This window comes from Sphingobacterium sp. Ag1 (genome assembly GCF_000988325.1).
Classification (GTDB): domain Bacteria; phylum Bacteroidota; class Bacteroidia; order Sphingobacteriales; family Sphingobacteriaceae; genus Sphingobacterium.
In genome coordinates this window covers 115,344-173,014 of the sequence record NZ_LBGU01000044.1, presented here as the reverse complement: position 1 = coordinate 173,014, position 57,671 = coordinate 115,344, and the positions used below count along the sequence as shown (strand labels likewise).

Annotated in this window: 41 protein-coding genes (2 of these 41 cut by a window edge); 13 read left to right on the top strand and 28 right to left on the bottom strand. The window is 41.3% G+C overall.

The genetic code is table 11. The annotated features are described in order from the left end of the window. Together AAW12_RS21570 and bglX are read left to right on the top strand one after the other, a co-directional pair. A protein-coding gene (locus AAW12_RS21570) for a glucoamylase family protein (protein ID WP_046675749.1) crosses the window boundary here: on the top strand, positions 1-842 show its 3' portion. It extends 544 nt beyond the left edge of the window; the window shows 842 of its 1,386 coding nt (coding positions 545-1,386); its start codon lies beyond the left edge, outside the window; its stop codon occupies positions 840-842. A gap of 165 nt (positions 843-1,007) precedes the next feature. Then, positions 1,008-3,284 carry a beta-glucosidase BglX gene (gene bglX / locus AAW12_RS21565; protein WP_046675748.1) on the top strand — a complete coding sequence of 759 codons (2,277 nt, stop codon included), beginning with the start codon at positions 1,008-1,010 and terminating at the stop codon, positions 3,282-3,284. Positions 3,285-3,368: 84 nt separating this feature from the next. On the opposite strand, the gene AAW12_RS21560 is transcribed toward bglX, so the two are convergent. From AAW12_RS21560 to AAW12_RS21545, 4 genes are all read right to left on the bottom strand, one after another. Further along, a complete protein-coding gene (locus AAW12_RS21560) occupies positions 3,369-4,733 on the bottom strand; it encodes a sulfatase-like hydrolase/transferase (protein WP_084823278.1) in 1,365 nt (454 codons plus the stop codon). Positions 4,734-4,776: 43 nt separating this feature from the next. Continuing rightward, positions 4,777-6,387 carry a RagB/SusD family nutrient uptake outer membrane protein gene (locus tag AAW12_RS21555; RefSeq protein ID WP_046675746.1) on the bottom strand — a complete coding sequence of 537 codons (1,611 nt, stop codon included), beginning with the start codon at positions 6,385-6,387 and terminating at the stop codon, positions 4,777-4,779. Between the two features lie 32 nt (positions 6,388-6,419). Next, entirely contained in the window at positions 6,420-9,515 is a 3,096-nt protein-coding gene (locus tag AAW12_RS21550; protein ID WP_053003920.1) for a SusC/RagA family TonB-linked outer membrane protein, read from the bottom strand. A 438-nt stretch (positions 9,516-9,953) separates the two neighbouring features. Further along, positions 9,954-10,940 (bottom strand): hypothetical protein, encoded by a 987-nt coding sequence (locus AAW12_RS21545; RefSeq protein WP_053003919.1) that lies wholly within the window; start codon positions 10,938-10,940, stop codon positions 9,954-9,956. Positions 10,941-11,166: 226 nt separating this feature from the next. On the opposite strand from AAW12_RS21545, the gene AAW12_RS21540 reads away from it, so the two are divergent. Together AAW12_RS21540 and cydB are read left to right on the top strand one after the other, a co-directional pair. Further along, complete coding sequence (locus AAW12_RS21540; RefSeq protein ID WP_046675745.1) at positions 11,167-12,504, top strand: cytochrome ubiquinol oxidase subunit I; 1,338 nt, start codon at positions 11,167-11,169, stop codon at positions 12,502-12,504. A gap of 6 nt (positions 12,505-12,510) precedes the next feature. Continuing rightward, the gene (cydB, locus tag AAW12_RS21535; protein ID WP_046675744.1) at positions 12,511-13,587 is read left to right on the top strand and encodes a cytochrome d ubiquinol oxidase subunit II; all 1,077 of its coding nucleotides are present in this window, start codon (positions 12,511-12,513) and stop codon (positions 13,585-13,587) included. Positions 13,588-13,596: 9 nt separating this feature from the next. Here cydB and AAW12_RS21530 read toward each other — a convergent pair whose 3' ends face one another. From AAW12_RS21530 to AAW12_RS21510, 5 genes are all read right to left on the bottom strand, one after another. Further along, complete coding sequence (locus tag AAW12_RS21530; RefSeq protein WP_046675743.1) at positions 13,597-14,223, bottom strand: LuxR C-terminal-related transcriptional regulator; 627 nt, start codon at positions 14,221-14,223, stop codon at positions 13,597-13,599. A 12-nt stretch (positions 14,224-14,235) separates the two neighbouring features. Continuing rightward, the gene (locus AAW12_RS21525) at positions 14,236-16,200 is read right to left on the bottom strand and encodes a sensor histidine kinase (RefSeq protein ID WP_046675742.1); all 1,965 of its coding nucleotides are present in this window, start codon (positions 16,198-16,200) and stop codon (positions 14,236-14,238) included. A 358-nt stretch (positions 16,201-16,558) separates the two neighbouring features. Beyond that, complete coding sequence (locus tag AAW12_RS21520) at positions 16,559-17,113, bottom strand: NADPH-dependent FMN reductase (protein WP_046675741.1); 555 nt, start codon at positions 17,111-17,113, stop codon at positions 16,559-16,561. Next, positions 17,113-17,610, bottom strand: a complete 498-nt coding sequence (locus tag AAW12_RS21515) for a DUF2480 family protein (RefSeq protein WP_046675740.1) — start codon at positions 17,608-17,610, stop codon at positions 17,113-17,115. The genes AAW12_RS21520 and AAW12_RS21515 overlap by 1 nt, the downstream gene beginning before the upstream one ends. 1 nt (position 17,611) lies before the next feature. Beyond that, entirely contained in the window at positions 17,612-18,238 is a 627-nt protein-coding gene (locus tag AAW12_RS21510; RefSeq protein WP_046675739.1) for a superoxide dismutase, read from the bottom strand. Between the two features lie 189 nt (positions 18,239-18,427). Between AAW12_RS21510 and AAW12_RS21505 the strand changes: the two genes are divergently transcribed. The 3 genes from AAW12_RS21505 (at position 18,428) to fabF (ending at position 21,030) form a co-directional block, all read left to right on the top strand. After that, entirely contained in the window at positions 18,428-19,054 is a 627-nt protein-coding gene (locus AAW12_RS21505) for a helix-turn-helix transcriptional regulator (protein WP_046675738.1), read from the top strand. A gap of 84 nt (positions 19,055-19,138) precedes the next feature. Further along, positions 19,139-19,732, top strand: coding sequence for a TetR/AcrR family transcriptional regulator (locus tag AAW12_RS21500; protein ID WP_046675737.1), 594 nt, complete (start codon positions 19,139-19,141; stop codon positions 19,730-19,732). A 59-nt stretch (positions 19,733-19,791) separates the two neighbouring features. After that, on the top strand, positions 19,792-21,030 hold the full coding sequence (gene fabF / locus AAW12_RS21495) for a beta-ketoacyl-ACP synthase II (protein ID WP_046675736.1): 1,239 nt from the start codon (positions 19,792-19,794) through the stop codon (positions 21,028-21,030). Positions 21,031-21,724: 694 nt separating this feature from the next. On the opposite strand, the gene AAW12_RS21490 is transcribed toward fabF, so the two are convergent. The 3 genes from AAW12_RS21490 to AAW12_RS21480 all read right to left on the bottom strand — a co-directional run bounded on the left by AAW12_RS21490 (position 21,725) and on the right by AAW12_RS21480 (position 27,892). Then, complete coding sequence (locus AAW12_RS21490; RefSeq protein ID WP_046675735.1) at positions 21,725-23,206, bottom strand: SusD/RagB family nutrient-binding outer membrane lipoprotein; 1,482 nt, start codon at positions 23,204-23,206, stop codon at positions 21,725-21,727. 50 nt (positions 23,207-23,256) lie between these two features. After that, entirely contained in the window at positions 23,257-26,484 is a 3,228-nt protein-coding gene (locus AAW12_RS21485; protein WP_046675734.1) for a SusC/RagA family TonB-linked outer membrane protein, read from the bottom strand. Between the two features lie 523 nt (positions 26,485-27,007). Next, positions 27,008-27,892, bottom strand: a complete 885-nt coding sequence (locus AAW12_RS21480; RefSeq protein WP_046675733.1) for an AraC family transcriptional regulator — start codon at positions 27,890-27,892, stop codon at positions 27,008-27,010. A gap of 497 nt (positions 27,893-28,389) precedes the next feature. On the opposite strand from AAW12_RS21480, the gene AAW12_RS21475 reads away from it, so the two are divergent. The 3 genes from AAW12_RS21475 (at position 28,390) to AAW12_RS21465 (ending at position 33,722) form a co-directional block, all read left to right on the top strand. Further along, the gene (locus AAW12_RS21475) at positions 28,390-29,778 is read left to right on the top strand and encodes an aminopeptidase P family protein (protein WP_046675732.1); all 1,389 of its coding nucleotides are present in this window, start codon (positions 28,390-28,392) and stop codon (positions 29,776-29,778) included. A gap of 73 nt (positions 29,779-29,851) precedes the next feature. Next, the gene (locus AAW12_RS21470) at positions 29,852-32,026 is read left to right on the top strand and encodes a S9 family peptidase (protein WP_053003918.1); all 2,175 of its coding nucleotides are present in this window, start codon (positions 29,852-29,854) and stop codon (positions 32,024-32,026) included. 22 nt (positions 32,027-32,048) lie between these two features. Further along, entirely contained in the window at positions 32,049-33,722 is a 1,674-nt protein-coding gene (locus AAW12_RS21465; protein WP_046675731.1) for a M1 family metallopeptidase, read from the top strand. A gap of 261 nt (positions 33,723-33,983) precedes the next feature. On the opposite strand, the gene AAW12_RS21460 is transcribed toward AAW12_RS21465, so the two are convergent. The 12 genes from AAW12_RS21460 to AAW12_RS21405 form a co-directional block, all read right to left on the bottom strand. Beyond that, positions 33,984-36,215 (bottom strand): S9 family peptidase, encoded by a 2,232-nt coding sequence (locus tag AAW12_RS21460; protein ID WP_046675730.1) that lies wholly within the window; start codon positions 36,213-36,215, stop codon positions 33,984-33,986. Continuing rightward, positions 36,202-37,626, bottom strand: coding sequence for an APC family permease (locus AAW12_RS21455; protein WP_046675729.1), 1,425 nt, complete (start codon positions 37,624-37,626; stop codon positions 36,202-36,204). Before AAW12_RS21455 ends, AAW12_RS21460 begins: the two co-directional genes overlap by 14 nt. Before the next feature lie 6 nt (positions 37,627-37,632). Then, entirely contained in the window at positions 37,633-39,405 is a 1,773-nt protein-coding gene (locus tag AAW12_RS21450; RefSeq protein ID WP_197084133.1) for a DUF885 family protein, read from the bottom strand. Between the two features lie 31 nt (positions 39,406-39,436). Further along, positions 39,437-40,699, bottom strand: a complete 1,263-nt coding sequence (locus AAW12_RS21445) for an NAD(P)/FAD-dependent oxidoreductase (protein ID WP_046675728.1) — start codon at positions 40,697-40,699, stop codon at positions 39,437-39,439. A 23-nt stretch (positions 40,700-40,722) separates the two neighbouring features. Further along, a complete protein-coding gene (locus AAW12_RS21440) occupies positions 40,723-41,721 on the bottom strand; it encodes a 4-hydroxyproline epimerase (RefSeq protein ID WP_046675727.1) in 999 nt (332 codons plus the stop codon). Between the two features lie 38 nt (positions 41,722-41,759). Then, positions 41,760-43,217 carry an aldehyde dehydrogenase (NADP(+)) gene (locus tag AAW12_RS21435; protein ID WP_046675726.1) on the bottom strand — a complete coding sequence of 486 codons (1,458 nt, stop codon included), beginning with the start codon at positions 43,215-43,217 and terminating at the stop codon, positions 41,760-41,762. Between the two features lie 169 nt (positions 43,218-43,386). Further along, positions 43,387-44,286, bottom strand: a complete 900-nt coding sequence (locus tag AAW12_RS21430) for a dihydrodipicolinate synthase family protein (protein WP_046675725.1) — start codon at positions 44,284-44,286, stop codon at positions 43,387-43,389. Between the two features lie 400 nt (positions 44,287-44,686). Beyond that, entirely contained in the window at positions 44,687-47,782 is a 3,096-nt protein-coding gene (locus AAW12_RS21425) for an efflux RND transporter permease subunit (protein ID WP_046675724.1), read from the bottom strand. Position 47,783: 1 nt separating this feature from the next. Beyond that, positions 47,784-48,890, bottom strand: coding sequence for an efflux RND transporter periplasmic adaptor subunit (locus AAW12_RS21420; RefSeq protein WP_053003916.1), 1,107 nt, complete (start codon positions 48,888-48,890; stop codon positions 47,784-47,786). After that, entirely contained in the window at positions 48,890-50,161 is a 1,272-nt protein-coding gene (locus tag AAW12_RS21415; protein WP_053003914.1) for a TolC family protein, read from the bottom strand. Before AAW12_RS21415 ends, AAW12_RS21420 begins: the two co-directional genes overlap by 1 nt. Positions 50,162-50,251: 90 nt before the next feature. Beyond that, positions 50,252-51,598 (bottom strand): sensor histidine kinase, encoded by a 1,347-nt coding sequence (locus AAW12_RS21410; RefSeq protein ID WP_046675723.1) that lies wholly within the window; start codon positions 51,596-51,598, stop codon positions 50,252-50,254. Between the two features lie 2 nt (positions 51,599-51,600). Next, positions 51,601-52,281, bottom strand: coding sequence for a response regulator transcription factor (locus tag AAW12_RS21405; RefSeq protein ID WP_046675722.1), 681 nt, complete (start codon positions 52,279-52,281; stop codon positions 51,601-51,603). 236 nt (positions 52,282-52,517) lie between these two features. Here AAW12_RS21405 and AAW12_RS21400 point away from each other — a divergent pair, with 236 nt between their 5' ends. Together AAW12_RS21400 and AAW12_RS21395 are read left to right on the top strand one after the other, a co-directional pair. Continuing rightward, entirely contained in the window at positions 52,518-52,907 is a 390-nt protein-coding gene (locus AAW12_RS21400) for a helix-turn-helix domain-containing protein (protein ID WP_046675721.1), read from the top strand. Between the two features lie 50 nt (positions 52,908-52,957). Next, complete coding sequence (locus AAW12_RS21395) at positions 52,958-53,713, top strand: SDR family oxidoreductase (RefSeq protein ID WP_046675720.1); 756 nt, start codon at positions 52,958-52,960, stop codon at positions 53,711-53,713. A gap of 115 nt (positions 53,714-53,828) precedes the next feature. Here the strand turns inward: AAW12_RS21395 and AAW12_RS21390 are convergent, their stop codons facing one another. Beyond that, entirely contained in the window at positions 53,829-54,359 is a 531-nt protein-coding gene (locus AAW12_RS21390; protein WP_046675719.1) for an NAD(P)H-dependent oxidoreductase, read from the bottom strand. A gap of 159 nt (positions 54,360-54,518) precedes the next feature. Here AAW12_RS21390 and AAW12_RS21385 point away from each other — a divergent pair, with 159 nt between their 5' ends. Further along, on the top strand, positions 54,519-54,881 hold the full coding sequence (locus tag AAW12_RS21385) for a winged helix-turn-helix transcriptional regulator (protein WP_046676349.1): 363 nt from the start codon (positions 54,519-54,521) through the stop codon (positions 54,879-54,881). A 28-nt stretch (positions 54,882-54,909) separates the two neighbouring features. Here the strand turns inward: AAW12_RS21385 and AAW12_RS21380 are convergent, their stop codons facing one another. The 3 genes from AAW12_RS21380 to AAW12_RS21370 form a co-directional block, all read right to left on the bottom strand. Next, complete coding sequence (locus AAW12_RS21380) at positions 54,910-55,386, bottom strand: DinB family protein (protein WP_231585329.1); 477 nt, start codon at positions 55,384-55,386, stop codon at positions 54,910-54,912. Positions 55,387-55,859: 473 nt separating this feature from the next. Beyond that, positions 55,860-57,275, bottom strand: coding sequence for a Gfo/Idh/MocA family protein (locus AAW12_RS21375; RefSeq protein WP_046675717.1), 1,416 nt, complete (start codon positions 57,273-57,275; stop codon positions 55,860-55,862). 11 nt (positions 57,276-57,286) lie between these two features. Beyond that, positions 57,287-57,671, bottom strand: partial view of a DUF1080 domain-containing protein gene (locus tag AAW12_RS21370; RefSeq protein ID WP_084823277.1) — the final stretch only. The gene runs 1,007 nt beyond the window's last position; only the last 385 of its 1,392 coding nucleotides appear in the window; its start codon lies beyond the right edge, outside the window; the stop codon is at positions 57,287-57,289.

The window sequence follows — 57,671 nt, the reverse complement described above, 5'->3', positions numbered from 1 at the left end:
GTGAATCCGCTCAATTGGTCGCTCAAAAAGCAGACAAACTATGGAAAGAAATCAATTGGAATCACTATACAAATGGACAAAATGTTATTTATTGGCATTGGAGTCCAAAATTTAACTTCCAGCAAAATCATCCCGTCAGAGGATACGACGAGTGTCTTATTACCTATATTTTAGCAGCCTCCTCGCCTACTTATCCGATTGCACCCCAGGTATATCACGAGGGTTGGGCAAGATCTGGTGCAATTAAAACCACCGCTACAAAATATGACATTCCTCTCGTGCTGAAGCACAATGCCAAAGAAGGTGAAGTGGGCCCGTTATTCTGGGAACATTACTCCTATTTAGGATTGAGCCCCAAAGGATTAAAAGACCAATATGCAGATTATTGGGAAGCAACAAGCAACCACGCCAAGATAAATTTGGCATACGCCGATCTGAACCCGAAAGGCTATACAGGTTACGGTTCAACGAAAGGCTGGGGCTGGACGGCCAGCTATTCCATCAACGGCTACGATGCACACCACCCCGATAACGATCCAGGTGTTATCTCACCTACAGCGGCTTTATCGTCTATGCCCTACACCCCAAATGAAAGCATACAATTTGCACAATATTTAAACAATCAACTAGGCAATAAAATCTGGGGTAAATATGGCTACTATGATGCCTACAGTGAAACGGCAAATTGGTATCCACAACGTTACTTAGCCATCGATCAGGGGCCTATTATTGTCATGATCGAAAACTACAGAACCGGAAAAATCTGGGACCTATTTATGCAGGCCCCAGAAATTCAACAAGGACTAAAAAAACTCGGTTTCACCAGTCCTTATTTAAAATAGTGGTCTATGGAATCATTTTCAATCCGTCACACGTTGAAAATGGTTCCTTCCACGAAAATAACAGGACATCCGATCAAGAAAACTCAGGGATCATCTTGAACACTTAACATAAACTTACCCTATTGCGCGGAAAGCAAAATCCATGCGCACAAAAAAAATAATACGATGAAAAAAGTAGTAGGTACTTTCCTTCTTGCATTGCTAGCCTGGCATACAAGTCCAGCGCAATCCAATCCCAAAATGGACAGGTTCATTGATCAACTTATGGCTAAGATGACTGTCGAAGAAAAGATTGGGCAACTTAATTTGGTAACCGGTGGCGAAGCGACAACTGGAACCACTGTATCCACCGATGTGGATACCAAAATTAGAAACGGTCAAATCGGTGGTATTTTCAGCATGAGCACACCAGCGAAAATTCGCAAAACGCAAGAAATAGCCGTCAAGCAGTCCCGCTTAAAAATACCCATCATTTTTGGGATGGATGTCATTCACGGTTATCGTACGGTATTCCCAATTCCCTTAGGTCTTGCTGCTACCTGGGATATGAACTTGATTCAACAATCGGCACGTATTGCCGCCGAAGAAGCTACCGCCGATGGAATTAATTGGGCATTTTCGCCCATGGTCGATATCTCGCGCGATCCACGCTGGGGCCGTATTTCCGAAGGTGCGGGTGAAGATACCTATCTAAGCTCGCGGGTTGCCGAAGCCATCGTCCATGGCTTCCAAGGGGATAACCTGGCAGCACATAACACCATGATGGCCTGTGTCAAACATTTCGCCTTATATGGTGCAGCCGAAGGTGGTCGTGATTACAATAGCACGGATATGAGCCTTCATCGCATGTACAACGAATATCTACCTCCTTATAAAGCAGCGATAGATGCGGGAGCAGGAAGTATCATGACTTCTTTTAACGATATCAATGGTGTCCCTGCCTCGGCAAATAAATGGTTAATGACGGATGTCTTACGTAAGCAATGGGGCTTTAAAGGATTGGTCGTAACTGATTACACTGCTGTAAACGAATTAACAGCACATGGCCTCGGTGACCTACAACAGGTCTCGGCCTTAAGCCTGAATGCTGGCGTTGATATGGATATGGTTGGTGAAGGGTTTCTGACGACACTAAAAAAATCTTTAGATGCGGGCAAGGTCAAAATAGCAGACATCGATAGGGCCTGCCGGTTTGTTTTGGAAGCCAAGTATAAATTAGGCTTATTTGACGATCCCTACCGCTATTGTGACGAAAAACGGGCAAAAACTGTAATCGGATCGGCTGCCAATCATGCCAAAGCCCGGGAAATTGCAGCAAAATCTTTTGTCTTGCTGAAAAATGAAAACCAAGTACTTCCATTGAAAAAAACAGGTACAGTTGCTGTCATTGGTCCATTGGCCAATTCAGGTCCAAATATGCCCGGAACGTGGAGTGTCAGTGCTGAATTGGACAAAACAGCCTCTTTAGTTGAGGGAATGAAAGCCGTGTTGGGTAATCAAGTCAATATCCTTACACACCTAGGTAGCAATCTGTTGGAAGATCCAATTTACCAAAAGCATGCAACCATGTTTGGCCGTACAATAGCACGCGATTCGCGAAAAGAAGAGGAGATCATCGCAGACGCCGTAAAAGTTGCTCAACAATCCGATGTGGTCGTGGCTGCTCTTGGTGAATCATCAGAAATGTCGGGTGAAAGCTCCAGTCGCTCCGAATTGGACATCCCGAAAAATCAACAGAACCTGTTAAAAGCATTACTGGCAACAGGAAAACCAGTTGTATTGGTGTTATTTACGGGTAGACCACTTACGCTTACCTGGGAAGATGCTCACGTACCAGCCATATTAAACGTTTGGTTTGGCGGAACGGAAACAGGAAAAGCAGTAGCCGATGTCTTATTCGGGGACGTCGTTCCCTCAGGTAAGATTACGGCCACCTTCCCACGAAATGTCGGTCAGATTCCGATCTATTATGCGCACAAAAACACCGGTAGACCCTACGGAAACTCGGGCGATTTTGAAAAATTCAAATCCAATTATCTCGATGTAAGCAATGCCCCACTCTACCCTTTTGGTTATGGATTAAGTTATACGACGTTTACCTATGGTGAAATTCGTCTTGACCGCAACACAATTGACGATAAAGGTACGCTGCAAGCAAGTATCGACATCCACAATACAGGAAATTATGATGCGGAAGAAACCGTGCAGCTCTATATCCAGGATGTTGTTGGTTCTGTCACGCGTCCTGTAAAAGAATTAAAAGGCTTTCAAAAAATATTTCTCAAAAAAGGAGAGCAAAAAATGGTAAACTTTAACATCAAAGTAGATGATCTCAAATTTTTTGACAACAATCTGAATTATGTTGCCGAACCAGGAACTTTCAAAGTCTACATTGGTCCCAACAGCCGTGATGTCAAAGAAAAAGAGTTTGAATTGCTTTAAATCTATTGCATCTCTATAAAAAAACAAGGCGGCACTTCGAAAATAAGTGCCGCCTTGTCTATGTTTAGTCATTGCTATTGCTAGCTACTTCATATTCCCATCAAAGCTTTCAAATAATAAACGTAATTCCGCCGCTTTTTCTGGATATTCCGTTAAAATATTGGTTCTTTCACTTGGATCCCAGGCAATGTTATGTAATTCTTCAATAGCATCATAAGGTTTACCCGAAATCTGATTGACTCCACCCGCTATCCGACGATACTTCCAGTCACCTGACCGAACCGCCTCAACATGTCCATAATTCACCAAAAATATCGGTCTATGTGCTGTTTTTAAATCTTCCGATTTGCCGTTTAACAAAGCATCGATCGCTTGACCATCAATGGATTTCTTCGGCAAGGATGCACCGGTCCATTTAGCGATGGTCGGCAACACATCCAAGTTGCTAATTGCCTGTCGAAGAACTTTCCCTTCTTGAGCATAACCTTTTCCATAAACAATGAACGGTACACGGACACCACCTTCTGTTGTTTCGGCTTTTGACCCTTTGAAGACACCTGCAGTACCCACGTGCCAGTTCTTTGTAGCGTGATCGTCAGACATTCGCGATGGATAAGCTATCCAGGGACCATTATCACTTGAAAAAATTAAAATGGTGTTATCGGCGAGGCCTTTTCGCTCAACCGTTTTCCAGAGCTCCGAAAAATTATGATCCAGCTGTTGCATCACCGCACCCAGAGGGCCTGCGTTTTGCTGATCTGCAAATCGGTTCTTTTTATTGGCAAATGCCAAAGGAAGATGCGGAAAATTATGCGCATAATATAAAAAGAATGGATGATCTTTATCTTGATTTTCAATAAACTTCACTGTTTCTTTGTGATAAAGTGCGCTCAGGTCCGAATCGTCGGGTGCCAGGACTTCAGGTTTCCGATTCCGGAAGATCTTAATGACAGAGTCGGTCTTTACATAAGGATCGCGGTAGTCGTGGCTATACAGCATGCCATAAAAAGAATCGAAGCCTTGCTGATTAGGATGATGGTAAGTTTGTTTATCTCCTAAATGCCATTTTCCGACCAATGCTGTCCGATAGCCTACCTTTTTTAATAATTCGGCAATCGTTTCCTCCTCATCAGGCAAGCCTAAATCTGATCCCGGACCGATTGGTGCTGGAAGATTATAACGTGAAGCATATCTTCCGGTTAATAAAGAAGCTCTTGAAGGTGTACACGAGGGCGTAGAAACCATAAAGTTTGTTGCTCTCACGCCCTTACTGGCGATCGAATCCAAAAAGGGGGTTGAGATATTCGGACTTCCATAACAGCCAATGTCGCTATAACCGAGATCATCGGTCAGAATTAAGATAATGTTAGGCTTCTTTTGCTGGGCATTGGCAAAAGCCACCAGTAAAAATAAGGCTACAGCGGTCATAAGTTTAGTATATCGCATCATAGTTGTATGAGTTAATTGGGTTCGTGCCACAAGATAACAATTTTTACCAATTTTGATTCTGTTTTAAATTCGGATTGAGGTTAATTTCCCGTTGTGGAATCGGCCAGAGATAATGCTTTTTCGCATCAAAAACACGGCTTTCGGAGGCTGCTTCAACGACAACAGTCTCTCCGTTATTGTTTTGATACGTGATGCCATATACTTTACCGGGAACAACCTTTTCGGCAGTTTTCCATCGTCTTATGTCCGCTAGATGCAATCCTTCAAATGCCAGTTCCACTGTACGCTCCCGACGAACCAGCTGACGAAGTTGTTCCTGATTTACTTGATTACTTACTATTGGAAGTTTTACATCCGTTCGCGAATTTCTAATTTGGTTGATCACATCGTAAACACTGGCATCGACCTCCCCGAGCTCAATCTTTGCTTCCGCATAGGTCAATAATATTTCAGCATAACGTAATAGTATAATATTCAGACCACTTTTAGAAGGGTTTGCCAAATCCTTTTTATCAATATACTTCTTTATATTGAAACCTGTTGTGGAAGCAATATAGGTGCTCCCCACAGCATCAGCAGTCCCACTATTGGGTGCGGGATGAAAAATAGCCCCATTCGGAAGCGGATCGCCGTCCAAAAAAATTGAGAAAGCAAGCCTCGGATCGCGATTTTTATAGGGATTTTTGGGATCATAACCACTATTGGCATCCGTAATTAAATCCCCTTTAGATGTGGTATAGCTATCGACCAAGGCTTTGGTAGGCACATAGGTACTCTGCCCATTTTGTTGGCTATAGGAGGCTAAGAGGTTAAAGACACTTTGCGTGTATATATTCTCCAGAAATTGCTTATCCAACAATACCTCTTTGTTATTTTCAGCTGCATACGTAAACAGATTTGCGTACGAAGGGTAAAGCTCGAATCGTTTGCCATCGATAATCGTTTTTGCTGCCTTTGCTGCTGCTGCAAAACGTCCTGCATATAAATCCGACCGGGCTTTCAGGCCCAATGCGGCCCAACGGGTTATGCGTCCGATATCGTTACTGGAGTAGCTTTCAGGCAAACTTGCCGCAGCCAGTTCCAATTCGCTGTCGATAAAATCATAGATTTCAGATAGCGTCGCTTGTTGTACTTCTCTTCCTTCCTGTAGTGTCAATGGTGCCTTTACCAGAGGAACTGCACCGAATAAATAGGCCAATTTGATATATTGATAGGCTCTTAACACGCGCGCTTCGCCGATATATCGAGCAATCAATGTTTCATCTTTGCTGCCCTCGATTTTACCAACATTCGCCAAAAAGTAATTGGCTGCACCGATTCCTTTATAGGCACTGCTCCAGGTGTTGTACAACCGGGAACTTGAAGCATCATAGGTACCCAATTCAATATAGGCATCCACAGCGAAAGGCTGATTGACATGGGCTATATCCGTCAATGCATCGGAATAGAAGATTTCTGCTCCATCCAGGTCGTTGTAGAGCGCATTTACAGCTAGCTCCGCATCGGCTTGGCTCTTCCAAAATATATTTTCCGACAGGCGGTCGGTAGGTACAGCATCTAACAGATTCTTATCACAGCTAATCAGCATAAGCGAAAACAGTCCGAAACTGAAAATCAGGTTTCTTTTTTGATATAGATAGTTGTAAAATTTCATTCGTTTTCAATTATATATTATTAACAATCACACTACAGCGTCAAATTGACGCCCAGTGTATAAAGGCCGGTTTGCGGATAATATACCGCTCGTCCAGATTCAGCTTCAGGATCCAGGTTCCATTCATTCAATTTTGAAATTGTCCATAAATTCGTCGCGGATAGGTATACCCGAAGTTTGTTGATTGCTGTCTTTCCGATAGCATGTATTGGCACTGTATATCCAACCTGTATGTTTTTCAACCGCAGGTAAGAACCGTTAACCACTAAACGGTCCGAGGTTGCGACATTACGCAAATCATATTTGACCACGCGCGGAAAGCGTGCATCCGTATGTGTTGGTGTCCAATAATCGTTTGTAAATATTTCGTGTGTAAAGCCTTCCTGATTTCCCATCTCAGCCAATGCTCCTGACAATCGGGTATCGACTTTTGCTGCACCTTGAAAGAGCAGATCAAGATCAAAATTCTTAAAGGTGAAACTCCCGTTAATTCCGAAGGTATATTTGGGGAAAGAGTTGCCAATAGCGGCCATGTCATTTGCATTGATCACCCCGTCGCCGTTCAAATCCACATATTTCACATCCCCGGGCTTCGTATTTGTAGCATACGTAGCACCATAAGCTTTAATTTCCTCCGCAGACTGAAAGAGACCATCGGTCTTATATCCCCAAAGTGTGTTGATCGGAAGTCCTTTCGCAATAATATACCTTGGGTCAATATCCGATCCGGCAATGTAGGGTCCAGTACCTTTTAGATCGGTTACTTCATTATGGTTGATACTTAAATTTGCATTCAGCTGGTAAGCAAAAGCCCCAGGCGCACTTGGTCTTTTCTGATAATTTGCGCTGAATTCCCAACCGCTATTCAGTACTGTTCCCGCATTTTGGGGTGAAGGCTTTAATCCCAAAACGGCAGGAATATCCAGATTCAGTAGAATATCGTCAGTTACCTTTTTATAGTAATCCAAGGTAAAAGTCAAGCGATTGTTTAGGAAAGCGGCATCCAAGCCCAAATCATACTGCATCGTAGATTCCCAGCCCAATTGCTGATTGGCATAACTGTCCAGTCGATAACCCTGTACAGATTTACCCCCAAAATCATATCCTGCCGCAATGAGGGCAGAATAATAACTATACAAATCTACCGATTGGTTTCCTGTCTTTCCCCAGGAAGCACGCACTTTGAATTCGTTCAACGAATTTCGAATAGGTTCCCAAAAGTTTTCTTTGGATAAGAGCCATCCTGCTGATGCCGAAGGGAAAAAACCATATTGCTTGTCGCCCGTAAAACGGGATGAACCATCGTAACGCCCATTCACTTCGAGCAGATACTTGCCATCCCAATCGTAATTTACCCGACCAAAAAACGAACGCAAGCCATACTGCACATCATATCCATTATTGTTTTTGGTCGCATCATCGGCTCCTTGTCCGATAGAGGTGATATCATTATTGTAGAATCTTTCGCGATAAGCCGTTAAGTAATTTTGATAATTGTGAATCTGTGAATAGCCAACAAGTGCCTTAATATGATTTGGCCCAGCCGCCAATTGATAGGTCAACAGATTGTTCCATGTATACTCGCTGCTATTATCACGAATTTCGTTTAATGAATTGATCGGAAAACTTTTTACAATACCTGTATTTCGGTCCTTATTGTCAAAAGCGTTCAAAAAGGTTTTGGTATTATTTAGGTTCACTCTTACACCAAATTGGGACGTAAATAACAAATTTCTCCACAATTGAATGTCGGTTTTAACGATGGAGCTTAAGTAGTTTTCATTAACCTTTTTAAAACCACTTTTCTCAATCAGCATTAAAGGATTATTTCCTTGTGTACTTAATCCGTAAGTACCATCATCATATTTAGGCACCACCCACATCGAGCCATGGAGAAAGTTATTGATCGGATCACGTCCGGGCTCGGCGGCTTTACTATATCGGTAGTTTATACTTCCCGTAAAATTGAGCCAAGAGCTTGCTTTATAATCGTTGTTTAGCCTAATATCCGCCAGTTCAGCGCCATAATGATCAATAATACCATCCTGTTTATTATAACGAACCGCCAATCTAGAACGTAGAATGTCATTTCCCCCTGCGAATGACAAGGCATGGTCCTGCTGCGGAGCAGTTCTCAACAATGTATCAAACCATGTATTGGGCAGTGGATATTTTTCACGGTCCGTGGAAGTCCGATATGCCGCTATTGATTCGTCAGTAAATCGCGCCGGCACCGCCAGCCCCGCGTTACGGTAGGCGTCCTGTTGCAGTTGGAGGTAGGATACGGCGTCCATCTGCTTTGGGGTGTTGATTGATTTTTGTAAGGCGTAATAGCCATTATAATCAATCACAACATGGCCAGATTTTGCACTTTTGGTGGTTACAATAATTACACCGTTGGTCGCACGTGATCCATATATCGCCGTGGAAGCCGCATCCTTCAGGACTGAAATTGAAGCGATATCATTGGGGTTTAACTTGGACCAGGGTTGTTCAATTCCGTCCACGATAACCAAAGCATTATTCTTGCTGAGATCATATCCACTGGTGCTGCTCGAATTGGTATTAAATGTCGTCAGTCCTCTGATTCGAATATTGGCAGCCGATTGCCCTGGTTTTCCACCAAGGTCTTGAACAGTCACCCCCGGTAGTAAGCCCTGCAAAGCCTGCTGTGTATTTGAGACAGGCCTTTTCGTCAGTTTATCACCTTCAATACTGGCGATTGAATTGGTCAACGAGATCTTCTTTTGTGTTCCATAGCCAACAACGACCACCTCATCCAGGTCCTGTGTAACTGGCTCTAATTCAATTTTTGTGGGAGATTCGGAAACTAACAAGGTCTTTTTCTTATAGCCAATGCGCGAGAGTGTAATGGAAAAGGGTAATTTCTGTCCCGTTACAATTTGAAAAAAACCTTTTTGATCTGTTGTAACAACATGCGTTACAGCTTCGAGTTGAATGGTTACGCCTTCAAGAGGCTGCTTACGCTGACCATCATATACATAGCCTGATAAGGAAGCATTGACAATCGGTTTAACATCTGTTTGTGCATATACCTGATGCCCAACGCCAGATAACAATAAACATAGCGACAAGGTAGAATACCGGAGTACCCTAAGATTTTTCATAGATAAAGTATTAATGGTGAATACGAACAAGTGCCAACGCCAATCGAAAACTTGTTTTTATTTTGAAGACATGAGGGGAAGCGAGCGCCTCCCCTGCTGTCAGTTTGAGAAAAGATAAGGGAAATTATCCTATAAGGCACATTCGCATCTTTCTTACATCAGGGGATTTAGCCTTCAGAGACTTTGCAGTAATACTTACGAAAAATGTGCTTTTACTAATATTGATATGTTCCATAATAATGTGTTAATACGTCACGCTGAAAAGTATGCTATACTTTCAACAGCGACCTGTTATCTTCTCACAAATATAGAAGTAATTTTAATATAATCTACCAATTCTATAGATTTTATTAAAATAAATGTACGAGACCTGCAGAGGGATAATATAAGCAAACTGTAGATGTAAAAGATTGCCGACCAAGGATAAGCAAAGGGCTGTTATTTTAAAGTTTTTAGATAGGTTTTAATCAGCAGGATGCCTTCATCATGCAGTACGGTGGTTCCCTTTTGAGGCATATGCATCTCTCCCAATGTAGACATCCGTCCAATAATCTTCGCTTGTTTCAACCAAATTCCAGTTTCATGCATGGGGCTTTCATAACGAAGATCCAGCATGGTCATGTAGGCTGTCCCTTTCGGATTGTGACAATGGGCACAGTTGATTTCCAAATAAGCTCGCGCACGACTTGCAGTTGATTGCGCAAGGTCATCATAACTCGGTAAATTCGTGAAGCTTTTGAAGGACTTCAGATCGAGAGCCCCCTGTTTGGTCAACTGCACCAGTTGCTGAATGCTGTCACCATCGTGACCGATTATCCGGTTCAGATTTCTAATCTTTGGACCTATCGGAAACAGCTGATTTCCTTGTCGATGGCATGCCATACAATCGTTTCGTGAAGGAATAATATAATTTGTTTGTCGCTCGTCACCTTTGCTGTCCAAAAACGAAACATGCACGGAAGCACTGTCCATCAACAACAAAGCTTCATCTTGGGCTGCATTCCATTGATAGGTTGCTGCATTCCACTGTCCGTCTTTATAAATCAACAGCCGTGTTTCAAGCAATTGCTGTCGTACATCTCCGGCCGCATCTTTTTGCGGATAAAAAAATGTTTTGGCAATTAGGGTACCGTCGGGGAAGCTGGGCAAACCATCATCTGAGGCGATCATTTTTTTTCCCCTGGGAAGAAAGATGACGCGCTTTTTATCGGTATAGTCTGTAAATAAGGTGGAGGCTAATTCATAGGAAATTCCCTGGTCGTTTGGAACAAGATCAGCAATTTTGCCTTTGAATAAATTGTATTCAGATAATTTATCTCGAAACACGATATTATCTTTAGCGATTGTACCCCGCCCCGTATTATTCAATACAATAAAAAATATAGGTATCAATAGAATACCCATCAAAATCAGCACTTTCTTCATTTCCCTAATGCTCTTTTCTACCGTTCAAGTCCGTTTTAAATTCGGGCGAAGATAAGATAAAAAAGAGATTACGCTGATTGATATCTGCTATTGAGGTTCAGATTTTACAATGCGTACAGAAAACAATAAAAGTCCCGTTATTTTATCAAAAAATAAAACGGTTTCATGGATATATACGCGAATAAAAGGTTATATTTAGCTGTCTTTTAACCAAAACTTCGGCTACATGGAAGATATGATTCTCTATAATCGACTTCAGTTCGCATTTACGATTACATTCCATTATTTATTCCCTCAATTGACCATGGGTTTATCCCTCATGATCGTCTATTTCAAATGGAAATTTCTACGGACACAAAACGAAGATTACAACCATGCATCCAAATTTTGGATGAAAATCTTTGCGCTTAACTTCACCATGGGCGTTGTAACAGGTATCCCCATGGAGTTTCAATTTGGCACCAACTGGGCTAAATTTTCTGAACTTACGGGTGGTATTATCGGACAGACCTTAGCCATGGAAGGTATGTTTTCCTTTTTCCTGGAGTCATCATTTCTGGGGATGTTTCTTTTTGGAGAGAAGTTGCTGGGGCATAAGCTCCATTTTTTATCCGGACTCATGGTCTTTATTGGATCTTGGGCCAGTGGTTTTCTGATTATCGCCACACATTCCTGGATGCAGCACCCTGTAGGGTATGAGATTCTTGAAAACGGCAAATTTGTACTGAACAATTTTAGTGCATTATTCAGTAATCCATGGTTATGGCCATCTTATTTACATAATCAAGCCGCTTCGTTGGTGACCAGTTCCTTTTTTGTGGCTTCTATTGGATCTTTCTATCTCCTAAGTGACCGGCATAGTAAGTTTGGAAAGATATTCGTTAAAAGTGGCGTCATCTTCGGCGCCATTTCATCGGTTATGTTGGCATTTCCTACGGGAGACCTTGCCGCCAAAAACGTAGTCAAATATCAACCCGCAGCCTTTGCCGGCATGGAGGGCATCTTCAAAACGGAGCAAGGCGGATCCGAGATTATCCTGGTCGGCCAACCCGACATGGAAAACAAAAAGCTGGACAATAAAATAGCGGTGCCGAATGTCTTGAGCTTCCTCACCTACCAGCGCTGGGACGCAGAAATCAAGGGATTAAATGAATTTGACCAGTCCTTGCATCCAACCAACGTACCCGGACTGTATTACAGCTATCACATCATGGTAGGGCTGGGTACCATATTCATCGGCATTATGGTTCTTGGAGCGCTACTGCTTTGGCGGAACAAATTGTATCAAACCAAATGGTTATTGTGGATCATCATGTTTATGATTCCATTTCCATACATCGCGAATACTGCAGGTTGGTATACAGCTGAATTGGGGCGGCAACCTTGGCTTGTTTATAATCTCATGCGAATGGTAGACGGTGTATCCCCTACCGTATCTTCCGGAAATACATTATTTACCTTTCTCGGCTTCGTCGGTTTATACATTCTTTTGGGTTTGTTATTTCTGATGTTAGTCTTGAAGATCATTAGAAAAGGTCCTGAAACGACAGTTGCATTAACCTAATTAGCTATGGAAATATTCTGGTTTATCGTATTAACTTTTATGCTGGGAATTTATATCGTACTCGATGGGTACGATTTTGGAGCGGGAATTGTCCATCTATTCTTTGCTAAAACCGAACAGGAGAAAAAAGCTGTTACCAACTCAATTGGGCCGTTTTGGGATGCCAATGAAGTCTGGCTCATCGCTTCTGGTGGTGTCCTATTTTTTGCTTTCCCCACACTCTACGCCTCCTCCTTCAGTGGTTTCTACCTTCCCCTAATGCTTGTACTTTGGTTACTTATTTTTAGAGCAATAAGTCTTGAACTCAGAGGTCAGGTTCACCATCGTCTTTGGGAAGCTTTATGGGATAAGGCTTTTGGCCTGGCAAGCCTGTTGCTGGCACTTTTCTTTGGCGCTGCCCTGGGCAATGTCGTTCGCGGAGTAAACCTGGGTATGGTAGAGAATGGTGTATCCACCCAAGAGCCGCACTATTTCTTCTTGGCACTTTGGAACCCGACATTTGACCCATTAGCCCAACATCAAGGCATCATAGACTGGTTCACTATCATATTAGGTTTAGTTGCCGTCGTTACATTAACCATCCACGGCGCAGGCTGGGTCATTCTGAAAACATCCAGCACATTAAACACGAGACTAAAGAACATTGTTTTTAAGCTCAACTTTGTCTTGCTTATTCTTGTCATACTATCGGCCTATGTATGGCATTATGTGAAGCCCATCTCGCTAAACAATCTTCAAAATCATTATTGGCTATGGATATTCCCTGTGATTGCTGCCACTGGATTACTTGGACAATTTTGGATCAAAACCTTTAAAAAAGACGGTATTGGCTTCCTATTTTCATCGCTGTTCATCCTAGGTAGCTTTGCGACGACCGTTGCTTCCATGTTCCCGATAGTATTGCCTTCAACGAATGACGTAAACCCCTCCTTGACGATTCAAAATGCTGCTGCGCATGAATATGGTCTTTCCGTAGGTTTAGGCTGGTTTATGTTTGCCGCAATTCTGGTGATTGCCTATTTTATCATCCAATTTAGGGTCTTCAAAGGTAAGCTGGATGATGTCGGTTACGGTGAACATTAAGAGCGGTATCTATTCGAGTCCCAACAACTTATGTTTCATTGCCAGCTGTACGAGCTCAATCATATTTTTAACTTTGAATTTGGTCAGGAGATTGCGCCGATGCGTTTCAACCGTAACTGGACTTAAAAACAACTGTTCAGCAATTTGGTTCGTGGTAAGTCCCTTGGAGATCAACGTCAAAATTTCTTTTTCACGCTGTGTAAGCCGAGGTAGACCGCTAATCGTCGAAATTGCACCACGATAAAGTTCTTTTGCCCGATCACAAATGGCCTCTTTGCCATCGAGCCCGAGCTCTACACAGCGCAAGAATTCTTCGTTGGTAACGTCCTTTAAAATATAGCCATTTCCGCCAACCTGCATAAACTGAAAAATAAGGTTTCCATCGGCTAAATTGCTCAATGCAACAATGGGAATCGTCGGAAACCGTTTCCTCACCTGTGTACAGACATCCACCCCATTTGTCTTCAACAGCTGCATATCCATCAGGATGAGATCGGCTCCTGTGACCTTTAAAAATTCAATCAACGCAATCTCTTCCAAAAAGGGGTATACGAGATACCCATCCTGATTATTGAGAAAAGAAGCGACACCTTCCAACAATAAGGGATGATCGTCTAACACTGCAATTATCTTCATGACTCCGCCTATTTAAACAGTTACACCAATTTCGATCTGCGTTCCAGATCCAAGCTTACTCTGAATATCAATTGATCCATTGATCCATTTCACCCTGTTGACCATATTATTTAAACCCAATCCATAATTTAACACAGCAGAATCAAAGCCTTTGCCATTATCCTCAACGAGGATATGGAGTACTTCGTCCGATTTACTTACCTGAACGATAATTGAATCCGCATTGGCGTACTTTAGTGCATTTGAAATGGCCTCCTGAACAATTCGATACAGGGCCAATCCCTTTTGAAAATCCACATTCAATTCAGGCTCGTAGTTCTCAAACTGGATCGAAACGTTACTATTTTTCATCGCCATACACAATTGCTCCAATGCTGCTATCAATCCAAACTGACGCAGCGATTCGGGCATCAGGTTATGGGATATCCGTCTTACTTCACCTAAGATGTCGTTCAACTTCTGCGGCACTTCATCTGTCAAGAGTGTACTCTTTGCCATATCGCCGGCAATCTTAAATTTTAAACCTGTCAACATGCCACCTATGCTATCATGCAGATCTTGGGCAATACGATGACGCTCCTGCTCCTCTCCTTTTAGCATCGATTCCGAAATTTGCAACTGCTTTTCCTTTTCCATTTTGTCCAATGCGATTTCGTGATTGAGCTGTATCTGTGTGTTGAGCTTCCGTTGTTTTCGATAGGAAAAAGTAACAAATAGTACAATAAAGAAAAGCAAAACGGCAATACCCAAAACGAGGAAAATCCGAAATTGGTTGCGTTCCTTTTCTGCGCGCAGATTCAGAATCTCTTTTTCTTTTTCTACGGTTTTATATTTTGCTTCCATCTCATTCATTTTCTCCAACAATTGGACCTTCTGAATACTGTCGGATAGTGTATTTGCCTTATTGGACATCTTCAGCGCATCCTGATAATTACCCATCAGCTCATTTACAGCTGCCAGTTGACTGTACACAATTTTACTGTTGTAAAGATCTCGCGTTAATAATCCATTTTTAATGATTTCCTCCAACTGCAGTTTAGCATCAGCATACTTTTTCTGCAGGAGATACACATTAAACTTTCTGAACCGCATCATCTGGAATAATTTCCAATTGTTCATTTTCACCGACCAATCCAACCCGATATCCAGCAGACGAAGGGCTTCATCAGTCTGTTGCTTTGTGGTAAAATAAAGTGCCTCATTGTAATAATAATTGGGTAATTGCGAAGAATTTGGATAATCTTTCAAGAGCTGTTTGACTTTATCCAGTAGCACTCTTGCTTCTTTGGATTTCACCTGATAGCAATAATTGCTGACTGTATTGAGATAAGCCACCACAAGTGCAGCACTCGGTGGTTGCTGCTCGAGTTGCTTGATGGCCAATTGATGGTATTCATCAGCTTTTGTAAGCTGATTGGACGACATAAAGGTCATGCCGATCATTGTATTTATACTACCTTCCATAATGGGGTCATGTGCTTTGGCATAAGGCAAGCACTTCCCGTTTAGGATATCCAGAAAATCAGCAAATCCCTTTTTTGGAAACCGAATCAAGCCCAGATTATACCAAGCTTTAGCCAAAAGGCCCTGTTGAAAAGGTTTTTGCGCATTTCCAAGGAGGTCTACACATCGTTGGGCTTCAACTCCGGCATTTTTACTATCCAGAAATTGTCCATAATAAAAGCTTTTGTAGAGTGCCCCCATCGCCTGTAAACTCCGGAATGGTTTGGCGAAACGCTCCCCCTCCCGCATATGATCCCAAAATTTGGTCGTATCCCTAAATCGATAGTAATCTGCCAAATAAAAATACTGCATTGCCTTCACACTGTCATCCGAACTCGACAGCAATAACTTTTCCGCATCAGATCGATATCTATTCTCATCCAATGGCAGAAAACTCTGTGCAGTTACAAGATGCACAGTAAAGTATACTATAAAAAAGGCAATTATCTTCGTTAACTCTTTCAACTGAAACATTATCAATCCAATTTATTAATCACTTAAACAATTAAACTAAATGGGGCCTTTTCAGCCAATGGTTTCATAATATGCAACAACAAAGTCTGACGGTGGTTCAAGACTTTTCTCCACGTCTAAATTTGCGGTCGATTAGACTTCGTCAAAGTCGACAGTAGAAAATATAGGTCGGAAAACCGCATAGTCAATTAGCGGTTTAAAAAAACAAAGATATATCTCCGCGATGAATTGCTAAAGACATTCTTCTACTTTTTTTGAAATTAATTACCAGCATAAGATTAGTCTAATCTATTTAAATATAGGCTAAAACATCTTCCGTTGATAAAAAAGCCTCTCGAGCGCTCGAGAGGCTTTTTTATCAACGATATTCCTTGCTCTTTTTCGTAGCAATATCGATCAGCAAGTCAAGCTTACATTGGTAAGCCGAAGATACCACATTTGGATTATCCGGCTCAAAAAGAGTAGATTTCATGATAGGAACACTAAAAGGCAATGTCCAGGCGCGGAGCGACTTCGCGATAGCATCCATTGCATTAATACCCTGAAGCGCGTGCACGCCATCGGCCCAACACACTAGTCCGATATGTTTATCCGTCAGATAAGCCGGTTTATTTTTAGCACTGACTTCAAGCCAATCCAAACAATTTTTCATCACACCGGGAATACTTCCATGATAAAGCGGAGACAACCAAAAATGTACATCTGCTTCTAGAAACTGGGTATTCATAATCTTGACGGCATTGGGTATCCGATTGAGACTCAAATCAAATAAGGGTATTCCACTATCAGACAGGTTAAAAATCGTATTTTCAATACCTCGTTGGTTTAGTTGGTGGGAAAAATAGTGTGATAATTTTCCTGATGTCGATTCTTGCCTTCTTTCCAAGGCGCCATTGAATATTAATGCTTTCATTATACTTTCCCTTTTTTAAAAATAACTTTTGGCATACCAACCTCACCATACATCAAGGTCTGCACAATAGGAATCAAACGTTCCGTCGCCAACATATAAAGTGACGCCGGGATATTCGGACGGGCCCGTATGACAACTTTTTGCTGCTGAAAATGCGACAGATCCATTGCTTGCAAAGCCTGTATCCACAAATCTATTTCCAAAGCCTCTACCGTCTTAAAATCGTAATACGCTGCAACAGGATGAAGTTTTTCCGCCAGGGTCATATAGACCCAAGGCGGGATAATTGCGTCGACAGAACAGCTGATAGCAACCGCTTGATTTCGGAAAGCAGACCAGTCCACCGCGGTTAAAGCTTCTCTGAATTCCTTTTCTTTCACGATTGCTTCCCGATACAACAATGTTTTGATGTCAAAACTTTGGATGGCGAGATTGGACTTAAAATCAATCAGATCTAAAGCCAATATACCCGTGTTTTCAACTTTATTTATAAACATATCAAACCAAGCCTGCAATTACGGCATCATATTTTTGTTCAACAACAGACCAATCCAAAAGCGACCAAAATGCATCTAAATAATCGGCCCTTTTATTCTGATATTTCAAATAATAGGCATGCTCCCAAACATCGACACCCAAAATAGGGAACCCCCTGCCGATCGATTGTGTATCCATCAGCGGATTATCCTGATTGGCTGTTGCGACGACAGCTAAGGCACCAGAATGCTTGACATAGAGCCATGACCACCCCGAACCGAACTGCCCAAGCCCAGCATTTTTGATATTGGCTTTGAGCTCTTCTAAAGAACCAAAGGCAGCGTTTATCTCATCCGCTAACTTCCCTGTAGGTACCGTTTTTGGATTAGGCGATAAGATTTCCCAAAATAACGTATGGTTAAAGTGACCGCCGCCATTATTGCGGACTGCTGGGCTATATGTACTTATGCTTGTGAGTATATCCAACAGCGTGTCACCTTCGCTTTCCGTTCCTTCCAATGCCTTATTTAGATTGTCGACATAAGCTTGATGATGCTTTTGATGATGAATCGTCATGGTCTCGCGATCAAAATAGGGTTCAAGCGCCGCATAGGCATATGGTAACTGGGGTAATTGAAATTTGTGCATAGTTTTATTGTTTTTTATGATAAGTCAAAACTAGAGAATCAATTTTAATAAAACAACTAAATAGTTGTTTTATTAAAGTCATAAAACTAAATTCAAAAGGACTAAACCTGCATCTGAAACACATTTTAGAACAAAAAATAAAAATGCTATCTTTGTTGGCAGTACATAAAACAACTTTTTTATTGTCAAATGCAGAAAAGTCCAGCTGATCGAATATTGATGTTATTAAAAATGCGCCGAGAAGCCACAGCAGCTGTGATTGCAACAGCGTTGGCGATAACAAAAGAAGGCGCCCGTAAACATTTATTGAACCTCGCGAATCAAAAACTGATCGTCTCCGATGCCCGTAGCGAAGGTATAGGCCGCCCCTCGACTTATTACAGTTTGTCACCACAGGGCATGGCAAAATTTCCAGATAGTCACGCCGACATTACAGTACAATTGTTGCAGTCAATTAAACAGGTGCTTGGCGAGAATGCGTTGGATCTACTGATTAGTGACCGGGAGTCTAAGGTATACCAGAAATATACTGAAGCGCTATCAGGTATTGAATCCATTGAAAAAAAACTTGAAATTATAGCCGAAAAAAGAACAGAGGAAGGCTATATTGCTGAATGGAGGAAAGAAGCTGACGATTATCTTCTCATTGAAAATCACTGCCCCATATGTGCAGCAGCAACCGAATGTCAGGGATTCTGTCGTTCAGAACTGAATAATTTCCAGCAACTCATCGGTCCGGCCTATCGCATCTGTAGAACAGAATACATCATCGAAAACGCGCCTCGCTGTACCTATCGCATTTCAAAGACGAAATAAAACCAATTTCTAAGACATTCCTGCACAAATTACTAATATACCAAAAAGTATTTTTTATATTTGCATTAAAAGAACAGGAATAACATGTCAAAAGCAGAACAGACTCGGCAATATATCATTGAAAAAACTGCGCCCATTTTTAATAAAAAAGGCTATTTTGCGACTTCGCTCTCGGACATCTCGACAGCGACAGGATTAACAAAAGGAAGTATCTATGGTAATTTCAAGGACAAAGATGACCTGGCTACTCATGTGTATACCTATCAGAGCAAAAAAATCGCTGAAGCCGTTAATCAGCAGATTATACAGCAAAAAACAGCGTTAAAGAAACTCTTGTCTTTTCTAGATTTCTACAAGGAAAATTTCAAAAATATCGCAGCTTCAGGAGGCTGTCCTATGATGAACGCGGCCGTAGAGGCCGATGACTCGCTGTCTTTTCTAACACCTAAAGTCAAACGCTCTTTTGACCTTTGGAAACAGCGATTAATTCTAATTCTTGAAGAAGGAGTTGCTAGCGGCGAATTTAAACAGCATATTTCTACCGAAAATTATGCCATTACGTTTATGGCTATGGTTGAAGGCGGAATCCTGCTTTCCAAGATTTCCGGCCGAGCAAAAGATCTTGCCATTGTATTGGATAAAATGAAGGATATGGTGGATCGGGAGATCAAGGCATAATTTTTTTTACAAAAACAAATACCAATTGGTATATTAATAGATTTATATCAAAAAAAGAGATGAAAAGAGTAGTAATAACTGGCATGGGAACGATTAACCCGCTGGGAGAAAATATAGACATATTTTGGGACAACATTTTACGGGGCGAGAACCACACAACGCTTATTAGCCGTTTTGATGCCTCGTTGTTTCGAACACAGATTGCAAGTGAAATTAAGCATTTTCAACCCGAAAAATACTTAGATAGAAATGAGATTAAACGAAGTGATCTCTTTACGCAATATGCTTTGTACAGTGCAGCGCAGGCGATGGAAGATTCGGGTCTAGATCTCGATACCATGGATCCATTTGACATCGGTGTTATCTGGGGGGTTGGTCAGGGTGGAATGGAAACTTTCGAAAATGAAGTTGAGGCCTACGTAACGGGAGATTATAAACCGAGATTTAGTCCTTTCTTTGTTCCCAGACTTATCGTCAATATGGCTTCAGGCATGATTTCAATGAAATACGGCTTAAAAGGAATCAATTACACCACCGTATCGGCTTGCGCTACATCCAATACGGCCTTTATGGACGCCTTTAATTACATTAGGCTCGGCAAAGCCAAAGTCTTTATTAGCGGCGGTTCCGAAGCCCCCATCACCCCGGCTTCAGTTGGCGGCTTTTCTGCGATGAAAGCCATGTCGAGTCGGCATGATAGCCCACAGACTGCAAGCAGGCCCTTTGACCGCGATCGTGACGGTTTTGTCATGGGTGAGGGAGCTGGAGCACTCATCTTGGAGGAATACGAACATGCCAAGCAAAGGGGTGCAAAAATTTACGCAGAACTTGCTGGAGCTTCAATGACCGCAGATGCTTACCATATGACCTCTCCCCATCCTGAAGGGATAGCGGCAGCAAAAGCCATGTCACTGGCTTTGGACGAAGCAAAAATCATTGCGAGCCAGCTCGACTATTTAAATCTCCACGCGACTTCAACGCCTGTTGGTGATATTGCCGAACTTAAAGCCGTGCAACGGGCTTTTGGCAACTCAGGCAATCTTTGGGTCAGTTCTACCAAATCAATGACAGGCCATTTACTAGGAGCTGCCGGCGCTATCGAAGCAATCATTGCCATAAAATCCATCAACAATGATGTAATTCCTGCAACAATTAATATCGAAAATATTGATCCCGATATTCCCGAAGGAATTCATATTGTCGTCAATCAGCCCCTGGAAAAAACAGTTCAGACCGCAATGAGTAATGCTTTTGGTTTCGGTGGGCACAATTCGAGTATCGTCTTCAAAAAGATTTAATTTTTTTTGAAATAAATCTTGACAAAGTGTAATAAACACACTATCTTTGTAGTATCATAATTTAGGTTTATAATTGGTTATTTAAGGTTTTCATTCTCCCCGTTTGAAAACCTTTTTTTTTGCCTATTTTTTTTCGTCAATTGCAAGTATAGATCTGCTTTTTTGAATCGCTATTCCTGTTTGAAGGTCTTTAGGTTTATTTCCAGAAGTCGAATGGGTAGACAATTAGCATCACATCCACATATCAACTTAGAGCTAATCACAATTTTCAATCAATTTTTAGACAGTGCTTGTTCACTAATTATCCAGTCACTACTGAGCTATCACTGAACGAGCACTGAACAAGCACTGAACAAGCACTGAACAAGCACTGTCTAAAACTATAATATAATTCCTACTTGATCCACAGTTGATTCGAAAAAAATTAAGAGGAAAAAAGACAGGATCCCTTTGGTATTTCTATGCTTGGTTTTGGAGTTGCCCCCCGCTAAGTTATCCGCAAAAGGTCTGCAGTGTATAGAACGTGATCCTCAATTAGTCAGCACCAAAGAGAAGCCATTCTACCTGTCTTACACGTCCATTTGAATTCAAAATGTCGTAAACAAATATCTATTACTGACGGGATTTAAGGGTTATAAAAAAAGACAGCGAGACAACGGAAGTTGCCTCGCTGCGTAAAAATAAACATATGAAACTAAAATTTTCCTGTCCGTTTATCCCACCACATCTGTTCACCCCACACAAAATCTTTTACTTTAGTGGCTGCCGCTTCCACGTTGAGTTTATTATTTTGATATTCGCTATTAGGATAAGGAGCTCTCCATGGCTGATCATTATGCGCTGAACCATATACTGAGTTCAAAGAAGGGTAATTTGTTGTCGGCACACCTGTTCTTCGATACAAACTCCAAGCCTCATAATTTTCTTTAAAAAGTGCTACCCATTCATCCCACCAAATACGTTCTTTTGTATTATTCCATTTTCCAGCACCGGCTAGGTAGGTATCTATCCCGGTCTGAGAGACGCCATTTTCTTTCATAGAAAGATTTACCGCTTTTTCATAAGCATCTTTTGCTGTGATACCCACATTATAACCTAACATTGCTGCTTCAGCCAAACTATAATACGTTTCACAAGATTTATAAAAAGGAATAAACCCTGCAGGATCACCCATATATTTCTCTCCAATCCACGAAACAGACCGCAATACCTCTGGTCCTGATTTCGCCCCATTTGGATATCCTTTATAAGTATCTGCATCTGTCTTCTGAGCGATAGCAGCTATCCGCGGATCATTTGTGGTAACCATATGATCTATAAAAATATCTGACAATGCCCAGTTATCAATTCGCTTTCCATAGATACCCGAATTATACCAAGGTTCAAAATAAGGTAATGCACCAGGAAAATCAACATAACAATTTTCATCGTTACTCACGATTAATGGATATTTAGTTGGATTACCTGCGATTTCTTCTACTGTAGATTTAGCTAAACTGGAAGAAACCCCAGAGATACGGATTGCCATTCTCAATCGCAATGAATTACAGAATTTTTTCCACATCGCCATATCCCCGCCATAAATAACGTCGAAATCGCCTACATCGTCAGTCCCTATTCCTGCAGCCATTTCATCTGAAATCTTTTTCAGGTCAGCCATGATGGCAGGGTAGATATCTTCTTGTTTATCATATTTTGCGAGCAAGATACTTCCTTCATTTGGAAGCCCCTTAAGTGCTTCGGAATAAGGAATATCGCGCCAGCCTTCTGTCAACAAAAACCACATGTAATTCTGCCAAATTCTACCGATGGTCCGCACGTTTTTAAATGCTTCGGCCTTATCTTCGGTTTTGGCCAGCAGATCTTTGATCTGGGTATTATTATAATAACAATTATACCAACGATTCCCGTAGGTATTATTCGTTGGGATCAAGCCGGACATATAGTCCATATATTGAATTTTCACAATATAGCCCGCAAACGTTCCATAACCATCCACATCCCCTCCAAAGGATTCCGCAGTATTTCTTAATACATTGGTCAACATATTTCCTGGGGGTACATTTGGCAATGCATCTGGATCAACATTGATCTCATCAAAACTCTTGGTACACCCCGAAAAAAACATCATTGATGCCAAGGCAGGTATACTTAATTTTATAAATAAACTTTTCATAGTTTCTATCTTATCCAGAGTAATTCTATACGAGTTACTTTTTAATTACACTAAAATGAAAATCCTAATTTAAATCCAATACTTCTTGAAGAAGGCACTGTAGCCTGTTCAAAACCAACACCGCGGCTATCGCTTGACACACCACTGGTTTCAGGATCCAAACGCATTGTATTTGATTTGTGAACCCATAACAATGCCAAATTCGATCCAATCAACGAGACGTTTGCGCGTTTAATCCCTTTAATCTTACTGTAAAGATGTGAAGGAATCGTATAAGTCAAATAGGCTTCGCGCAATTTGAGGAAAGACCCATCAAACACGTAGCTTTCTGCAATACCTCCTGATTCGAACCAATCTTGCGCATTTGTTTCAATAGTATTGGCAATCCACCCTCCTTTACCATCGGACATTGCAAAACGCTCATTACTCATGACGTCTTTACCAGCGACAATAGCCCGTTCACGTACGCCATTGGCGGCGGTGATTTCAGCAACCCCTGTTGTATATGCATGACTCATCGTTTGTGACCAAATATCTCCACCTTTTCGGAAATCAAGCATAAAACCAAAGCTAAAATCCTTATATCTGAAATCATTCCGCATACTTGCTAGATAGTCTGGCGTAACATTTCCAATAATCTGATTAGGTTTAGACATAACCAAACCACTTTCATTTACTTTGATAGCACCTTTCATAGCTCCATCTTCCACACGGTCATATCCAGTACTTCTCAACGCGCCCCAAGCTTCTCCAACAGTTGCAGTATTTGCGATACCCCAAGTCCAACCTAATTGATAGGTTGTTAAATTTAACTGAGGATACAATTCCAAAATTTTATTGCGATCTCTTGAATAGTTTATGGTTGTTGTCCAATTCAGGCCATTTTCATTTTTTAAGATATCCCCTCTCAACTGCAGCTCGACCCCCTTACTTTCAATGTTACCAGCATTTAATACCATACTACTAAATCCGACCACATTGGACGTTGTTACGGGAAGGATTTGCTTCTTCGCATTCTTATGGTAATACGTGAAATCGGCATGAATCCGGTCATTTAAAAATCCAATCTCTGTACCGGTTTCCCAAGAATAAATTGATTCAGGCTCCAAATTATTAATTGCATAGGTCATACTTTTATACATCTGGGCAATACCGTTAAAAGCATTTGCTTGTGCATAGTAATAGTTCCCATTTCTATACGGAGTTGTTGCATTTCCAACTTTAGCGATATTCAGTCGAAGTTTCCAGAACGACAACGCGCTTCCCTTTAAATTGGCAAAGGACGTTGTTGGAATCCAACTTAAACTTGCTGAAGGATAGAAAAACGATTTCGTAATTGTTGAGGACCAATCATTACGCGCTGTCGCATCAAGATAAAGCTGGTCTTTCCAACCAATAGAAGCCTGGCTATAAACAGAATTGGAGCGATTATGCGCGTGGTCCATATTTGTTACTGCATCCCCTATTTTGTTGGTAATCGTATACACGCCTAATACGTTTAATCCACTAGCGCCTAAACTGTTTGATTCAAACTGATTGTCACGGTAATTGGCTCCTACGATTGCTAAAATATTGAAATCGCCAAACTGCTTATTGAAATTGGCTAAGAAGTCCGCATTAAATTCCGAGTTGCTGCTCTTAATTTCATTGAAACTTCCCAGTGGGTGATCAAAATTATAATAGTTCCGTTCGAAGATATTCGTATGGTAATAATCCAATCCTACTCTTCCTTCAAATTTTAAAAATTCATAAGGTTGATAGTATAGGGATGATTTTCCAAAAATCCGATTGGTTTTCAATGAATTTAAAGAATTGTGCATGGTATAAAAAGGATTCATATGATAATTGGAATTCCAATTATAATAGGTATAATTCCCTTGTGCATCTCTTTGATCCCAATTTTTCTTTAAGTCTTGCATATCTACTTGGCGACCAAACCAAATCAAACCATTCATTGGGTTTGCACCATCATATCCTTGCATAATCAAATTACCACTTTCCGTCCTCGTAAAATTAGACATGATATCATATGAAAACTTATCGTTGATCTTGTACTCATTGTTCAATTGAGCAGAATACTTTTTTTGATCCGTGTTTGGCACGGTTCCTTTTTGATCACGAAAAGACAACGAAGCACGAGTAGAGGATCTTTCATTTTTTGCTAACAAGGAAAGGTTGTGATTCTGAGAGTATCCGGTTTGGAAAAAATCTTTCACGTTATTAGGATGTGATATCCATGGAGTCGCTTGTCGAACGCCATTTACCACAGGACTATTGAATTGAGGCAATTGTAATCCTATATCCAACCGAGGTCCCCATGATTCGTCAAAGCCATCGTTAACGCCACCTCCTGCTCCGTCTTTATAACTAAAAGATTTTTGCTGTGCATATTGCTGATAGGTTAAACCGCTGCCTAACGAATTGTAATGATATTCGTCTCCTCGATTTCCTTGACCATATGAGTTTTGATATTTTGGAATAGTTGAGGGTCTATCTATTGAAAAGTTGCCATCGTAAGACAAAAGAACACCGTCTTTCGCTCTTTTTCCAGACTTTGTCGTAATTAAGATAACACCTTTACCAGCTCGCATACCATAAAGTGCTGCTGAACCACCTTTCAGCGTAACAACGCTTTCGATATCTTCCGGATTAATATCATTTAATCCAGATCCATAATCTACGCCGGAATAGGTATTATCCCCCGAACGAACAGCATTATTGGAAATTGGAACACCATCAACTACTATTAGGGGCTGTTGATCCGAAAGAAGGGACGTATTACCACGAATTGAAATCCTCGCGGATGCCCCCACAGCACCACCAAATTGATTAACCTGTACCCCTGCAACTTTTCCGGAAAGTGCACCTGTTAAGCTCAATTGACCAGCATCCGTTAGTTCCTTAGCTTTTACCTCTTGAACCGCCGACCCTAGGGATTTTTTGTCTCTCGTGATTCCCATTGCCGTTACAACAACTTCGTCCAAATTTGTCTCATCCGATAAAAGCGTGACCTGAAGCGAAGTCTGATTGGTCAAATTTACCACTTTACGGTCATAACCCACTGCCGACACACTTAATGTCCCTGCCTGCTTATAGTTAATCGTAAATTCACCATTTTGTCCACTTTGGGTTGCTGTTCCATCTCTTAGCGTGATTGTAACTCCAGGGATAGGTTTCCCGTCTTGGTCGACCACCTTCCCCTTCAAAACTGTTTGTGCGTATACTGCCGAACTTACCAAGACGGTAGCAGCTAGCATAGCAATACTTTTTCTGTTCATAAGTTTAGTTTCAGATGTATTAGTTTATAGTGCTTTTTATAATAACTAAGTTATAAGCACAATGCTTTCATTGTTAACCGAATTTTGACCAGTATTGCCCAATTATTAACCCTAAGTGTTAAATAATCAATTATAGCCAACTCAATTTACAGGAAAAAAGACATTATATGACACAGGGATACAATAAAACCAGATTTATCGAGGTTTTATTACGATTTCTGTAATTTAAATCCAAAAAAGACACAGACCCATCCTCACTCACGGTATTTTAGCACACAATCCGACCATTTGGGTTTAAAAAGAGAACAACAGAAGTCAAAAAAAAGAGAATTACCAACGATTTTTAGCAAATAATCGTAAAAAAAATTACTTTTTAACGCTATTTAGAAAAGTTTGAAAATATCCAAATTCCGTCATCACGAGTTTTATACCGCTGCCTAACCTTATCCCAATTCTTAGTGAAACACATTCAGCAATATAAACTTGTGATGACGCAACAATCGAATATCCATCAGAATCGTGTTTAAATCACAGAGTAAAGTGTTTGTTTATACTGCTGCACGTACTCTTTCGGATTGCAGCCAACGATTTGCTTAAAAACCCGATTAAAATTGGTAATGCTATTAAATCCGCAGTTATAGGCAATAAATGAAACACTGTCCAAGTGATCTTCATTTAACTGGTTACATACTTCCTTGACTCTTATTCTATTGAGATAGGTAACAAAAGTAACACCACAATGCTTTTTAAAATATCGACAAAATGCCTGCGGAGTAAGATTTGCATGGTCAGCAACATCTTCCAGCGTAATTTCGTCTTTATAGTGCTCCTTAATATAATTGCAGATGAAATTAATGCGATTTGATCCGTGCATCGTATCAAAGGCAACTTCCACCCGTTCGTTACAAAGTGCTTCCGCCTCCCGTGAAATATTTGCCAATGCTCTTAATAAATAGAAAAAGTGCATTAACTTATCCATTTGGTCCGCAGATTTTAATAAACAGACCCGTTCTGCTATTTGGGAAAAATATGAATCGGGAACTTTAAACCCTCTTGAGTTGTTATAAATAAACTGATTCAGCGATTCAAATTCCTCCAGCGAAAATAGGGATTTCAGCTTTCCATTTGGATCGAAAAAAATGGAAACGGAGCGAGATTCATTCGAGAATCCGTCCTGGGAGGCAGACTTAAATACATGTGGTTGATTCGCTCCCAAAAAGAAAATATCATTTTCCTTAAAAGGATGTAAGGTGTCCTCCACAATCAAAACTCCCTTACCTTTTTTTATCCACATTAATTGAGCTTCTTGATGTCGATGAAAATGAGGATAAAAGGTTTCTAATACATCTTCTTGTATTGTCAAGCTTTGTCCTCGCATGGTCGGCACATTAAATTGGAGCGTTTTCATAGGTTTGTTTAGTTTATGTTACTGCTTAGTTAACATAAATATAACAACTCCAAAGCAACAACACTACTTTCGAATAAAACATAAAAATAGTATACTAAAATATGTTTAGAATTCGACAATATTTAATAATCCTTTAATTATATCTCAAACAAAACAGAGAATTCGCAACAAAAATAGATGGTTAGCAAAAAAATGGGTTAAAATACAATTAGACATTGATAAATTGTGATAATTATTATTCAATGGAAAGACTGAACTTTATTAAATTTCATTTTTGGTTCTTTTTAATATAAAAAAAGCGATTATATTATTTTGTAACAATGACAATCGCTACTGATCCAAAATAGGCCTGTTAAATTATTGATTTTGAAGCGCACAAATTTTACGATATTCGTATTGGGCAATAATCCCTTAGATAGACAATCCTGCTTCAGGCCGAAGTGGAACAATTCACGATTTTAGCAAAGAAACATTACGTCCTTTAATTTCTATAACTTATGTTCAAAAAAGAAATATATCTTAAACGCCGAAATAATCTGTTATCAAAGATCACAACTGGCAAAATTCTATTGCTAGGTAACATTGAAAATCCGATCAATTTTGAGCACAATACCTATCCATTTCGTCAAGACAGCAGCTTTTTATATTATATCGGCATCAAAAGTCCACGTTTGGCGGCTGTATTGGATGCTGAAAAAAACGAGACCATACTATTTGGCGACGAAATGACAATCGACGATATTGTTTGGATGGGTCAACAGCAGACTTTAGCTGAAAAGGCCGACCTTTCGGGTATCAGCAAGATTCTGCCTTTCAATCAACTCTTCGGCTATCTAAGCAAAGGAAAACAGGAGGATATTCACTATCTTCCTCCTTATCAGTCGCATAATAAATTATTACTAGAGCAGCTAACCGGCCGTACTGCAAATCAGCTCACCCCCTCTGTGACTTTGATTAAAGCAGTCGTCGCACAAAGAAGCATTAAATCGGCAGAAGAAATCCTCGAACTGGAGAAAGCGGTAGATATTGCCGTTGAGATGCATCGTATCGCTATGCGTATGACAAAACCCAACTGTTACGAATATCAGATCAGTAATGCCATGCAGCATTTTGCGCAAGATCAGGGCACCTCCTTCTCCTATCCACCGATAGTAACAAAACGGGGTGAAATCCTACACAATCATATGCAATTTCACCAACTTTATGCAGGTGATCTGCTGCTCAATGATTCGGGTGTCGAAACCGCTATGGGCTATGCGTCAGACTTGACCAGAACCTTTCCTGTAGGAAAACGTTTCACTTCGTTACAAGAGGAAATATACCAGATCGTTTTACATGCGTTTAAAACGGCAGAGCAGCTCCTGACTGCCGGAATCCACTTTAAAGAAATTCATTTAAAAGCTTGTGAAGCGCTTGTAGACGGACTTATACAAACAGGATTTATGAAAGGGAATACGCAAGATGCTGTCGCGAACCATGCCCATGCACTTTTCTTCCAATGTGGACTCGGCCATATGCTCGGCCTCGATGTACATGATATGGAAGATCTCGGCGAGCAATATGTTGGTTATACCGAAGCAGAACCAAAGGATACCCAAACTTTTGGCATTAAATCGCTGCGGCTCGGTAAGAAACTGGAAGTCGGCAATGTGCTAACCGTTGAACCCGGCATCTATATTATTCCAGAACTAACGCAGCTTTGGGAGCAACAAAATTTACACAAAGAATTTATCAACTATGATTTCTTAAATAAACACCTTGATTTTGGTGGGGTTCGTATTGAAGACAATTACTTGATCGAGCAGAATGGATACCGACGTCTCGGACAATACCTTGAACGTGAAATCCAGGAAATCTATCAGCTTAAAGACAATCCAATTGACTAAATAAACTCGTGATAAAACCTTGAAAGTGAACTGAAATCTTTTTCGGGGATTCTTAAAAAAAACAGATAAACAAATGAACAGAATTAAACAGTTAATCTTTATTATCCTTATACTGGTTTTTTATGCGCCAAATTTACTTGTTGCACAGCGATTGTGGACAGATCATGGTGACCAGTATTATGAATTTTCCGACAAGGGAATAGAAACGGTAAATCCGATAAATGGCATGCGGACAGTCTTCCTTTCGCAGCAATTACTTATTCCAAAAGGCGCGACGGCGGCCTTAAAGGTCGAAAATTTTTCCATCTCCAAAAATAAGGAGCTTATTTTGATCTATACCAATAGCAAAAGAGTATGGCGAGAGAATACGCGCGGTGATTATTGGGTTTACAACAAGAAGACCAATCAATTGCAGCAACTAGGCAAGAAATTCCCAGCCTCGCAACTGATGTTTGCGAAGTTTAACCCGCAAGCAGATAAAGTAGCTTACGTGAACAAAGCTGACCATAATATTTACCTCGAGGATCTCGCGAATGGCAGCATTGTTTCGGTTACTAACGATGGTACAGACCGTTTAATCAATGGTACTTTCGACTGGGTATACGAAGAAGAATTTGGCTGTAAAGATGGTTTCCGCTGGTCGCCGGATGGTGCTTCCATTGCTTATTGGAAACTGGATGCCCGCAACATTCGCAATTTCTTGATGATCAACAATACCGATAGCCTCTACTCCTACACCATTCCTGTGGAGTATCCTAAAGTGGGACAATCACCGAGTGCCTGCTCCATATGGACTTATGAACTTGCAAATGAAAAGAGCACAAAGATCAATATCCCCGGAGATCCCAACCAGCATTATATCCCCCGTATGGAATGGTGCCTTGATAGCAAACAACTTATTTTGGAACAGCTCAATAGAAAACAGAATCAGAGCAAGATTTATACTGTTGCGCTTTCCAATAATAAAGCGCAAAACATACATCAGGAACAAAGCGACTCGTGGATTGATATCAAAGCACGGTGGAACAACAACGATCCTTCCGGATGGGACTGGGTTCAAGGTGGAAAGGCCTTCATCTGGGTATCCGAAAAAGACGGTTGGCGAAAAATTTACCAGATCGATCTAGCGGGCAATGAAAAACTGATCATGAAAGCCGATTATGATATGATCAACCTTGATTTTTTCGACCAAAAAAATGAAACTATTTATTTTACAGCCTCTCCAAGCAATGCGACACAAAAATACCTCTATAGTGTGTCTACAAAAGGCGGCGTTCCAAAACGACTGACTCCAGCCTCCTATGAGGGAACCTGCGATTATGATATTTCAAAAGACGGTAAAATTGCCATCTTCAACTTTAGCAACCGGACAACATTACAGCACAATGCCGTTATTGAATTACCGACTCACAAAATACGCGTAGACTTTGAACTGAAACGTGAAAAGAAAGTCAGCGACGGCATTGCGGAGTTTTTTAAAGTTAAAACTACCGACGGTATTGAATTAGATGGTTGGATGGTAAAGCCCCTGGATTTTGATCCCAATAAAAAGTATCCTGTTGTCTTTATGGTCTACGGCGAACCCGCATCACAAACTGTCATAGACAATTTTGGAGCAGGTTACAACAGTCTCTATAAGGGAAATATGGCGCAGGACGGTTACATTTATATTTCGTTGGATAATCGCGGAACGCCTGCTCCTAAAGGCAGTTCTTGGCGAAAAAGCATCTACCGCAATATCGGAAAGCTCAATATTCGCGACCAGGCTCTAGCAACGCAAGAAATACTGAAATGGCCGTTTGTCGACAATTCACGCGTGGCCGTTTGGGGCTGGAGCGGTGGCGGATCAAGCACGCTTAATCTGCTTGGGCAATATCCGCAGATCTATAAAACCGGTATTGCCATTGCCGCGGTAGCCAATCAGTTACTTTACGACAATGTATATCAGGAACGCTACATGGGGCTCCCACAAGAAAACCTGGCAGATTTTGAAAACGGCTCGCCACTGAAATATGCAAAAAATATCAAAGGCAACCTACTCTACATCCATGGAACTGGAGACGACAATGTGCACTATCAAAATGCAGAAGTCCTGATCAATGAGCTGATCAAAAATAACGTGCAGTTCCAGTTGATGTCTTATCCGAACCGCAGCCATTCCATTAGCGAGGGACAGGGCACACATGAGCATTTAAGGACATTATTTACAAACTATCTCAAATTACATTGCCCTCCGGGGGGAAGATAGACTGAATAATTTTTATCAAAAAATGAAAAGAATACTATTATATGCATTGGGTACCTGCGGTCTATTGAGCGCAGGTATACAGCAATCGGCAGCGCAGCTGATGAAAGAAAAAAATGAATTCACCAGAGCGGATTCACTGCGCGGATACCTAACACCACTACGCACCTGCTACGACATCCAATACTATCATCTGGATGTTAAGGTGGATATAGACAATAAATATATTTCAGGTTCAAACCTTTTCCGTTTCAAGGCCACGACTGATTTTAACCGCCTGCAATTTGATCTTTTTGCAAATCTTAAAGTCAATAAAGTCATTTATAAAGGGAAAGAACTTTCCTTTACCAGAGAACACAACGCTGTCTTTGTCGAATTTCCTACTGCGATCAGGAAAGGGACACAGGATGAATTTACCGTGTTTTATGAAGGTCATCCGACAGAGGCTGTTAAAGCGCCCTGGGATGGTGGCTTTGACTGGAAAAAAGACAGCAAGGGCAAGCCTTGGGTAGCCACCGCCTGCCAGGGTATGGGTGCGAGTGTATGGTGGCCAAACAAAGATCATCAATCCGATGAAGTGGACAGTATGCTCATTTCCATTGCCGTTCCCAAGGAGGTGATGAATGTGTCCAATGGCCGCCTGGTCAAAGTAGAAAAGATGAAGGATGGCTATACCAAATATCATTGGAAAGTCTCCAATCCGATCAACAACTACAATGTCGCCATCAATATTGGCGATTATGTTCATTTTAAGGAAAAATATAAGGGTGAAAAAGGGCCTTTGGATGTTGATTACTATATCTTGCGCGAAAATGATACAGCAGAAAAGAAAGCCCATCTTCAAAAAAATGCCAATCAGACCTTAGAGGCTTTTGAACATTGGTTTGGTCCATATCCGTTCTATGAAGATGGCTATAAACTCGTTGAAACCTACCATACAGGCATGGAACACCAGAGTGCCATCGCTTATGGAAACCATTACCAAAATGGCTATCGCGGCGGCGATGCGTCGGGAACTGGCTGGGGACATAAATGGGATTTTATTGTGGTCCACGAATCTGGCCACGAATGGTTTGGCAACAATATTACCTCGGCCGATCTGGCCGATATGTGGATCCATGAAAGCTTCACGAATTATTCTGAAGGTTTATTTATCGACTATTTCTATGGCAAAGAAGCCAGCCAGGCTTACGCGCATGGTATCCGAACTGGAATCCAAAATGACAGCCCCATACAGGGTCCCTACCACGTCAATAAAGAAGGATCTGGCGATATGTATCCCAAAGGCGGTGTCATGCTCAACATGATCCGTACAATGATTGACAACGATGAAAAATGGCGAAATATTCTCCGGGGACTAAACAGCAGGTTTTATCATCAGCAAGTCGATTATAATGATATCGTCAACTACGTAAATCAGCAATCCGGTTTAGACCTGTTAAAAGTATTTGAACAGTATGTACAGCATACCGCCATTCCTACACTGGAAATCAAACAAGATCCTTCGGGGAGAGTCTTGGGCCGATGGACCAGTGAAGTCAAAGGCTTCCATATGCCTATACATATTGGCGTAAAAGGTCAAAAAAGAGAACTTATCCAGTTGGATCAACGTTTCAGACCGATTAAAATAGCCGGTTTAACGAAAGATAATATTGATATCGATACGTTCAACTATTATGTTGGCGTATTGGTCGAATAAAACGGATTCAAGGTTACAGACATAAAATAAATGCAACGCCCCGGAAAGTAAGTCACTTTCTGGGGCATTGTATTTATTGAACCACTCTTATCGCTTCATAAGTATTCCCAATTGGACCCTTCATGACTTCGCAAACACCAAAAGCAATGAAAGCAAACTGAAGGTTCCTTCTGTCCAATAAGATCAGGTACTTTCAGAAAAAATAGGCAATAAACCTACATTACTGGATCATTCATTATAGGATCATTAGCCTACTAACGATCAATACTGACTCCATACAGGCGGGTCTACGCCAAGTAGATGTTTAACAAAATAGTCCCTCCTTTTTCGTTCACCATAATCTCCCCCAGAAGAATGTCCCATCCCAGGAACCATAATAAAATCATGGTTCTTACGCGCTTTGATCAAAGCATCAACCAATTGGAAAGTGGATGAAGGATCCACATTATCATCCAGTTCTCCAACAATCAACAAAAGATTTCCTTCCAGCTTAGCGGCATTTTCAATATTGGAGCTCGCTGCATATTCAGGTCCTACAGGCCAGCCCATCCATTGCTCGTTCCACCATATTTTATCCATTCGGTTATCGTGGCAACCACAGGAGGAAACACCAACTTTGTAAAACTCCGGATGGAATAACAGCGCGCCCGTCGAGCTTTGACCGCCAGCCGACGTTCCATAGATCCCTACTCTACCGATATCCATGTATTTGTATTGTTTCGAAGCAGCCCGAATCCAGGCGATCCGATCGGGAAAGCCCGCATCTTTCAGATTTTTCCAACAGATATCATGAAAAGCCTTTGAACGATTTGACGTCCCCATTCCATCGATCTGCACCACGATAAAGCCCAATTCCGCCAATTCATACATCCCACTTGGGTTGCTGTAGAATGATTTGGGCACGAAAGAACTATGCGGTCCCGCGTAAATATATTCGATGACAGGATAACTTTTTGCAGGATCAAAATTGGTCGGTCGAATAATAATACCCCAAATATCCGTTGCACCATCACGTCCCTTGGCTTTAAAGACTTCCGGAGCACGCCAGCCTACCGTTTCGAGCAAACTGCTGTTTGTTTTCTCCAGTTCCATGATAAGACGACCATTGTTGTCGCGCAATACTGAAATTGGCGGCTGATCGACTCGGGAATATGTATCCACAAATTGGGAATAGTCTTTATTGAAAAAAGCTTGATGATTTGCATTTTCTTCCGTCAGCAGTTTTAAGCCCTTTCCATCTAAACCGATTGAATAATAATGGATCAAATAGGGATCTTCCTCTGCATTCATACCACTGCCTTCAAAAATGACCGTTCGTTTGTCAGCGTCGACATGTACAACTTTCCGAACCACCCAATTTCCCTTTGTGATTTGATTTTTCACTTTTCCAGTAGATCCATCATAAAGATACAGGTGGTTCCATCCGTCACGCTCAGAAGCCCACACAATTTCCTTTCCATCGGCTAGATCCTCCCGATATTTCTTACCGCTATAATCGATAAAGGTCTTATTTTGTTCTCGGATCAAATAACTGGACATACCGCTATTGGCATCCATTTGCATGACACCATAGACCTGATGCCCGCGTTTGTTATACTCGAAGGTAAATGCTCTACTGTCATCTCGCCAGGATAATTCCGAAAGATAAAATTGATTCGGTATAAGCTCCGCATCAAATACCCACAGTTTATCTTTTTCGAGATCATATAAAACGGGTAGTTTTTGCGCTAATTCGTCACCAGGTTTGACATAATCTCGTGTCTGAATCTTTGGCTGTAATTGATCTTTAGGGGAAGATTCAATAAGCGTCAGTTGTCTGATCTCTATTTTTTGTGTTTTTACTGTAGCCAATTTCCGGCTATCCGGTGCCCATTGAATATCATTGCTATAGTAGTTTGACGTATTACCATCAAACGTAATTTGTCGCGCCTGATTTAAGTTTCCCTTCTTTGCTAAGAAAACATTATTGTTGCGGATAAAAGCAACATGTATTTTATCTGGAGATTCAACTTCCCGATAGGTATTTCCTTGTTCACGCTGCCCCCAATATCGCGGATTGCGCTCTTTACTTCCACTTGCAGCGCCCTGGCTCAATTGCGAGGAACGGCGGTTCCAGATCCAAAAGTAGCCCGCGATGTCGAGCGACACTTGATCTTGATCCATCAATTTTATCTGATCATTGGAAATAACGCGATTTTCGACTTTTCGTTCCAGCTTTTCATCCACCAAGGAAAATACCTTCGTTAGATCAAACAGCGGTTCTTTTGTTTTTGCCTGGGGATTGACCAAAATGTACTCTTTTCCCTGCGCCGTATTTCGAGCATACCAAAACAGGTCCCCCCGATCATTCCAATAAAACTGCCCCGGTAGATTTTCGATTTTATTGGTCAATTGTTTTTTTAGGTTTTGTGCACGGGTATAATCTACCAAAGTTCCTTGACCAAACAGAAACTGTGCAGACAACAACAAAACCACTGTATTAAGAAACTTCATATTTTCTTCGCTTAGGATTGATTAAATAATAGATCGGGATACCCAATAGTGCAATGATAATGCCTGGCCAGGTATAATTTGGTTTAAAAATTACCATCAAGCCGATAAAGGCTAGCCCCATCAGAATATAAAGAATGGGAAGAAAAGGATATCCAAATGCTTTATAGGGTCTGTTCAAATCTGGACGCGTGATACGGAGGCGAATAATACCTGCAATTGCAAGGACATAAAAGATCACGACCACACAGGTAATCATATCCAATAAGTCACCATATTTTCCGCTCAAACACCATATTGACGCAGCAAGACACTGTATCCAGAGGGCCCAGGCGGGTACCGCATGTGCATTCAGCTTGCCTGCCCTTTTAAAAAACAAACCATCTTTAGCCATGGAATAATACACCCTCGCACCGGCCAGGATAATTCCATTATTGCAACCGAAGGTACTAATCATGATCATAATGGCTATAATCGTGATCCCAAAAGGGCCGAATACTTCTTGTGCCACACTCATCGCTACCCGATCCTTTGGTGCGTTGACCATAGCTTCCAAAGGCAATATGCCCGTATACATTAAATTGGTCAACAGATAGATGACGGTGACCAGCAAAGTCCCTAATGCCAGACTCAATCCGATATTGCGTTGCGGATTCTTAATTTCGCCCGCTACAGCTGAGGATGAGTGCCAAGAATCGCTACTGAAGAGGGCTCCGACCATAGCCGCAGAAAAAGCACCCATTGCTGAAAACCCATCATAAGATGTGTAGGTTCCATCCACATTTAAGCGGCGCATGGACCAAAGCGAAATATTGTCCCAGTTCAAAGCCCAAACTTCATGTTTCAAAGCCAGGAAGCCAAAGAGCAACAAAAGCAACAGGCTCCCAATTTTGATCAATGTAATGGATGTCTGCACACGCTTTCCGCTATTTACACCCCTTGAATTAATGTAGGTTAATACCATAATGACCGCAATGGCCAGCACCTGTGCTGCCGAGACGCGGTAATCTGACCATTCAAGCAGATAGACATCTTCGTCCATAAAGGGGAAAAGGTAGGCAGTGAATTTAGCGAACGCAACGCCGACGGCGGCGATTGTCGCGGTTTGTATCACAGCAAAAAATGTCCAGCCAAATACAAAACTCAATACGGGACCATAAGCCTCCCGAAGATAAATATATTGGCCACCGGCCTTGGGAAACATCGCGCTGAGTTCACCATAACTCAATGCAGCTGTTAAAGTCATAAATCCACAGATTAGCCAGACAACCATCATCCAACCCGCAGAACCGGTATTGCGTGCGATATCTGCAGAAACGATGAAAATTCCAGAACCAATCATACTTCCAACAACAAGCATCGTTGCATCGAGCAATCCCAGCGACTTTTGAAAAGTTTGTTTTGACTCACTCATAAACACCTAGTTGTTAAAATGATAGAATTTCCAATTTGTCTCATGGTCTGGTTTTAATTGCTCGCCTTTGATAATCGCTCTTAGCATTTCCATGGGCAGGTAATTTTCTTTAATCACACGATCATGAAAATCAGCAAATGACATTTTACCCTGATCAACCACCTCCTCTTTGATCCGCATCAGTTGTAATCCGCCGACCAGATAAGCCAACTGGTATAAGGGATCATATGAACCTTCAAAAGACCTCTTTACTTCACCATGGGCATTAGCAGACTCAAATCCCACCCTGTTTACCAAGTAATCTATGCATTGCTGCGGCGTCCATTCACCCAAATGAAATTTAATACTAAAGGTTATTCGCGCACAGCGGTGCATACGCCAAAATAACATTCCTATACGCTCTTCGGGAGTTTTGGCAAATCCTTTACTATACAATAATAATTCCCAATAAAGTGTCCATCCTTCTGTCCAAAAGGGTGTATTAAACGCTTCCTCGCGATAAGGCTTGTAGCGCCTATTCATAAAATATTGCAAATGATGACCGGGGACCAATTCATGCTGCACAGTACCGCGGGAGAAATAAGGATTATTACCACGCATACTCATCAATTTTGCCTGTTGATCCATCGTGTTGGTTGGATATGATATACTAATTTCCCGACCACCCGTAAAAAAAGGGTTGACACGCTGACGTTCTGGGGTCATCATGATCATTCCCCAAGTTTCATCTGCCAGTTCAGGAATATCCATGAGTTTATTTTTTTGAATAAACTGCTGTGCATCGTTATACAATTTCAGGATGAGTTCCGGCTGTTTCCCAATTGGAACGTAGGAGTTTTTAACCTGCTCCTGTGCTGCCCGCCAGTCGTCGCCAAACCCCATTTCACGACTCGCTTTCAATAACTCTGCTTCACACCATTTAAACTCTTGATCAGCCAATTTTAGCAGATCGGCAGCTGTATAACTGATCATTTCAGCTTTGAGTCTTCGGTTTATTTCTTTTTCGCCAATGGGCACACCCGCAATCTGGCTACCATCATCAAAAACTTTCCGGTCGCTTTTTGCGGCTAATTTCTCCTTATAATCCGACAATTTACTTTTCACCTGTTGAAATATGGCGGGTACCCACCAGGTAAATTCAGGGTCGTACCCATTATAGAAATCGAAGGTGCTTGTTATCCTTAAATCCAAAGAATTTAATAGGCCAACCAAAAAGTTCACATCTGCATCAGGAATATTGGTCTTTTCTTGCAAAGCGGTTATCGATCGATCGATTTCATCGACAACCCGCGTCAGCTCTTTCGCGACATCTTCTCCCGCCAAACGTTTTCCTCGACGACGTTCCTTTTCGAGTTTAAATATTCGTTGTGCAAAAGGTAAATACAGGGATAACCTGTTGTAATTCGACTCATGTTCTTTCAGTGCAAGGAGATCACTTTTTAGTTTGCGCTTCAGTAAGATAAAATCCACCTGCCCAGATGTTTCAAGTTCTTCATAGGGAAATTTGTCCAATTTGTTCAAATATTCGTTATCCAAACGTTGAAGACGAGCCAGCTGTTCGGGCGATGCTGCAGCCTGTTGATTGCCCCAGCCTTTGGGCATCGGACCATAGAAATAGTTGATTGCCTCAACATCGTGCCCGTATTGCACGATATAAGGTTCTAAAGGAGTTGTATGGTCGTATAATTTCATCTTTTGTGCATGTGTGGATACCGGGAATAGAAAGAGCAGTCCATAAAACAATGTTTTGGGGGCTTTAAAAGAAAAAGAACGATTCATAATTTAGGTGTTGGTTTATATCATAATTTTATCAGTCGAAACGATCTGGCCTAAAACCAGCGATTTCAGACTCTATTTTCTGTCCTGCCAATAAATCTGCAACAACTTTCCCATAAGCAGGGCCCAGGCTCAAGCCCATCATACCACCCCCACCGGCAACCAGGACATTATCAAATTTTTTCAATCTTCCCAGATAAGGCAATCCATCAGGCGAGCAGGGTCTGTAACCATACCATATTTTTTCGCTTGGGTAATCGACCTTCAATTCTGGATAATATTTAGGAATAGATTCTACAATTCCGCGGACGCGGTTTTCATAAATCCGGTCATTTGCCGGTCCCAATTCCATCGTACCGCTGAAGCGGATCTGACCATTCATGGGGGTTACCGCAACACGGGCCTCCAGTAATAATGCCGCATGATTCAGGGTCTGCTCGCCCTGGGGCTGATACATAAAAGAATATCCTTTTCCGGGCATAAGCGGTGTATTCACATGCAACTTTGAGGTCAACTGGGGCAAATAAGCACCGCCGGTTAACACAAAAGCATCTGCCTGAAAACTTCCCTTATTGCTAATCGCCTCTTTCACCCTATTTCCGGTTGTTATAAATTTATGGACTTCAGTTTCTTCGAAAAAAGCAACACCTGCGGCTTTCAGGTATTGAATCAATTGCTGCATTAACTTGGGAGGATATAGTTTTCCATCGCAGCGATAAAGTATAGCACCCAATACATCCAGTTTCAGGTTGGGTTCCAGTTCTTGAACGGTATTTCCTTCCAGGATATCGACATCGAGTCCGAGGTCCTGTGCACGATGTGCCAGCTCAATCTCCTCATGTTGCATTTCTTTCGATTTATACATCATCAGGATGCCATTCTGCTTCAGTTCAAAATCAAAATTATCTTCTTGGGCCAGTTCGTCATACAAGCGGCTGCTATAGAGATTCAGGTCACGTATGGCGGAAGCATGTTGCTCCACATGCGTGCGGTTGGCATGTTTTAGGAATTTCAGACCCCAATTGATCAACCGCGGATTGAGCGAAGGTCGTACATAAAAGGGGCTTTTACTATTGAACATCCACTTTATTCCTTGCGCGACTATCCCGGGGGCTGCCAAGGGCGTAAAATGACTGGGGACGATCATGCCTGCATTGCCATAAGAACAATTATTGTCCAAAGTATTTTTTTCCAGGATTTTCACATCCCAACCATCTCTCACCAGGTAATAGGCCGAAGCAAGACCAGCAATTCCAGCACCTATTACAACAACTGTACCTCTATTATTTTCTTTCACGTTGCTCTTTTCTTATTAATGTATTAAATCACCTGAAAACCGCCAAAATAAGGATCTTCATCATCCAAAAAAATGGTGTTATATCCTGTTATCCGTGCCCAGCCTTCGATGGACGGCACAATAGCAGGCTTACCATCCACGGTTGTTTCCGCTTCAATTTTGCCGGTAAATTGTGAACCAATATAACTTTCATGTATAAATTCCGTTCCTTTTTTAAGCTTCCCTTTCGCGTACCACTGCGCCATACGCGCCGAAGTACCTGTACCACAAGGAGAACGATCCAAGGCATTATCGCCAACCAGTACGGCGTTTCGTCCGGACGAGTTGGGAAGCGTTGGATTACCTGTCCATTGGATATGTGTCAACCCATGAATATTCGCATCTTCGGGATGAACAAAAGCATATTTTTCGTTGAGCAGTTGACGAATTATTTTGCCATAATGGATCAATTGGCTCGCAGAATAAGAACTGATATCGTCAAAATTAGCCTGCGGATCAATAATACCATAGAAATTGCCACCGTAGGCAACATCGACGCTGATAATTCCTAAATCTGGACAGTCTACCGTTAGCCCTTCAGCATATAAAAAAGACTTGACGTTAGTAAGCTTTACGCTTTTCACCTTAGGACCCTCTTGAACATAGTCGATATGTACAAGTCCTGCCGGAGTTTCCAACCTTAATTTTCCGGGAATTTTAGGTTGAACGAGTCCCTCCTCGATGGCAATCGTTACGGTACCGATCGTTCCGTGTCCGCACATAGGCAGACAACCACTGGTCTCAATATAAAGAACGCCGATATCATTTTGCGGATCAAATGGTGGATAAAGCATACTTCCACTCATCATGTCATGTCCCCTTGGTTCAAACATCAATCCTTTGCGAATCCAATCGTACTCACGTATAAAATGCAATCTGCGCTCCATCATGGAATTACCCGCTAGCAATGGGGTTCCCCCTGCAACCAATCGTACGGGACAACCACAGGTATGCGAATCAATACAAAAAAAAGTCTTCTTCATTTCTGATTCCTTGTTGTTTATATGGTCATTTATCTATATTATGCTTTCGTCCATTGTTGATTGACCAGACGATCAATTTGTAATGGGTTTCCGTCTTGTAGCTCTTTAGGCAAAAACTCATTCGGCCAATTCTGGAAGCTAAAAGGTCGGACGAACCGTTTTACCGCATCTGGCCCTACCGAAGTAAAACGAGCATCTGTGGTTGCGGGATAAGGTCCGCCATGCTGCATGGCATACTGAACCTCTACGCCTGTTGGCATGCCCTGGAATAGCAGTCTTCCACATTTGTCCTGCGCCATTGCAAAAAGAGCCGGGCATTCGCGCATGTCCTGCGCTGTAGCTGCGAAAGTCAGGGTAATCTGCCCATCAAGCTGTTGCATGACAAGATTCATCTCATTTTGGTCGGCACAGGATACAATCAACCCAAAAGGTCCAAAAACCTCTTCCAGCAAGTTGGGATTGTTTAAAACCTGACTGGCTTCAGTTTCGACAAGCACAGCCCGGGCAAAATCATGTGGTGTATTATCTTCCCCTTCTTCCAATACGCTGATCCCTTCCGATTGAACCATTTCGCCTTTTAGGCGATTGTAACTATCCAAGATACCGGCATGTAACATTTTCCCTGTAGCAGCAGTTTTTAGTTCGCTCTTTAAGGCCAGTTTGAGCCGATCAAACGGTTCGCCCGCCAAGCCTACCAATACGCCCGGATTGGTACAAAACTGCCCTACACCGAGGAGTAACGACCCAATATACTGCTTTGCAAATGCTTCCAGATGATTAGCGAGGTAGTCTTGCAAAATAAAAACCGGATTTACGCTTCCCATTTCAGCAAATACCGGAATAGGTTCAGGTCTCGACTGCCCTAAATCAAACAAGGCTTTTCCGCCACGAAATGAACCTGTGAATGCCACAGCCTTTACCTGTTTATGGCTAACCAACTGTTGTCCAACAGCGAATGAATCCGACAGCACATGATTAAAAACACCAGTTGGAACGCCCTGTTTTGAAACCGCACGATCAATGGCGTCAGCCATTAATTGGGAGGTTTTAAGATGCGCAGGATGAGCCTTTACGATGACTGAACAGCCGGCACCAATGGCACTTGCAGTATCTCCGCCAGCAGTTGAAAAGGCGAAAGGAAAATTACTCGCACCAAAGACGACCACCGGACCAAGTCCTTTATTATATTTCCTTAAATCAAATTGGCCATTTGGATCCCGATCTATCCGAGCTTCACTGTATAAACCAGTACGAACGGCATCGGCATATCGACGCCATTGATTGACTGTTCTCGCCTTTTCACCCTGCAGTCTTCCCAAAGGTAGTGCGGTTTCCAAATGAGCCGTTTCAATCAATATTTCGCCCAATTCCTCAATTTCAGCGGCAATGGCATACATCAATTCCGCTCGTTCGATGACATCCGTTTGTTGAAGAAACTGAAATCCAGCCTCCGCCTGTTTTACGACGTAATCAATCTCATTTTCGTTTCTATCCATTCCTTTTGTTTTTATGGTAAGTAGTATCTTCAAAAATCATTAAAAACCTTCCCTATATTTTCACTCCTTGCGGTTACTCAATATAATAAGAAGGTTCTTTTCGTCTATTTTTACGTGGTCCTAAAAAGAATATTTCCTGAACTCCCATCCAGAGAGTTCAGAAGCATTCCTATAATTGTGGTCTCGTTGCGATTGAATCTGCAATAATTTTTTTCACACGTTGTTCTTCCTCACCGATCAACGGTAATCTTGGCGCGCGTGTATAAGGTGTTGAAATTCCTTCAGCTGTAGCGGCCAATTTAATGTATTGGACCAATTTAGGATGAATATCCAATTCCAACAAAGGCATAAACCAACGGTATATTTCTACCGCTTTTTTATATTCACCAGCTTTCACAAGATCATACATAGCCACTGTTTCTCTTGGGAATGCGTCCACCAATCCGGCGACTAACCCATCAGCCCCTAACATCAAGGACTCGAGCCCCAAGGTATCTACACCGGCCATAATCTTTAATCGATCACCAAAACGATTTTTCAAACGCGTGATATTGGTTAAATCTCGTGTCGATTCCTTCACTGCCTGAATATTTGGCTCCAATAAGAGTTCTTCAAACATTTCCAGCGATACATAAGTACTATAGTCAACAGGATTATTATAGATTAAAATTGGCAATTTAGTACTTTGTGCAACAGCACGAAAATAAGCGACAGCTTCTCTATCATCGGCTCTATAGCGCATTGGTGGCAATAACATCAAACCATCTGCCCCCAATTCCTCACTGGTCTGCGCCACTTTGATCGCAGCAGCCGTTGTATTTTCTGCAATATTTAGCAATACGGGTACACGACCACCAACAAGTTTCAACGCATAGGTCAATAAATCATACTTTTCTTCCGTACTCAAAACACTTGCTTCCCCCAATGATCCAGCGATAATCAAACCGTGAACACCTCCATCCAATTGTGCTTCAATGTTTTTACCAAACATATCAAAATCCAAATTTCCATTTTCATCAAATGGTGATAACATTGCAGGATAAATTCCTTCCCATTTAAATTGTGCCATAGCGTATTATTTAATATTTCTTTATCACAAATCTATTTGGAATAGCGAGGTCAGTCTTCTTATGAATTAATCAACACTGACCTAATATTGACCTTTTCTCATAAATACAGATCATGAGGAACCAAAAGAATGGTTTTTTAATTTTAAATAGAGATTTATAACTTATTTCAGCAAAACTTCAGATGAGTGCTTTTTAATTTGAGATTCAATCTCAACAACTTAGATGTAAGTTCAACATTTATAATAAGATTTACAAAAAAATAGGGTGTAAAAGATATATATATATTCGCTTCAACTTTGGATTGCTATTACGAAACGTACTGCTGCATGTTAAAAATAACAAAGGTTGCACTGTCAGACAGGCAACCTTTGCATCGTATATAATAATTAAAATGGGTAACTAATCGCGACTTTGCTCTTTATAAGAAAAGTAAAAAACAATAGGTAATACTGAAAACGACAGAATCATACAAATAATCAATCCACCAACAATCATAATCGCCAACGGTTTTTGGATTTCAGACCCCATTCCGTTTGAAAGTGCAGCTGGTAATAAGCCCATCGCCCCCATTAATGCAATCATTAAGATGGGTCTTATGCGGCTTTTGACAGCTTCATAAATAGCTGGTTTCAAGCTCATTTTATTCAACAGATTTTCTTTCATAATACCGATTAAAACAATACCATCAATCGTGGCTACGCCAAAGAGAATAATAAATCCGATACCCGCCGAAATTCCAAATGTCGTTCCGGTAATCCACAAGGAAATAAATCCACCAATAAATGCAAAGGCTAAGGTCAGCGAAGAAATCAGCGTATCTTTGACATTGCCAAAATTGGCATACAGCAAGAGTAAGATCAAAATCAACGAAATTGGCACAACATTCATCAGTTGTTTTGTTGCCCGTTCTTTACTTTCAAATTCTCCGGCCCACACAACCTTATAAGATTTGGGTAGTTTAACATCTTTTTCTATCTGTTTTTTCGCATCGGCAATTGTGCTTCCCAAATCTCGACCTTCAATATTGAAGCCAACACCAATATAGCGGGAATTCCCTTCTCTGTAAATAAATGCCGGCCCCGTATGATAATCTATTGTTGCGATCTCCCGTAGGGGTACTTTCTGATCATTCATCGTAGGAATAATGATATTTCCGATCTTCTCGGGGTTGTCGCGGTATGATTTTTGGAAGCGCAGACGAACATCAAAGATCCGCTCATTTTCGTAGAAATGTGTCACCGATTGCCCCCCGATAGTCATTTCGATCACGGACTGCACATCTTTGGTTGAAACGCCATATTTAGCCATCTTTGAATCATGCAATTGAATACGGAGTTCAGGCAGACCTATATTTTTAAAAACATTGACATCCGTAATGCCATTGACCTTTTTTAGTGACTCTGCAAATTTATTGGCCTTATTCTCTAAATCTTGTAAGTTTTCACCAAAAATTTTGATCACTAGCGGGCTTTTTACCCCGGCCACATACTCCTCTACATTATCTTGAATCGGCTGACTAAAACCGAAGTTGATTCCAGGAAAAGTCTGCAGGCTATCCCGCATCTGACCAATTAATTTCTCTTTGGATAGTTTACGTTTCCATTCCCCCTCGGGCTTCAATTCAATATTAAATTCGATATTAAAAAATCCTGTTGGATCCGTGCCATCATTGGGACGGCCTGTCTGTGTCATTATAAAGTCGATCTCGTCAAACTGATTCATCAATTTTGTTTTCATTGTTTTCGTCAGCTTTACCGATTCTTCCAGATTGACACTATTGGGTAAGGTTGCGCGAACATAAATTGCACCCTCATTCAGTTTTGGAAGAAACTCGGAACCATAATGGCTAAACCGAAAAATACAGACGAACAAGACAACCATAAAAATAGACAATGTCCATTTTGGATGGTCAAAAGCCTTTTTAAAACCTTTAAAAATGGCATTACGGCTGACTTTAGTGATCTTATTTTCATCTTCTTTGATGTTCTTTTTTAATAAGTATTTACACATCGCGGGCACATAGGTTAAACTCAGGATCAAGGAACCCAACAAGGCGTAACCGAGCGTAAAGGCTAGTGGCGAAAACATCTTTCCTTCCACCTTTTGAAAAGAGAAAATAGGAGTCAGTGCGACAATTAAAATCAATAGTGCAAAAAAGATATAGCCTGCAACAGAACCTGCACTTTTTTTTATGATCCCTAGCTTGGAGATTTTATTAAAGCGTTCCGTCCCAAGCCGATGGGCCTCTTTTTCCAAAGAGACAAAAACAGTCTCCACAATGACCAATGTTCCTTCGAGCAAAAGTCCAAAGTCCAACGCACCCATGGAAATCAGATTGGCCGGCAAACCTTGTATTTTCAATAATATAATCGCAAAGAGGAAAGCCAGTGGAATGACCGAGGCAACAATAAAGGTTGTCTTCCAGTTGTTCAAAAAGATAAAGACAATAATCGAAACCAGTATAACCCCTTCTATCAGGTTTTTGGAAACCGTATGCACAGTATTATTCACCAGTTTTGTGCGATCTATAACGGGTTCAATCTTGACATTTGCAGGTAAAATACGTTGGTTTAGCTCTTCAATTTTTGCCTTTAGCCTTGTGACGACAGCCGAAGGATTTTCTCCCCGCAGCATAATGACTATTCCCTGTACAAGATCATCTTCCTGATTGAGCCCCACTTGGCCAAGTCGTGGCTTTGCGCCCAGTTCTATTTCGGCTACATGTTTGACTAAAATCGGTGTATTGCCGACCACCTTGATCAAAATATTACCGATATCGTCGATCTTATCCAATAAACCTACCCCTCGAACGACATAGGCTTGATTTCCTTTCTGGATCACATCCCCACCGACGTTTATATTCGAACGCGATACGGCTTCATACACATCCAGTGGCGACAAATTATAATTGGCCAGCTCCGTAGGATTGATCTTTATTTCATAGATCTTTTCCTCCCCTCCAAAGCTAACGACGTCCGCCACACCCGGTACCCCCACAAGTTCTCTTTCGATCACCCAATCTTGAATGGCAGAAACTTCTTTAATCGGAAGATTGCTCTTTAGTACATAGCGAAAAATTTCTCCTGTAGCACCCGAAGGTGGTTCGATGGAGCTTTCCGCGCCATCCGGCAAATCGATGGAACGCATTTTATTACCCGCATACTGCTGGGCATAAAAGTCCGCTACTCCATCCTCAAATTGGATTGTTACAACGGATAAGCCAAACAAGGAGATCGAACGAACATCCGTTTTCTTTGGGATAGTATTCATCTCTTTGGTTACCGGTAACGTGACGAACTTCTCTATTTCTTCAGCACTACGTCCCGGCCATTGTGTGATAATCCTGACCCGTGTATTGGTGACGTCGGGGAAAGCTTCAATCGGTGTATGCAGGTAGGCGTATATCCCGCCGAACAATAATGCCAACGTAAAAAACAGGACGACCAAGGAGTGTTTCAATGAAAATGAAACAATATTTTGTACAACTTTCTTCATCCTATCTATTTATCAATTCATCAAATACAATCAGCTCATTTTCTGTCAACACCTGATCTCCTTCGGCTATTCCTGTTTTGACAAAAGCATAGGTTTCATTCTCAGCAACAATATCCACAGGCTTTACGGACAGATCGCAGTCATTTTTGTACAGCACCACGAAATTCTGGTTATTATGCAGAATGATGGCATCTTTGGGAATAGCCAGCATCTGCTGTTCTTGTCCTGAAACAGCTTTTTCCACCAATACATCCACACTCATGCCCGGCTTTAACCTCAGGTCTTTGTTCAACAACTTCACGCGCGCCTTGACGACACGTTCTTCCGGATCAAAGAAATTGGCAACCTGATCAATATAGCCATCAAAAGATTCTCCTTTATAGGCTAAGGTGGTAATTTTGACAGGCGCACCATTTTTCACAAAGGGTAAATTATTTGCATAAATATTGACCGAAACCCATACTTCATTCAGTTTACTTACTGAAAGTAATTCGGCATCATCACCCACTGTCATACCAGGACTCACCTTTTTATCAACTATATAACCCGCTTTGGGTGCACGGATGTAAAATAGGCCATTTTCTGATGATCCATTGAGCAGATTCATATTGGCCTTTACATGACGTATTCCGATTTGTGTGGCTTTCAATTCACTTTCCATCTCTTCCAGTTCCCGTTGGGAAGCCATACCATCTTTCAGTAGACTGCGAAGACTTGCCAATTTACTCTCCACCAAGCGCTTGCTATTCTCCAGCTCACGCAGCTCCTTTCCTAAATCATTGACCGAGGTCCCTTTAAGCGATACGAGAATTTGTCCCTTCTCCACATAATCACCCATCTTGACGGAGACAGACTGCACGATACCGGGTATCGGGCTCTTTAGTGCAGCAAGCTCATCCTGATCGTATTGAATGACCCCATTTAAAGCGATCTGTTCAAATACCACCCGCTTCTGTATTGAATCAATTTTAATTTGGTTTTTGAAATCTGCGCTGAGGCAAAACCCTTTGGTTGGCGGCGTAACCTGCTCTTCATTTTTCGTTGATTGACAGCTCCACAATAAACATATGGACATGAGTGTCAGTGGCATTAAAAAGTTCCCTTTCATTAGACAATATCCTTTCCGATTAAATACGTCAATTCTTCCTTATACTGAAGGTATTGTGCCCTGCGCTCCAATATTGATTCTTTGTTTTCCATGTAATTATTGATAAAGTCTATAAATTCAACGATGGTCAACCGTCGTTCTTGAAAATTGCGGACATAGCGTTCAAGTGCGACATTCAGTTTATGATCAAAGCCTGTATCCATCGTCTTCAAACTAGTTTCAAGATTGCTCAAACGCGCCGAAAGAAAGTCGATCTCTCGTTCTATATCGATACGAAATTGCGCGATTTCAACTTTATTTTTCTCAAGTTCCAGTTCAGCAACTTTGATATTCCCCTGGTTTCGATTAAATAAAGGAAGATCCATAGCAACACCCAGGCCTATAAAATCGCGCATGATATTTCCGCCCCGGTCATAATTCATTGATACCTTGAGATCTGGTGTACGTTCTGCTTTTTCGATTTCCAACTGCGCATTACTTTTCTTCCAGGTATTGTGGATGATTTTATAGTCGCTACGGTTTTCCAGGGCCATCATTTTCCATTCCTGTTTCGTCCCCAGGAGAAAAAGTGGCATACCTATCGTATCCGAAATGTAAAGTGCAGTCCCCTTATCTCCTAGATAGCTCGCAACTGCATTCATTTTTGCAATTTTTTCCTGCTGGATTTCGTTAAGTTTATTCCCAAACGCAATCGACTCACTTTCAATCCTGAGATAGTCCATTTCACTCACATTGCCTTCTTTCCATTGATTTTGAAAGGACTTCGCTAGGGTCTGAAAAATATCGACCTGACTACTGTATAATTGTTCTTTTTCCTGTAAGATCTGTAGTTCGAGGCATTGGCTCCGGAGATCATATTTCAAATTCCGCAATAATTCTTCAAATTGAAGCCGGGCATTCTCTTTTTCCAAAAGCTGCAATTGCACTCTTTTTTTCCGTTTCCCGGCCATTTCAATCGTCTGTTCCAGCTCAACAGCCAGCTGCTGATATTTACCATAATGACCGATCAGCGCAGGAAAGGATTCACTGCTGGAATTTTTCCAAAGATTTACCTCTGAGATTGAGATGGTTGGATTGGGCCAGAGCTTTGCCTGAAGCACTGCTGCATCAGCCTGTTGTATATGAAAACGTTGTGCCATTAAGCTCAGGTTATGCGCAAGGAACACCTGTTCAATCTCCGATTTTCGTAAACGGCTTTCAACCGCTTCCTGTGAAAATAGTTTGCTACTCAGGCCAAGAAGTAAAAATAATGTAATACGTAGCTTTCTCACTTAATTTTGAATTTCCACAAAACTAACGGACAGAGATTACAGGCAACTTTAGGTTAAATTAAAGTTTAATTAGAAGAGATTAGAAAAGGATTAGAATTTAGGGAATAGCAGTGATACGGTAGTTCCCAGATGGTTCGAGCGAATATCAAAGTCTACGCCCTGGTCCTTAAAAACGATTTGTGCAAATGAGAGGCCTATGCCGCTACCCTTCACCTGACCGACATTTGACCCACGATAAAAAGTCTGTTTTACTGACTCCAGTTCGGCCTTTGGGATACCGATGCCGTGATCTATAATTTGTAAAGACAGTCTGCCATCTGCACTGGTCATTCGGATAAGCACTTCTTGCCCATTTGCATATTTCAGTGCGTTTTCGATTAAATTAGAGATCGAAAGGGAGACGAGCATCTTGTTGCCCCGAAAATTAAAGTATTGTGGCTCGTCGACCTCTATATCGACTTTCAAGGGTACGGCAAATGATCTCGAAAATTTAGGTACAAGGTCCCACACGATCTCATCGATACGAAAGGTTTCCAGGGAACGTTTCAAGGCCTGATCTTCGGTCAGTAATAGAAAATTACCAATAAGCTGATTCAGAAAGTTCACATGCTCGGTAATGGTTTCGGCCAGTTCACGGTATTCTTCCTCCGTTCTAACTTTTGCGCCGAAGACCTCCATTGAGCCCAGGATACCTGCTAAAGGCGTTCGGAACTCGTGGGAAACATAACTTACAAAGTTCTTTCTGATAATCATATTTTCACTGATCCGACGTAGGAGTGCATTATAACTTTCAATCAGATCCTGGAGTTCATCCTTGGTTTTTATGGCGGTCAAGGGCTCCTGAATGGTACTTAAATCTTTATGCTGAATTTCTTGGATCACGTTACGAATGGGCAGATAAGCATACTTACTCAGCCAGACCGACAACAAGGCAATACTAATCAATGCAACGAGAAAGACAAAGACAAGCGTAATGAGTAAACGGCTCAACTGATGATCAAAATCTGCGCTGGACTCTTTGACAAACACAAAGAAATCGCCCTGATTATCGGGATAATACAAACCAAAATAAAAGCTATCGGCTGTTTTAAAATAAACCGTTTTGTCTGTTTTCAGCTGGTTCAGCAAATCTGTATTAATTTGATTATCAAACCGCATACCACCATAACTCACCTTCCCCGCTGCGTTATAAACGGCTACCATCGCGCGCTTGACCAGACTTTCATATTGATTTTTGGATTCCATGTGCTTTAGCGGGCTCTGTTCGTCCGCTTCAAGGTAATAAATACCGGCTATCTTCGCATTTTTTTCCAGCGAGCTTATCAGATGTCGTTCAGAAGAATTATAAAATATCCAGTAGATGACTAGCGTTGCAAGCCCAAAAATGATGGTGAATACCAAGGTAGAAAAGAGTGTGAGTCGAATCTTTAAATTCATGGTCAGTCCGTTGTGAGCATATAACCTACCCCTTTCACCGTTTTGATAATGGAGGTATCACTCCCCGCATCAATCTTACCTCTTAAATAAGAAACGTATACATCGACAACATTGGTATTATTATCAAAATCAATTCCCCAGACGGCCTGTAAGATCGCTGTTCTTGAAAGGGTTTTATTGCGATTTTCGATCAGATACTTCAACAGTTTAAATTCTTTAGGTGATAGATCGATATTTTTACCATTCTTATGGACTTCATACCGTTCAAGATCCACTTTTAAATCATGAATTTCTACGCAGCTATCCTTTGGTACGTTTTTATAATTGTCGCGGCGTACCAAAGCTTTGATACGGCTAACCAATTCCTTAAAGGAAAAGGGTTTGACAAGAAAATCATCAGCACCACTTTCCAAGGCCTCGACTTTATCTTCAACTTCTCCTAAGGCACTTAAAATCAATATTGGAATATGATTTTTTCGATATCGGATCATCTTCGTAAATTGTATACCATCTATTCCGGGCAACATAATATCAAGTACGACAATGTCCAATGAATCCGCATTGATCCATTCACGTGCCGCTTCCGCAGATTCAACCAAAATGACCTTGTGGCCCATCTCTTCTAGACCTTTAACAACAAAGCTGCTAATACGGCGATCGTCTTCTACTAAAAGTATCTGCATATACTCAGTTTATTTTTATGCGGGATTATAAAAATTACGAATTTCTCTTAGAATTCTACAAGTATACGAATTTACAAATTAATCGTTCGGGTGATCAAGAGCAGTGTCGAGGATAAAAATCTTTGTCTATAACGTTGACGAGTCCATTATGCGGAATTCTCGATTATTCAGGTAAAAAATATTACGTCCAGTATTATTTGTTTATATTTAACCTAACAATTCGGAAAGGAATTAAAATGAACACAGCATTGCTCTCCAATAGAAAAAGAAGTGAAGAGATTACGATTCAATATTTTAACTTTTTAGATCGTCATTTAGCGGAATTGGTTCGTGGAGACAGCATAGATATGATGGAGCTTCAGGATATCGCCAACATACTCTGTGTTTCACAAAAGCATCTTATCAAGATTATACAGGAAACTTCCGGAAATCACCCCTGCTATTTTTATGTACAAAAAATATTAGCTTGTATCAAAGACCTACTCATTAATAGCGATCTGACCATTGCGAAAATTGCACAGATGCTGACATACGACCCGTCCAACTTCACCAAATTTTTTAAAAAATATGAAGGCATGTCGCCATCACAATTTCGTCAATTGAAAAAAGCGAAAAGTTCACCATAAGAGGTTCCTTAACATTTGTGAGATTTGCTATAATCAAAATTTAAATTATTATGGCAAGAAATGATGTAAAAGGAAAAGTTGTCCTTATCGCTGGTGGTGCAAAAAACCTTGGCGGATTATTAAGTCGGGATTTTGCGGCTCAAGGGGCAAAGCTGGTGATCCATTACAATAGTGAAAATACCCAAGCAGACGCTGAACAAACTCTGGAAGCTGTCAAATCCGCGGGGGCAGAAGCTATATTAGTGCAGGCGGACCTGACAAAAATTGAGCATATCACGAAACTTTTTGATGTCGCAATTGAGCAATTTGGTGGCGTAGATATCGCCATTAATACGGTCGGTAAAGTATTGAAAAAGCCAATTGTGGATACCACGGTCGAAGAATACGACAGCATGAGTGACATCAATTCAAAAGTTGCTTATTTCTTTATTCGGGAGGCGGGTAAAAAACTGAATGCAAATGGCAAAATCTGTACGATTGTTACCTCATTATTGGCGGCCTATACGGGATTATACTCTACTTATGAAGGACTGAAAGCTCCAGTAGAGCATTTTACGCGAGCTGCTTCAAAAGAATTTGGAGAACGGGGAATTTCGGTTACTGCTGTAGCCCCGGGGCCAATGGATACGCCATTTTTCTATGGACAGGAAAGCGAAGACGCTGTTGCTTACCATAAATCTGCTTCAGCATTAGGTGGGCTAACCGATATAAAAGACATTGCGCCTTTGGTGGAATTCTTGGTCACCGATGGTTGGTGGATAACGGGGCAGACCATTTTTGCCAATGGTGGTTATACAACACGGTAAAACAACAAAGAGAAAGCATCTTGAGAAAGATGCTTTCTTGATAAGCCTATTTCTTTGGATTGATTCGTATATCACAAAAGCTAAGCAACAATAAACAAGCCCTGATATTTATTAACTAAAGTTGCTCCAAAAAACGGAGATAGCGCGTGACGCCCTCTTCTACCCATGCGGTAGATGACTTTTTTTCAACTCCATAAAAGACGAAAGGTTTTTGATAATCCGCTTTAACATAATCAAAAGTAATTTCAAAAGGACTTGTTAATTGATCCATGCTATATTTGTACTTCCCCGTCTCCCCATATTCCTGCTCGTCTATCCCCGCAGAAATTGCTAATGCGATTTTCTTTCCTTCCAGTTTGTAGCCACTGTTCTTACCATAAGCCCATCCATAGGTAAGCACTTCATCCAGCCATTGCTTAAAAAACGGCGGACAGTTAAACCAATAAAAGGGAAATTGAAAGACTATTTTATCATATTTCTCCATCATCTGCTGCTCGGCCAAGACATCAATTTTACCATCAGCATAGACTTGGTGCAATTGATGGATGTCATACAACTCAGGTTGATTTTCCAAGGCCTTAACCCAACTTTTATTTACGACGGAAGCAGCAAAATTGGGGTGAATAACGACTATTAATGTTTTCATTTTTTTTATTTATGTATCTAGATATGCACAAGTCACCACATTTAGCCGATTCGTAGCGGCAGTTTTAATAAACGACAGGACTATGATTTAAAAATAGCGACATAATTCCTATTTTGGCTTATCTGTAACCCAATGTTAGGTACTATAAAAAATGTGCGTATGACTAAAATCAAGACGAGCTCCACTAACTTTTCAAATAAAAAGCAACTTGAGCATAATTGCCCCGAAGTTTTTGCCGCTAATGTGATTGGTGGTCAATGGGCTCTAGCCATATGCTGCTATCTCATCAATGGCGCGCTACGTTATTCTGAAATCAAAAAATGTTTACCGGGTATCACTGAACGTATGCTCACCTTACAATTGCGCAAGCTAGAAGATGATAACATTATTAAACGTACTGTATATGCAGAAGTCCCGGCACGTGTACTTTATGAGCTGACTGCACTGGGATATGAACTCAAACCAATTATTCGAGAACTAGGGAAATGGGGCGAGAAGTTACAACAGGTTCAAAAATCTTAGACTTTAGCTGACAGAACGAAAGGTTGTTTTAGTTCATACATCGTGCTGTTACCAGTAATTGGCCGACATGACGCTGTGCATGCTCTGCAGCGTGGAACAACAAACCAATCAACGTCGTAGGGATCCGTTTTCTACCCAAAAAACGCACTTCAGTCAGGGTGTCCGGATCAATTAACGCCAGTTTTTGCAAAGATTGCTGAATCTGCCGATGTAAGTTTTCTACAAGCGATATCACGCTCAAAGCACTATCTTCTAGACCTTCCTGACGGAGGTCGTCAAATTGTTTATCCGTTAAGGATTTATTTTCGGCATAAGTAAACATGCGATCGATTACTCCACGAATATGTTGCAGGTGAAAACCTATACTGGCGTTGCCACCCGGTTTTGTCCAAAGCTGCGCTGAGGATATTTGTGCGGTATACTTCAAAACATCTTCTTCAACTTGTAAAAGTGCATGCGCAACAGGTTGGAGAAGAGCGGGAACTCCTTCAATAGGTCCACGCATCCATACTTCTAAATTTTCCATGCTTTTAAAATAGCTAAAAGTCTACGCGGATGCTTTTTAAAATCCATAAAGCTACAGCGTTTAAAAAGAATGCAGATAGCAGTCCGTTTCGTCAAAAATACAGTTTACTCCTATAAAAATAGCTACTTCCTATAGCTTGTTTAAAATCGATTCAATTATTTTTTAAAATAAATTTGCATAGTGTAGTAAATACACTTACCTTTGTATCATCATAATTTAGGTTTATAATTGGTTATTTAAGGTTTTCATTCTCCCCGTTTGAAAACCTTTTTTTTTATAAATGACTGCAAAAATATAATCTTCCATCATCCTTTATCATCTCATGGAATCGAGAAAAAAGCAGGCCCATCTTCCCAATAATAGTAGGGATAGGTTATAAAGGCTTTTCATTTCAAACATAAAAAGGGCAATGTAAACATTGCCCTTTATTTTCGATACCCAGTTAGGGTCCATTACATCTTATAATATTGCTCCCAACCTCTTGCTGGTGGAGGTCCGGCTAAGAGTGCGTTGGCAAACTTATCATTGGTCACTTCTTTTGTCTGTGTGTTCAATATCAACTTACTGTTTAAGCGTTGTGCAATTACACCCAAGCAAAATACTTGGCTCAGAGGACCTGCAATTTCAAAAGCCGAGCGGGTTTTTTCTTCGCCTTTACAACCTTTTAAGAAATTAGCAAAGTGGTTTGACGGTGATTTTGGCACTTCCGGCAGCCTAGATTCCATTTCCTTAGCTTTCGCTGCTGGAATAATCTGCAAGGTACTGGCATGTGAGCCACCTTTAAATATCAAATCCTTGCTATAGATAATTTTCCCAGGATTTAATTTAGCGGGTTCCAATTTCCCTGTACTAGGTGCAGGAATATTTGGATCCAGTCCGGATACACCATAGCCTTCCGGTATAGGTGGCAAATTATCCAGTCCATCATACCAATTGATATCGACTGCTGGCATCTTTTTCCTTTTTGGGAAATGAAATTTCAAGGTCGAAGACATGGGGAAAAAATAAGAATTATACCCGTCGAGCTTCACAGCAGACACTTCTGTAGGCAGCCCCAAATCTAAAAATTCATGTGCTGTATCCAATATATGTGCCCCCCAATCGCCTAGAGCCCCCATTCCAAAATCATACCAACAGCGCCATTGACCATTCACAAAATCCTTATTATAATTATGGCCAATAGTCTGCATTTGCCAAAGATCCCAATCTAATGTTTCGGGAATCGTTTCTGCGGCAGGAAAACCCTTCATATTCACATCCCAGCCATGCCATCTACGCGGCATATTCATGTGCGCATCGATGCGTGTCACATCCTTAATAATACCGGCATCCTTCCAGGCTTTAAACTGAAAATAATTTGCTTCGGAGTGCCCTTGATTTCCCATCTGGGTGGCAAGTTTAGGGTTTTTCCGAGCTTTATTTGCCATCAGTTCGACTTCAAGGAATGTTCTCGCCATTGGTTTTTCCACGTAAACATGTTTACCCAAATCCAGTGCAAGCATGGTTATGGCAAAGTGCGAAAAATCAGGAGTTCCGATACTTACAGCATCAATCTGATTTCCCATTTTGTCAAACATTACCCTAAAATCCTTAAACTTCGGTGCATCAGGAAACAAGCCCAAAATTTCCTGCGTATGTTTCGCACCAAGATCTACGTCACATAGCGCAACAATATTACAGAGTCCGGTTTTATAGAGTTCTTTAATGATGTCGGCAGCCCTGTTTCCCAGGCCTACACAGGCTAAGTTGACACGCTCATTTGGTTTGGCCAAATTGACATTCCCCAATACACTATTGGATAGCATAACAGCTCCTGCAGCGATAACGGACTGTTTAACAAAGCTTCTGCGCGATAAATAATGATTCATAAGAGATAAGCTTAATTCGGTGTATTAATTTTTATGCTGCGAAATGAAACACGATCACCATGGTCCTGGAGAAGAATAAAACCTTCCTTCGCTTCGCCAAAATTTTCCCAATCTTTATATTTGCTGATCTGAACCAAGTCTTTAAACGCTTTGGATCCCCGCTCATAAGACAGCATCTTAATGCCATTTAAATAGTGTTCAACTTTGTTATCTGCTGTAACAACAACTCTACCCCTATTCCACTCGCCGATCGGTCTGCGCGCGCGATCATCACGATTGGATGTAATGAGATCGTAAAGCGATGCTAAGGTACGATTTCCGTCACGTCCCAACTTCGCGTCAGGGTGTAAAGCATCATCCAGCACTTGATATTCCAAACCAATAGCCGATCCTTTT

Coding starts and splice junctions, on each gene's coding strand:
- bglX (WP_046675748.1), top strand. CDS start 1,008: ATGAAAAAAGTAGTAGGTACTTTCCTTCTTGCATTGCTAGCCTGGCAT.
- AAW12_RS21560 (WP_084823278.1), bottom strand. CDS start 4,733: ATGATGCGATATACTAAACTTATGACCGCTGTAGCCTTATTTTTACTG.
- AAW12_RS21555 (WP_046675746.1), bottom strand. CDS start 6,387: ATGAAATTTTACAACTATCTATATCAAAAAAGAAACCTGATTTTCAGT.
- AAW12_RS21550 (WP_053003920.1), bottom strand. CDS start 9,515: ATGAAAAATCTTAGGGTACTCCGGTATTCTACCTTGTCGCTATGTTTA.
- AAW12_RS21545 (WP_053003919.1), bottom strand. CDS start 10,940: ATGAAGAAAGTGCTGATTTTGATGGGTATTCTATTGATACCTATATTT.
- AAW12_RS21540 (WP_046675745.1), top strand. CDS start 11,167: ATGGAAGATATGATTCTCTATAATCGACTTCAGTTCGCATTTACGATT.
- cydB (WP_046675744.1), top strand. CDS start 12,511: ATGGAAATATTCTGGTTTATCGTATTAACTTTTATGCTGGGAATTTAT.
- AAW12_RS21530 (WP_046675743.1), bottom strand. CDS start 14,223: ATGAAGATAATTGCAGTGTTAGACGATCATCCCTTATTGTTGGAAGGT.
- AAW12_RS21525 (WP_046675742.1), bottom strand. CDS start 16,200: ATGTTTCAGTTGAAAGAGTTAACGAAGATAATTGCCTTTTTTATAGTA.
- AAW12_RS21520 (WP_046675741.1), bottom strand. CDS start 17,113: ATGAAAGCATTAATATTCAATGGCGCCTTGGAAAGAAGGCAAGAATCG.
- AAW12_RS21515 (WP_046675740.1), bottom strand. CDS start 17,610: ATGTTTATAAATAAAGTTGAAAACACGGGTATATTGGCTTTAGATCTG.
- AAW12_RS21510 (WP_046675739.1), bottom strand. CDS start 18,238: ATGCACAAATTTCAATTACCCCAGTTACCATATGCCTATGCGGCGCTT.
- AAW12_RS21505 (WP_046675738.1), top strand. CDS start 18,428: ATGCAGAAAAGTCCAGCTGATCGAATATTGATGTTATTAAAAATGCGC.
- AAW12_RS21500 (WP_046675737.1), top strand. CDS start 19,139: ATGTCAAAAGCAGAACAGACTCGGCAATATATCATTGAAAAAACTGCG.
- fabF (WP_046675736.1), top strand. CDS start 19,792: ATGAAAAGAGTAGTAATAACTGGCATGGGAACGATTAACCCGCTGGGA.
- AAW12_RS21490 (WP_046675735.1), bottom strand. CDS start 23,206: ATGAAAAGTTTATTTATAAAATTAAGTATACCTGCCTTGGCATCAATG.
- AAW12_RS21485 (WP_046675734.1), bottom strand. CDS start 26,484: ATGAACAGAAAAAGTATTGCTATGCTAGCTGCTACCGTCTTGGTAAGT.
- AAW12_RS21480 (WP_046675733.1), bottom strand. CDS start 27,892: ATGAAAACGCTCCAATTTAATGTGCCGACCATGCGAGGACAAAGCTTG.
- AAW12_RS21475 (WP_046675732.1), top strand. CDS start 28,390: ATGTTCAAAAAAGAAATATATCTTAAACGCCGAAATAATCTGTTATCA.
- AAW12_RS21470 (WP_053003918.1), top strand. CDS start 29,852: ATGAACAGAATTAAACAGTTAATCTTTATTATCCTTATACTGGTTTTT.
- AAW12_RS21465 (WP_046675731.1), top strand. CDS start 32,049: ATGAAAAGAATACTATTATATGCATTGGGTACCTGCGGTCTATTGAGC.
- AAW12_RS21460 (WP_046675730.1), bottom strand. CDS start 36,215: ATGAAGTTTCTTAATACAGTGGTTTTGTTGTTGTCTGCACAGTTTCTG.
- AAW12_RS21455 (WP_046675729.1), bottom strand. CDS start 37,626: ATGAGTGAGTCAAAACAAACTTTTCAAAAGTCGCTGGGATTGCTCGAT.
- AAW12_RS21450 (WP_197084133.1), bottom strand. CDS start 39,405: ATGAATCGTTCTTTTTCTTTTAAAGCCCCCAAAACATTGTTTTATGGA.
- AAW12_RS21440 (WP_046675727.1), bottom strand. CDS start 41,721: ATGAAGAAGACTTTTTTTTGTATTGATTCGCATACCTGTGGTTGTCCC.
- AAW12_RS21435 (WP_046675726.1), bottom strand. CDS start 43,217: ATGGATAGAAACGAAAATGAGATTGATTACGTCGTAAAACAGGCGGAG.
- AAW12_RS21430 (WP_046675725.1), bottom strand. CDS start 44,286: ATGGCACAATTTAAATGGGAAGGAATTTATCCTGCAATGTTATCACCA.
- AAW12_RS21425 (WP_046675724.1), bottom strand. CDS start 47,782: ATGAAGAAAGTTGTACAAAATATTGTTTCATTTTCATTGAAACACTCC.
- AAW12_RS21420 (WP_053003916.1), bottom strand. CDS start 48,890: ATGAAAGGGAACTTTTTAATGCCACTGACACTCATGTCCATATGTTTA.
- AAW12_RS21410 (WP_046675723.1), bottom strand. CDS start 51,598: ATGAATTTAAAGATTCGACTCACACTCTTTTCTACCTTGGTATTCACC.
- AAW12_RS21405 (WP_046675722.1), bottom strand. CDS start 52,281: ATGCAGATACTTTTAGTAGAAGACGATCGCCGTATTAGCAGCTTTGTT.
- AAW12_RS21400 (WP_046675721.1), top strand. CDS start 52,518: ATGAACACAGCATTGCTCTCCAATAGAAAAAGAAGTGAAGAGATTACG.
- AAW12_RS21395 (WP_046675720.1), top strand. CDS start 52,958: ATGGCAAGAAATGATGTAAAAGGAAAAGTTGTCCTTATCGCTGGTGGT.
- AAW12_RS21390 (WP_046675719.1), bottom strand. CDS start 54,359: ATGAAAACATTAATAGTCGTTATTCACCCCAATTTTGCTGCTTCCGTC.
- AAW12_RS21385 (WP_046676349.1), top strand. CDS start 54,519: ATGACTAAAATCAAGACGAGCTCCACTAACTTTTCAAATAAAAAGCAA.
- AAW12_RS21380 (WP_231585329.1), bottom strand. CDS start 55,386: ATGCGTGGACCTATTGAAGGAGTTCCCGCTCTTCTCCAACCTGTTGCG.
- AAW12_RS21375 (WP_046675717.1), bottom strand. CDS start 57,275: ATGAATCATTATTTATCGCGCAGAAGCTTTGTTAAACAGTCCGTTATC.